The following is a 56,044-nucleotide window of genomic DNA, read 5'->3' as shown; positions in this document are numbered from 1 at the left end:
TGCTCTACACGACGGCGTTCGGCGGCGGCACCCCGCCCACCTGCGCCGGCGGTTCGAACACCGACGACGTGGCGATCCCGGACGCGGGCGCGGCGGTGACGTCGTCGATCGCGGTGTCCAACTGCGACGGCGTGGGCACGGCGTCCACGCAGGTGAAGGTGGACATCAACCACACGTACACGGGTGACCTGGCCATCGACCTGGTGGGTCCGTCGGGTGCGGTGATCGTGTTGCGCAAGGCCGGCGGCGTGGGGTCGTCGGCGGGCGTGCACGAGACCTTCTCGGTGAACACGTCGGCGGAGAACAAGAACGGCACGTGGAAGCTGCGCGTGACCGACGTGTACTCCTACGACACCGGCAACATCGACGGCTGGAGCATCACCTTCTAGACCAACTGTCCGGTGCAGGTGGAGAAAGGGCGGGCGGGGGCTCACAAGGCCACCGCCCGCCTTCCGTTCGGTGGTCAGGTGATGAACTCGTAGACCACCGCTTCCGACCGCAGCCCGCCGGCGTCCACCGACCGCACGAACAGCCGCGCGAACCCGCCCGGCGGGTGCACCCGCACCTCCACCCGGCCGCCCGGGGTGCCGGCGCGGACCGTTCCCGGGTGGTCGAAGGGGTCGGCGCACACCAGGTCGTCCCACGCCTGGACCTCGCACCGCCGGCCCGTCGCCTCCTCCTGGAACCCGTACTCGAAGCCCGCCACGTCCGGGTCGCCGCCGCCGTCGAGGACGAAGGTCCCCGGTTGGTCGGCGGGCGCGGTGCCGCTGGCGGCCGGCGGGTAGTTCGGGGAGGTGACGGTGGGGTGGGGCGGGGCGAGCGTGTCCACGGTGAAGTGGCACTCCGGGGTCCACGGCATTCCGGTCAGGCGTGCCTGCCAGGCGTAGGAACGGCCGTGGCCGAACGTGCCGGGCATCGACGTCCACGCCGTGCCGGCCGGGTTCACGGCCACGCCGGGCCGTTCGACGCGCTCGCCCGGGGCGTCCCGCGGCCACAGCGCGAAGTCGACGGTCTGCCCGGGTTCGGGCTCGACCACGCGGACCGCCAGGCGGCCCAGGTGGGAGTTCAGGGTGGCGGCGCAGGGCAGGCCGCCGTTGCGGGGGTCCACGATGGACGGGCTCGCGGCGGCCGTCGTCGCCAGGACCAGGGCGACGACGGCCGGTGCTGCGATGAGTCTTCGCATTCGAACTTCTCCTGTGCGGCGGCGCCGGGTGCGCACAGGTTCGCACGCTTGATCGTTTCCCCGATCGGGCGATCAGCGCCGGTACTCCTCCCAGGTCTGTTTCGGCGTGACCACCGGACCGTCGTCGGGACCCCGGTCGGCCAGGCCGTTGTAGCCCAGGTAGTAGTCGCCGGCCTGGTGCTGGGCGGCCGGGGACAGGTCCGGGTCGGCCAGCGCGATGGCGTGGATGTGGTAGGCGAAGCCCTGGTCGGGGGTGCGGATCCAGGCCGCGAACCCGACCTGGCGCAGGACGCGGGCCACGGTCGTGCGGGTGGTGGCGGTCATGCCGGACACCGAGATGTCCAGCGCGCCGCCGCCGTCGTGGGTGCCGGCCGAGCCGGGGTTGCTCGTGCTGTACGAGCCCTGGGTGATGCCGAGCGTGCGGCCCAGCAGGCGTTCGGCCTCGACCAGCATGGCCTTGGTGCGGGTGTTCATGGTGGCGCTGTGGTAGGTCGTGCGGCTGCCCGCCGAGACCAGGCGGGTGACGGTGTAGCGGCCCTCGCCGAGCTTCTGGATGGACGTGGGGCCGGGGAAGCCGGACGCGTCGAGGCCCGTGTAGCCCAGTGAGCGCTGGTAGGCGGCGTAGGCGTCGATGGTGCGGGTGCCGAAGTGGCCGTCCACGTAGGTCGAGGGCAGCAGGCCCTTCGCGCTGAGCGCCCGTTCGACCTGGAGCACGCTCTCGCCGCTGCCGGGCGTGATGGCGGAGTCGGCCCGCCGGGGGTCGATCTGCGCCGCCTTGAGCACGGCCTCCATGTCCACCACGGGCAGCGCCGCCCCCGCGGGCGCCGGCGCGCCGAGCACGCCGAGCAGCACACCGACGACCACCGCGATCCGTCCGACCACGTCCGCCTCCACCGGTTGTCAGGGGCAACCACCTGGTGGCCCAGTGAAGCGCGACGCACCGGTTCTTGGCAATGGTTGACTTCAGGTGAACGAAGTTCGTTGAGAATTCACGTGCCCTGCGGGCCTGCCCCGTTCCGGTCACGCGGGCGGCACGGCATTGCTACGGTTGGGCCCGATGGAGCAACACCTGCGGTGACAGGGGGACTACCGGTGCCGGATCGCAGGGCACGCCTGGACGAGACCATCCGCTCGTTCCAGGAGCAGGCGGGCAAGGTCGCCCAGATCAAGGACAAGCTGGCGGAGCTGCGCGGACAGGCGCGCAACGGGGACGGGTCGGTCGTGGTGACCGTCGCGCCGTCGGGCGCGGTGCTCGGGCTCCAGCTCTCGCCGAACGCCATGCGGATGAGCCACACCCAGCTCCAGCAGGAGATCCTGGGCGCCATCCGGCAGGCCACGCAGAACGCCGCGCAGGCGTTGCAGGACACCGTCGGGCCGGTGCTGGGCGACAAGGCCGCCCAGTTCCAGGAGGCGTTCAGCGCCCACTCGCCGATCCAGCCGCTGGGCCCGGAGCCGGTGACCGGCGCGCCGCCGAACGCGCCCCAGCAGACGCCGGCCCAGCACAGGCCGGCCCCGCACATGCCGCCGCCGCAGGTGCCGCCCGGCCGGCCGCCGCAGCCTGCCGGGCCGCCGCAGCCGGGGTGGCAGCAGAACCGGCCGCCGGCACCGCGGAACCGACCGGCCGCCCCGGAAGTCGGAGACGACGACGAGGGCTTCGGATCGATCTTGAGGTAACGGGGGGACAGTGACCGGCTACGACGTCGACAGCGGCGCGCTGCTCGCGCACAGCAGGGGTTCGCAGGAGGCCGCGGGCAACTTCGGCCGGCTGGCCGGCTTGCTGGAGCAGGCGCGGGTGTCCGACGACTGCTTCGGCCCGCTGGGCGAGCTGATGGCGTTCAAGTACTTCGACAGCCTGCAGGAATGCCAGGACATGGCCGACAAGGCCAAGACGTTCATGGAGGGCGTCGCCGAGCGCGCCGAGCAGACCGCGCAGACCTACCTGGAGGTCGAGGACCTCATCCGGTCGGCGTTCAGCGACCTGGACAAGGGCATGAGCGGCCCCGGCGGGCTCGGCGACCTCAACAGCGCGGGCGCGGGCAAGAGCAAGGGCTTCCTGGAGCAGCACGGCGGCTACGGCAGCTCGTGGGTCAGCACCTCCGGCGACATCGCCCGCGCGAGCAGCCCGCCGGACGTCGCGATCGCCGCGGTCAACGCCCGCATGGAACAGCTCCAGCTCGTCATGAGCCCCGGCCAGTCGTTCATCGACAACGGCCTGGGCTTCCTGATCGGCCTGGTGATCAGCCCGATCGTGGAGTTCGTGCTGGAACCGGCGATCGGCGACCCCGAGCAGATGCGCAGCACCGCGCAGGGCTGGGCGAAGGTCGCCGAGTGGCTGGACCAGGCCGGCGAGCACGAGAACAACCGCGCCCAGTCCACCGCCGAGGCGTGGAAGGGCGCGGCCGGCGACAAGTTCCGGCAGCAGATGGGCGAGTTCGCCGAGGGCGCGAAGGCGTTCGCCAACGAGATCCGCAACGTCCAGCAGATCCTGGAGATCGCGGCGGACCTGTTCGACGCGTTCGTGGAGATCTGCATCGACATCCTCCAGGAACTCGTGATGGGCCTCATCATCGAGTGGCTGGCGGCCATCGCGGCGTCCTGGATCACCGCCGGCGGCTCGCTGGGCGCGGCGGGCGCGATGACCACCGCGCAGGTGTCGATCGCGGGCGGCCGGCTGGGCATGAAGGTCAGCCAGTTGCTGAGCAAGCTGATGCCGCTGATCAAGCGCCTGGAGGACATGCTCCAGGCGCTGCGCAAGGGCCCGCTGAAGAAGCTGGTGGAGCAGGCCGAAGGGCTGCGCGACGGCAACATGGCGCAGAAGTGGCTGGCCCGCCAGATCGACGCCAACCCGCTGGCCAAGATCGTCACCAAGGCCGACGCGTCGCCGCGGGTGGTCAACGGGGTCGAGGAGGCCGCGACCATGGCGTCCAAGACCGGCAACCGGTTCGCGGCCCGCTACGGCGTGGACGGCGACGGCGCGAACGCGCTGACCACCAACCTCACCGAGGCCGGTCTGCGCATGGCGGGCATGTCCGGCACCACGCACGTGCCCACCGCGATCACCAACGGCGTCATGGAGAACGCGCCCGGCCTGGCGATGGAGCAGGGCATCAAGTACGGCTACAACAAGGGGCAGGACCCGTCGTCGGATGAGGAGCGGCAGGACGCCATGAACCGCGGGTTCGAGTACGAGTGAGCGGTTTCAGCTCCGCGCCCGGGGCCGGGCTGGTGTCCCGGCTCCGGGTGTGCCGTCCCGGTGAGCAACTGCTGTGGGCGACCGCCCGCAGCGCCTTCTACCTCGACGTGGAGGGCTTGGACGAGGTCGGCAACCCGCGCGGGAGCCTGCTCGGGCGGGGTGCGCGCGCCGTCGGGCGCGGGGTCGGCGAGTTCGCGGTGGAGTTCGTCGGCTCGGTGGTGTTCGGGCCGAGCGAGGGCGACAGCGGGAACAACAACAAGCCGGTCGCGGACCACCTGGTGTTCGGCCCGGGCCCGGGGTGCCTGGCGCACCAGGCGGTGCCCGCCATCGGCACGCCGGGGCAGCGGCACGGGTCGGTGTGGACGCTGACCGCGCAGCGGCTCGTCGTGTCCCGGGTGGTGGCGGCGAAGACCGAGCCCGAACCGGAGAAGTCGTTCCTGGGCAAGACGATGAGCTTCGGCAAGAGCGTGGTGGACTTCGGCGTGGACGTCGCCAAGATCGTCGCGGGCAGCTACCACGACTACGGGCCGAACACCTCCGGCGAGCCCGTGGTGGTGCCCGAGATGGCCGTGGTGCACGAGTTCCCGCGCGGGCAGATCGGCGGTGTGGGGCCGTCCGAGCGCAAGGGCAAGCCGTGCCTGCGGGTGTCGTTCGTGGACGGTTCCGGGGTGGACTTCGTGTTCGCGCAGCCGGAGTTCGTGCAGCGCGCGGTCGAGCTGACGAATGGTGCGCGATGACGACCTTCGACGTGAACGACGAGATCGTGGAGCGCGAGCTGGGCCGGTTCTGGCTCGCCCCCGGCGAGCGGCTGCTGCTGGGCTTGCCGCCGATCGAGGCGCACGTGGCGGCGCGGATCGGCGCGGACGTGGTCGTGCCGTTCCGGGCGGTCGGCGCGGTGCCGTTGCTGGAGCTGGGCAAGGAGCACTGGCCGCTGCCCACCGAGCACGTCACCGCGAACCCCGACGTCGACTGGGTGGACGACCCGAGCGTGGGCTACTTCGTGCTGGCGCGGCAGGTCTCCGACGCGGCCGTGCGGCTCGCCGACCACTTCGCGCACTCGCGCGGGCTGGCGCGGCTGGCGGTCAGCGACCGGCGGGTGGCCGTGGTCTACCCGACGAAGCTGCTGCTGAGGGAACCGCAGACGGTCTTCACGACGCACGCCGAGATCCCCGCGGCGCAGGTCGCCCGCTTGGACTCGGTGTTCGTCGGCAACAGCCTCGGTGTGCCGCCGGTCGTTCGGCTGTCCTTCGTGGACGGTTCCGTGCTGCACCTGCGGGACGCGTTCGCAGGGGGCAAGGTCCGGCGGGCGTTGGAGCGCGCTGTGTCCCATGGCGCGCCTCCGGCGCGCGGCCCGGCCGCCTGGTAGCCGCGCCTCGCGGAGGCCGAGCCCCTACCGGATCCAGCCCAGGCGCAGGAACACCGACTCGCCCGGCGCGTCGTCCAGCCCGTCGTTGTCCACCACGCCGACCAGGCGGCGCAGCGGGCCGAAGCCGACCACGGCCAGGCCCTCCGGCTTGTCGTGGGCGGTGCCGCCGCCGGCGGTCAGGGCGGGCCGCAGGTCACGGGCCAACACCTTGCGCAGCAACGGCTTCGGCTGCCCGAACGGCACCGGCGCGACCGTCGACACGTCCACCCGGTAGACCTTCTTCGTCACCGCCGCGTCGCCGCGCTGGTTGTCCCGCTCCAGCACCAGCAGCGTCCGGTCGTCCAGCGCGGTCAGCTCCGACAGGCCCACCCACCCGGTGGTCGGCGCGTCCAGCGGGTAGGCCACGAACGCCCACTCGCCGGTCGCCGGCGTGAACCGGGCCAGCGTCACCTGGCCGGGCGCGTCGGTCTTCCACTCCCGCTGCACGGCCACCCACACGTGGCCACCGGCGAGCGCCACGCCCTCGAACCCGTTGCTCGACGCGGTCGCCGCGACCTCGGCGGGCAGCGGCACCTCCCGCAGCACGGCGCCCGCCGCGTCCACCTCGACCAGCAGGTTGGGCAGCTTCTTGCCGTTGCCCTCGGCCGCCAGCCAGTACCCGCCGCCCGGCTTGGCCGCGATGCCCTCGCCGTCGTAGGAGACCGGCGCGCCGTCCTTCCGGATGGTCGACTCGGCCTTCACCCGGGCGGGCGCGGCGACGGTGTCGATGGTCAGCACGCGGGTCGGCTGGTACGCCGAGTCGGTCACCGCCACCACGTGCCGGTGGTCGCCCGGCACGCCGGAAAGCCCCGACAGGGCGCCGAAACCGATGCCGTCGGACACGATCGACGGCGAACCCGCGTTGCGCGCCAGCGAGACCGCGAGCGGCTTGCGGGTCAGCCGGTAGGACGTCAGCGACGACCGGATGCCGTCGTCGGCCGCGTCCTCCTCGGCGGACACGACGAGCGTGCCGGTGGCCGGGATCGGCAGCAGGCCCTCCGGGCCCACCCCGGTCGGCAGGGCCTGCACGAACCGGGGCCGGCGCGGGTCGTCCACGTCGTAGACGGCGACCAGGTTGGCCCGCTCCAGGCCGACGAACGCGTACCGGTGCCGCCCGAAGGTCGCGACGGCCAGGCCTTCCGGCTCGACGCCCTTGTTGTCCGACCGCCCGTCCGGGTACTGGCCCTGCTTGATGGCGACCTGCTCCAGCTCGTTGCCCGAGGAGAACACCACCTGCCCGGTCTCGGCGTCGAACACCGTCCACGTCCGCGAGCCGCCCCGGTAGTCGCCCTCGTCGGCGGTGGCCAGGGTGCGGTCGTCCAGCCACGCCACGGCGTCCGGCTCGCGCGCGGCGGTGACGGTGGCGGTGGGGTCGATCCGGCCGTCGTCGGCGACGTCCACGCCGGTCACGGTCGCGGTGCCGGCCGGGAAGTGCCGCACGACGGCGCCGGTCCGCAGGTCCACGACGGCGATGTGGTTGTTCTCCTGCAAGGTGACCGCGGCCTGGCCACGGCCGTTCACGCTGACGTACTCCGGTTCGGGGTCCTCCGGCGCGACCTGCGCCAGGCCGGTCAGCCCGACCCGGCGCACGGTCCACGCGGCGGGCGCGCCGACCAGGTCCACCACGGCCAGGAACCCGGCCGGGGCCTGCGGCAACGCGCCGCCGGCCACGTCCTCGTCCCGCTCGTTCTCGATCGCGACCGCCGCGTACCGGCCGTCCTTCGAGACGTCGATCGAGTCCGGCTGCCCACCCAGGTCGTGCGTGGCCACGACGACCCGCGTGTCCACGTCCACGACGAGCAGCCGCCCGGCCGCCGCCCCGGTCCGCACGGCCACCAGCGCGAGCCGGCCCACGACGTCCACCGAGGTCGGTTCGCCGGGCACGGCGAGCACACCGCGCGGCGTGAGGCCGCCGTCCCGCTCGACCCCGGCGAACCCGATGCGCTCGGCGGGGGAGTCGGTGTAGACGACGGTCCGGCCGTCGGCGGTGGCGGCGGCGATCTCGGCGGCGGTGTGCTGCTCCACCCCGCTGTTGCGGAACACCGGCAACGTCGCCACCCGCTCGAACCGCTCCGGCGTCGTCGCCGCGGCGGGCGACACCGACGACACCAGGCAGGCCACCACCCCTGCCAGCACAACCGCACGACGCGCCACCCGGACCTCCAACCCCTCGACGGTCCGCGCTTTGTAGCCCGCCCGGACGACACGCGGGTGAACGCCCGGTGACCGGCGGCTCAGCGGACGGCGTCCACCAACACCGGGGCGCGCGGGTGCCGCGCCAGGGCCTCGGCGAGCGTGCTCTTGCCGGTGCCCGGCACGCCCGCCACCAGCTCGTCGGTCACCGGCTGTCCGTCACCGGCTCGTCGGTCACCTGGCTGTCCGCCACCGGGTCGTCCGCCACCCGGCGAGGTCATCCGGCGATCCAGCGGTCCACGACGGTGGTCAGGGTGTCGAGCGGGACGGCGCCGTTGGCCAGGACCTGGTGGTGGAAGTCGCGGATGTCGAAGCGGGCGCCCAGGGCCCGTTCGGCGCGGGCGCGCAGCTCCTCGATGCGCAGGCGGCCCACCAGGTACGCGGTCGCCTGGCCGGGCCACGCGATGTACCGGTCGATCTCGTTGCGCACGTTGCGCTCCGACAGCGCGGTCCCGTCCCGCAGGAACGCCACCGCCCGGTCCCGCGACCACCCGAAGTGGTGCATCCCCGTGTCCACGACCAGCCGGCTCGCGCGCCACGCGTCGAACGACAGCATGCCCATGCGCGTGAGGTCGTCGCTGTAGAGGCCCATCTCGTCGGCGAGGCGCTCCGAGTACAGGCCCCAGCCCTCGGCGTGCGCGGTGACGTAGCTGAACCGGCGGAAGCCCGGCAGGTCGCCCGACGACTGCGCCAGGGCGAGCTGGAGGTGGTGGCCGGGCACGCTCTCGTGGAACGCCAGCGCCTCGTACTCGTAGCGCGGCCGGGACCGGGGGTCGTGCGTGTTCACGACGTGCGCGCCGGGCCGGGAGCCGTCGTCGGCGGGCGGCAGGTAGTAGGCGAGCGTGCAGTTCTCCGCCTCGACCTCGTGCATCGGCCGCACCTCGCACGGCGCGATGTCGTAGCGGTGGAACCAGCGCGGCAGCGCGGCCCGCGCCCGGTCGAGCGCGGCGGTGGCCGTGGCCACGATCTGCTCGGCGGTGTCGAAGCGCAGGGAGGTGTCCTCGCGCAGCCGGCGCAGCACCTCCGTGACGTCGCTCGTGCCGAACACGCGCCCGCCCAGCGCGGCGAACTCCTCGTGCGTGCGGGCCAGCTGGTCCAGGCCGAGGCGGTGCAGCTCCTCGGGGCTCAGCGACGTCGAGGTGTGCGACCGGGTGGCCGCCGCGTACGCCTCGTCGCCGCCGGGCACGTGGCAGATGCCCACGCGGTCGTCGTCGCGCCCGGCCAGGGCCGCCAGCGTGCCGGTGAACCGGGCCACCGCGGGCCGCACGCCGCGCGCCACGGCCGCCGCCACCCGGTCCAGCCGGTCCGGGTCGCCGGCCGCGGGCCGCAGGAACGGGTCGCCGGTGAGCGGCGAGGCCAGGTAGGCGCGGAGCTGCTCGACGGCCTGGCGGACGCCCGTGGCCGTGGAGTGCCGGCCCTCGCGGGCGGCTTGCTCGTAGCGGGCGCCCAGGGCGTCGAAGTAGCCGCCGAGGGCGGACAGGCGGCGCAGGTAGGCGGCGAAGGCCTCTTCGCCGGCCGGGCGCACGGTGGGCACGACGGCGAACACGGCGTTCTGGGGACCCGCGATGGTGCCGGTCACCCCCACCTCGAACGCGCCCACGCCCAGACCCGTCGCCAGCTCGGCCCGCTGGTCGGCGTGCAGGCGTTCCAGCATGTCCCGGGTGACCGGGTCCTGCGGCGTGACGGCGTCCTCCGGGGGCGTGAGGGCGTCCAGGCGGGCTTGGAAGGCGGCCAGGCGGTCCGCCTGCGCCCGGTCGGCCGCCCGGCTGGGGTCGGGCACCGCGTCGTCGTGGCCGGGCGCGCCGAACGCCGTGGCGCCGAAGGGGTCGAACGCGAGCAGGTCCGCGAAGTAGTCCGCCGAGAGGGTCGCCAGGTCGGTCACCGTGCTCCTTCCGCCGTCACCCGGTCTAGTGCCTGGCCACCCCGGCGCGCATCCCTCGATGGGGTGGATCCGGGAGCGGGTCCGGTCCGGGCCGGGTAACCCCGCTCCGGGTGTCCACGCCGGACACCCGGCAAGCGTCAGCGTCAGGAAGGTGTTCGACGATGGGCATCGGCGACAAGTTCGACGAGCTGAAGGAAAAGGCCAAGGACGCGCTGGGGCAACACGGCGACAAGGCCGAGCAGGGGATCGACAAGGCCGGCGGGCTCGTGGACGACAAGACCGGCGGGCAGCACTCCGAGCGGATCCAGCAGGGCACCGAGAAGGCCAAGGAGGGCCTGCGCAACTTCGGCGAGCAGCCGTAGCCCGCGCACGACGAACGGGGCCGTCCCGCGCGGGGCGGCCCCGTTCGTCTGCCGTCGCGGAGCTTCAGAGCCGGGCGGCCAGCAGCGCCTTGCCCTGCTCGGCGCCCTTGCGGCTCTCGCCCTGCGCCCGGCGGAAGAACTCCGCCAACTCGCTGTCACCGGCGCGCTCGGCGTCGGCGATGTAGGTCTCCAGCCGCAGGGCGTTGCTCAGGCACGCCTCCACGAACCAGATGATGTTGTAGTCCTTGTCCTTGGTACCGGTCACCTGGCCGGTCTCCTGGGTGGTGGACACCTGTCCTCCTTCCGAACCGACTGCGTCCACCAGGGGAGTACCCGCGAATAAGTGCCGTACCCCTACGGATCACGTCCCTGATTGTTCCCGACCGGGCGTCCCCCGACAGTGGGCGTGCCGCCCCGACCCCTGCTGGGGTGGCTCTTCGCCTGGAAGGGAAGCACAGTGAAACGACCACGTCCCGGGGGCCTCGCGCCCCTCGTCGCGGCGGCCCTCCTGCTACCGCTGCTGCCCCTGGCGGGAGCCTCCGCCGCACCGGGGAACGCGCCCGCCGCCAACTTCGAGGGCGACACGGTTCCCACCCGATCGGACGCAGGCACGTTGTTCTACAACGGCCAGGACGCCACGGTCGACGAGTTCCCCGCGATCATCGCGGGCCTGCGCGAGGGCGGCAGCCGTCCGCAGGGCCAGTCCTGCACCGGCTCGGTCGTCGCGCCCCGCAAGATCCTCACCGCGGCGCACTGCGCCGACGCCGCCGGCGAGAAGAGCTTCCTGTACGGCCTGGACGACCTCAACGCGCCCGGCGGCTTCCGCACGAAGGTCGTGGAGTACAAGAAGCACCCGAAGTACGTGAACTTCGACCAGGGCTACGACGTGGCGGTCGTGACGGTCGCCGACGACATCCCCGTGCGCGGCGGCCAGTACGCGAAGTTCGCCACGTCGGCGGACTCGGGCCTGGCCGTGGCGGGCAAGAGCGGCCAGGGCTTCGGGTACGGCAAGAAGGACTTCGACGACACCTCGCGCGACGTGACGCTGGACAAGGCGACCCTGCCGATCGTCAACGGCGACACGCAGTGCCAGGGCGTGGGCGCGGGCTTCAAGTCGGCGACCATGATCTGCGCGGGGTACTCGGACGGCCGGGTGACCATCCTGCCCGGTGACAGCGGCGGGCCGTTGGTGGTGGACGGCAAGATCGTCGGTGTCGCGTCGTGGAGCCGCAGCGACTTCAAGTGGTACAGCGTGTACGGGCGGCTGACCAACGAGATGGGCGACTGGGTCAAGCAGGAGGTCGGCGCGCCGCAGTCCGACTTCACGCTGGGCGTGACGCCGGCTTCGCTGAAGGTGGCGGCGGGCAAGTACGCCTCCGCGACGGTGACTTCGGTGGCTGGTTCGGGTGGTTCGGAGCAGGTGACGTTGTCGGCGTCGGGTCTGCCGTCGGGTGCGAAGGCGGTGTTCCAGCCGACTTCGCTGGCGACCGGTTCGAACGCGAAGTTGACGGTGGAGGCGGCGTCGACCACTCCGGCCGGGACGTACTCGGTGACCGTGACCGGCACTTCGGCCGGGGGCAAGACGGCTACCGCCACGCTGTCGCTGACGGTCGAGGGCGACCAGGTCCCGGGTGACTTCACGCTGGGCCTGTCCCCGGCGTCGGTGAAGGTGGCGGCGGGCAAGTACGCCTCCACGACGGTGACTTCGGTGGCTGGTTCGGGTGGTTCGGAGCAGGTCACCCTGTCCGCTTCGGGTCTGCCGTCGGGTGCGAAGGCGGTGTTCCAGCCGACTTCGCTGGCGACCGGTTCGAACGCGAAGTTGACCGTTGAGGCGGCGTCGACCACTCCGGCCGGGACGTACTCGGTGACCGTGACCGGCACTTCCGCCGGGGGCAAGACGGCCTCCACCACGCTGTCGCTGACGGTGGAGAGCGGCACGCCGCCGGTGGGTGACGTGAAGGTGACCGCGAACCCGTCGTCGGGCACGGTGCAGCAGGGCTTCTTCGCGCAGTTCTCGGTGACGGCGTCGGGCGGGACGGGCAGCCTCGCGCTGTCGGCGTCGGGCAACCCGGCCGGCACGCAGGTCCAGTTCAACCCGACCACGGTGGCGCAGGGCGGGACGAGCAGCGTGTTGCTGAGCACGAGCTTCCAGACGCCGCCGGGCACCTACCAGGTGACCATCAAGGCGACGTCGTCCGACGGCAAGACCGGCACGACCACCTACACCCTGACCGTCACGCCGTGGGGCGTGCAGGGCATGAAGGTGGCGTGACCCCGACGGTCCCCGGCCACCCCTTCGGCCGGGGACCGTTGCCGTTGAAGTGAGAGATCCGCCACAACGACCGGGCGCCACCGCGCAACGCCTCGCCGGGCCGCACTCCGGAAGCCCGCTTGCTCGCGCTGTTCCCTCCGCGCCCTGCCCGCGCCACCTGTGGCCTGCCCGCGTCACCCGCGGCCTGCCCGCGCCACCTGCGGCCTGCCCGCGCCATCCGCGCCCATTCGTGCCGCTGGGGTTCGTCGTCGGCTCGACCAGCGCTCAGGCCAGTTCCGCCCACACCGTCTTGCCCGTCGCCGTCGGCGTGGTGCCCCACTCGCGGCTCAGGGCGGCGATGATGATCAGGCCTCGGCCGCGGGCCGAGTCGACCTCGATCGGTCTCGGGGTCGGTCGGGTCGGGGACGAGTCGGAGACCTCGATCCGCACTCCCGCCTGGGTCCTGCTGACGCTCAGCTCGACTGGTCCCGCGGCGTGGTCCACCGCGTTCGACACCATCTCCGTGACCACCAGCGCCGCGTCCTCGGCCACGTCGGGCGCCACGCCCCACGCCGCCACCGCCTCGCCGACGATGCGGCGGGCCTGCGCGGACGCGCCGGCGGTCGCGGGCAGCGTCACGGCCACCGGCGTCGCTGGCTCGTTGCGCACAATCCGCTCCCCTTGATCGGCCGTTACCGCATCGTCGCACATTCGCCCCATCGACCACCCAGTGGTCGCGTCGGTGAGCCGCGTGCTGCACGATCTGTAGCGGCACGGCACCCGTCGTGCGGGAAGGCGCGGACGCGATGGACTTGCAGGTGCGCAGTGAGGTGCGCGGCGGCTGGACGGTCGTCGCGGTGACGGGCGAGCTGGACGCGGACACCGTGCCCGTGCTCTCCGACCACCTCGAAGAGACTCCGGGGCAGCGGGTGGTGGTGGACCTGACCGGCGTGCCGTTCATGGACACGACCGGCCTGTCCCTGATGCTCGACTGGCACCGCCGCCTGGACACAGCGGGCGGGCAGTTCCGGATGGCCTCGCTGCAACCGTCGGTGCACAAGCTGTTCCGGCTCACCGAGCTGACCGAGGTCATGCACATCCACGACACGGTCGACGAAGCCACCCACTGATCAGTCCTCCGCCTGCACGACGAGCATGGTCAGGTCGTCGTGCTCGGCGGCGCCCAGCCAGTCGAACACGACCCGCCGCACGTGCTCGGCCACCGCGGGCGCTGGCAGCCCCACGCACTCGGCCAGCGCCGCCTTGAGCCGGACGTCGCCGAACAGGTCCTCCCGGTCGCCGTGGGCCCGCGCCTCGGTCACGCCGTCGCTGTAGATCAACAGCGTCTCGCCCGGCGCCAGCGCCACCGTCGTCTGCTGGAACTTCACCTCGGGCAGCACGCCGACGATCCCGCCGTGCACCGCGACCTCGTCCACGCGCCCGCCGGACCGCAGCACCAGCGGCGCGGGGTGCCCGCCGGCTGCCAGCGTCACCCGCAGGCCACCGGCCTGCACCGGCACCAGGTTGCCGACCACCAGCGTCGTGAACAGCCGGCTGCCCGCCGCCCGCAGCGCCGAGTTGAGCAGGTGCAACAGCTGCGCGGGCCGCTGCTCGACCAGGAGCAGGGTGTGCAGCGACTGCCGCACCCGCCCGGAGTGCACGGCCGCCTCCAGCCCGTTGCCCGCCACGTCGCCCAGCACGAACGCGGCGCTGCCGTCCTCGCGCGGGTGCACGTCGTAGAAGTCGCCGCCGACCAGGTTGCGCCGGTGCGCGGGTTCGTAGACCCGCGCCAGCCGCGCGCCTGCGAGCGTGGGTAGCGGGCGCGGCAGGAGGTCCGCCCGCAGCGCCTCCACGGTCTTCTCCTGCTCGCTGAACCGCGTACTGGCGTCCAGCGCCGCCGACGCGCGCTCGGCGAACCGGGTCAGCAAGTCCAGGTCCCGCGCCGCGCCGAAGCTGACCAGCGCCCCGTGCCCGTGGAACGACACCGCGACCCCGCCGCCGGCCGGCCGGCCCCACGGAGCCGCGCCCGGTTGGGTGATCTCGGCGTGCGCCGCGGACCCGTCGAGCACGTCCACCAGCCCCGGCACCGTGCCCGCGACCTGCCGAGTGGTGCGCGCCACAGCCACGCCGGACCCGTCGCGCCGCCACCACTCCAGCCGACCGCGCGCACCCGGCACCACCACGACCGGGTGGTCCGACGGCGCGAGTTCGACCACGGTCCGCAACGTCTCCTCGCGGTCGGTCAGCACCGCGAGCCGCTGCGACGCGCGTTCCAGGAAGTCCTCGACACCCCGGTACCACGCGGTCCAGCCGCCGCCCAGGTCCTGGGCACGGCCGTGCGGCGTCGCCGGCGCACCGGGCCTGGCCTCGGGGAACAGCACGGCGGCGAGCGGGTTGGCCAGGCGCACGACCCCTTCCGGGTCGCACACCACCACGGCCTCGTGGAAGCCGTCGACGAGCCGGCGCCACGCGACCGGGTCGAGGCCCGAGTCGGCGCCCTGCCGGTAGCCTTGGGCCATCGCGGCTCCTGTGTGTCGGGTCGTGCCCAACCTAGCGGACACGCCGCGTTCAACAGTGGCAGGCTTGGCGCACATCCGCAGACGTTGGAGGCCCACGTGACGACCGCCCAGGACGACACGGACGTGACCCTGGCCCGCCTGCTGTCCGCGATGCGGGAGATGCGGGACGGCAACTTCCGGCGCCGGCTCGTGGTGCCCGACGGCCCGGCGAGCGAGCTGGCCGAGGTGTTCAACGAGATCGCCGAGCGCAACCAGTGGCTGGTCGGCGAGCTGGTGCGGGTGCGCCAGGCGGTGGGCCAGGAGGGGCGGCTGAGCGAGCGCCTCGCGCCCGGGGCCGGCCCGCAGGGGTGGGCGATGGCCTCCGACGCGGTCAACGGCCTGATCGACGACCTGACGCGCCCGACCGCCGAGCTGAGCCGGGTGCTGGCGGCCGTGGCCGAGGGCGACCTGTCCCAGGAGATCACCGTCACCGCGCGCGGCGACGTCGCGACGCTGGTGGAGAGCTTCAACTCGATGACCGCGACGCTGCGGACGTTCGCGGGCGAGGTCACCCGCGTGGCGCGCGAGGTCGGCACCGAGGGCCGGCTGGGCGGCAAGGCGAACGTGCCGGGCGTGGCGGGCACGTGGCGCGACCTGACCGACTCGGTCAACTTCATGTCCGACAACCTCACCGCGCAGGTCCGCGACATCGCCCAGGTGGCGACGGCGGTGGCGCAGGGTGACCTGTCGCAGAAGATCACCGTCACGGTCGCGGGCGAGATGCTGGAGCTGAAGGACACCGTCAACACGATGGTGGACCAGTTGTCGAGCTTCGCCGACGAGGTGACGCGCGTGGCGCGCGAGGTCGGCACGGACGGCCGGCTGGGCGGTCAGGCGCAGGTCCCCGGCGTCGGCGGCACGTGGCGCGACCTCACCGACAACGTCAACTTCATGGCGAACAACCTGACCAGCCAGGTCCGCAACATCGCCCAGGTCGCCACCGCCGTCGCGCAGGGCGACCTGTCGCAGAAGATCACCGTGGACGCGCGCGGCGAGATCCTCGAACTCAAGGACACCATCAACACGATGGTGGACCAGCTGTCGTCGTTCGCCGACGAGGTCACGCGCGTGGCGCGCGAGGTCGGCACGGACGGCCGGCTGGGTGGTCAGGCGCAGGTGCCGGGCGTGGCGGGCACGTGGCGGGACCTGACCGACTCGGTGAACTTCATGGCGGGCAACCTGACCAGCCAGGTCCGCAACATCGCCCAGGTCACCACGGCGGTCGCGCAGGGCGACCTGTCGCAGAAGATCGACGTGGACGCGCGCGGCGAGATCCTCCAGCTCAAGACCACGATCAACACGATGGTGGACCAGCTGTCGTCGTTCGCGGCCGAGGTGACCCGGGTGGCGCGCGAGGTGGGCAGCGACGGCCGGTTGGGTGGTCAGGCGCAGGTGCCCGGGGTCGCCGGTACGTGGCGGGACCTGACCGACTCGGTGAACTTCATGGCCGGCAACCTGACCGCCCAGGTCCGCAACATCGCCCAGGTCGCGACCGCGGTGGCGCGCGGCGACCTGTCCCAGAAGATCACCGTCAACGCGCGCGGCGAGATCCTGGAGCTGAAGGACACCGTCAACACGATGGTGGACCAGTTGTCGTCGTTCGCCGACGAGGTGACGCGTGTGGCGCGCGAGGTCGGCACGGACGGCCGGTTGGGTGGTCAGGCGCAGGTGCCGGGTGTGGCGGGCACGTGGCGGGACCTGACCGACTCGGTGAACTTCATGGCGAACAACCTCACCGCCCAGGTCCGCAACATCGCCCAGGTGACCACGGCCGTCGCGGGCGGCGACCTGTCGCAGAAGATCACCGTCGACGCGCGCGGCGAGATCCTCGAACTCAAGTCGACCATCAACACCATGGTCGACCAGCTCTCCGGCTTCGCCGACGAGGTGACGCGCGTGGCGCGCGAGGTCGGCACCGACGGCCGGCTCGGCGGCCAGGCGCGCGTGCCGGGCGTGGCGGGCACGTGGAAGGACCTGACCGACAACGTCAACGTCATGGCCGACAACCTGACCACCCAGGTGCGCAGCATCGCGGCCGTGGCGGCGGCGGTCGCGGGCGGCGACCTGTCCAAGAAGATCACCGTCGAGGCCAAGGGCGAGATCGCGGCCCTGGCCGACACGATCAACGGCATGGTGGACACGCTGCGCGCGTTCGCCGACGAGGTCACCCGCGTGTCCCGCGAGGTCGGCACCGAGGGCATCCTGGGCGGCCAGGCCCGCGTCCCGAACGTGGCCGGCACCTGGAAGGACCTCACCGACAACGTCAACTTCATGGCGAACAACCTGACCAACCAGGTGCGCAACATCGCCCAGGTGACGACGGCGGTGGCGCGCGGCGACCTGTCCAAGAAGATCGACGTGGACGCCCGCGGCGAGATCCTGGAGCTCAAGACCACGATCAACACGATGGTGGACCAGTTGTCGAGCTTCGCCGACGAGGTCACCCGCGTCGCGCGGGAGGTCGGCACCGAGGGCAAGCTCGGCGGCCAGGCCGAGGTCGAGGGCGTGTCCGGCACGTGGAAGCGGCTGACCGAGAACGTCAACGAGCTGGCCGGGAACCTCACCCGGCAGGTGCGCGCCATCGCGGTCGTGGCCACCGCCGTGACCGCGGGCGACCTGAGCCGCCAGATCACCGTGGACGCCTCCGGCGAGGTCGCCGACCTCAAGGACAACGTCAACCGGATGATCAGCAACCTGCGCGAGACGACCCGCGCCAACCAGGAGCAGGACTGGCTCAAGACCAACCTGGCGCGGCTCTCGGGCATGATGCAGGGCCACCGCGACCTGCACGCCATGGCGTCGCTGGTGATCAGCGAGCTGGCCCCGCTGGTCTCCGCCCAGCACGGCGCGTTCTTCCTGGTGGACGGCGAGTCCGACGCGGTCGAGCTGACCGCCACCTACGCCTACCAGCCGCGCGGCGGCCGACCGACCCGCTTCGCCCGCGGCGAGTCGTTGATCGGCCAGGTCGCGGTGGAGAAGAAGACCGTGCTGGTGCGCGACGTGCCGCCGGGCTACCTGGAGATCGGCTCGGGCCTGGGCTCCGCGCCGCCGTTGAACCTGGTGATCCTGCCGGTGGTGTTCCAGGGCGAGACGCTGGGCGTGATCGAGCTGGGGTCGTTCAGCGAGTTCACCGAGGTCCACCTGGACCTGCTGGACCAGCTGAAGGAGAACATCGGCGTCAACGTCAACACGATGCTGGCCAACGCCCGCACGGACAGCCTGCTGGCCGAGTCGCAGCGCCTGACCGAGGAGCTGCGGGCGGGCTCGGTGGAGCTGGAGGCGCGGGCGCGGCAGCTGTCGTCGGCGTCGAAGTACAAGTCGGAGTTCATGGCGAACATGTCGCACGAGCTGCGCACGCCGTTGAACTCGCTGCTGATCCTGGCGAAGCTGCTGGCCGACAACCTCGACGGCAACCTGAACCCGAAGCAGGTGGAGTTCGCGAAGACGATCCACTCGGCGGGCACGGACCTGTTGCAGCTCATCGACGACATCCTGGACCTGACCAAGGTCGAGTCCGGGCACATGCAGGTGCAGACCGACCCGGTGCGGGTGTCGGACGTGGTGAACTACGTGGAGGCGCTGACCCTGCCGCTGGCGGCGGAGAAGAACCTGGACTTCGAGGTCACCGTGGAGCAGGACGTGCCGTCCACGCTGCACACCGACGAGCACCGGTTGCAGCAGATCCTGCGGAACCTGCTGTCCAACGCGGTGAAGTTCACCCACGACGGGGCGATCCGCCTGCGCATCCGGCTGGCCGAGGGCGCCGTCGCGTTCGACGTGCAGGACACCGGCATCGGCATCCCGGCGGACAAGCTGTCGGTCATCTTCGAGGCGTTCCAACAGGCCGACGGCACGACCTCGCGCAAGTACGGCGGCACGGGCCTGGGCCTGTCGATCAGCCGCGAGCTGGCGGCGTTGCTGGAGGGTCGCCTGGACGTCCGCAGCGAGCCCGGTGTGGGTTCGACGTTCACGCTGTACCTGCCGTTGGGCGACCACAGCCTGGTCCCCGCTCCGGCGGAACCGGAACTGCCCGAACTCCTGTCCCCGATCGAGGAAGCGACCCCGCTCGCCGCCGCCCCCGACGACCTGCCTCCCGCGCCCATGCGGTTCCACGGCGAGAAGGTGCTGATCGTCGACGACGACCTGCGCAACGTCTTCGCGTTGACCAGCGTGCTGGAGCTGCACGGCCTGGAGGTGATCTACGCGGACAACGGAATCACGGGCGTGCGGGCGTTGGAGCAGTACGACGACGTGTCGTTGGTGCTGATGGACATCATGATGCCGGAGTTGGACGGGAACGCGACCATCGCGGCTATTCGCGCGATGTCGAGGTATGCGGACCTGCCGGTGATCGCGGTGACGGCCAAGGCTATGAAGGGGGATCGGGAGAAGTCCCTGGCTTCGGGTGCGACGGACTACGTGACGAAGCCGGTGGACACCGAACACCTGCTTCGCTTGATCGCTTTCTACCTCGGGTTGGAACAGGACTGAGGCGCTCTCAAGATCAAAAAGTCAAAAGCTGAAAGCGAAAAGCTAAAAGCGGCTGGGGAGGCCGCCAGTGGGGGGAACACGAAGGCCCCTTGTGGCTGGTAGCTCAGCCGCCGCTGCGCGGCGGAGCCGCGCGGAGCGTGGCGGGTGTTAGCCGAGTAGCGAGCGCACTGCCAGGCCGGTGCCGACGATGAGCACCAGGCCGGCGGTGAGGGCGGGTAGGGCGGTGAAGCGGTCGCGTAGGCGTTCGACGGTGGACAGGCGGTCGCGCAGTTTGACCAGTAGGAGGCCTACGGTGGTGAGGGTTGCGGCCATGCCCAGGCCGTAGCCCAGGACTAGCACGACACCGAACCAGGTGCGTCCGAGCGCCGCCGCGCCTAGTAGGACTACCAGTGCGGATGGGCTCGGTACCAGGCCGCCGGCCAGCCCCATGCCTACCAGCCCGCCGCGCCCGAGTCGGAATCCGCCGTGCCCGTGCCCATGTCCGTGGGCGTGGCCGTGCCCATGTCCGTGTCCGTGGGCGGTTCCGACCAGTTCTTGGTCTGCGCGTCGGCGGGTCAGGGCCGCGCGGAGCAGGGTTGTGCCTATTCCGGCCACTAGTAGACCGCTCACCACGCCCAGCCACCGCAGCACCGCCTCCCCGGCGAAGGCTCCGGCCACACTCACCACCAACCCCAACACCAGCACCCCGGCGGTGTGGGTCAACGTGACCGTCGCCCCCACCACCACCGCGTCCCGGGGTGTCCCCTCCCTTCCGGCCAGGTAAGCCGCGATCACCGTCTTCCCGTGCCCCGGCAGGGCGGCGTGGGACGCGCCCAGCACCAGGGACAGCAGGACCGCCAGCAGGCCCACCCACGGTGTCAGGTCCCGGGTGCCGACCACCGACGTGAGCGCCGCCGTCGCCCGGCTCAGCAGGGAAGGTCCGCCGTCGGGCAGGGGAGTGCCGGCGGCGGACCCGCCGTCGCCCGGGCGCACGTGCAGCGTGACCGACCGGACGTCCGGCGGATCCGCGAGCAGGTCTTCCGGGTACGTCCTCAGCTCACCGCTCACGCTCACCGCCGGCACCGGCGGGTCCACCAGCGCCACCCCGTCGCCCACGGCGGTCATCTCGCGCCACCCGACGCGGTCCGCCCGGTACCCGTCCCGCACCACCACGGTCTCCCCGGACGCCGCCGCCTCCACCTCGCACGTCAGCCGCGTCGTCGGCAACCCGGCCTCGCCGACCGGGAACTCGACCGCGCTGGACCGCACGACCGTGTCCACGGCCCGCCCGTCGACCTCCACGGCCACCGCCGCCGCCAGCGCGGCGCACTCGCGCGGCGCGTAACCGTCCACTTCGGACGGGCGTTCCTGGAGCGTCGGGATCTCGGCGGTGTCCACCACGGCCCGCAGGACCACTCGATCAGGTGACACCGTGATCCCGTGGTAGTGGTTGACCGTGAAGTTGCCCAGCGGGTGGGCCGACGCGGCGCCGGCCGTTCCGAACAGCCCCAGGAGCACCGCCAGTCCCGCCAACCACTTCACCGCAGCCCCGCCAGGGTCGCCCGCGCCGCGCCGGCGTCGGGGAAGTGCGGGTTGATCCGCAACGCCTCCTCCAGCACGTCCGCCGCCTCGGGACGGCCCAGCGCGGCCAGGATCGTGCCCCGGTGGAAGGCGAACACCGCGTTGCGCCACCCCGAACCCGCCGCCTTCTCGGCGAACCCCAGCGCCTCGGCGTCCCGGCCGTTGAGGTGCAACGCCCACGCCAGCGCGTCGGCGACCAGCACGTGCTGCCGCCGTCCCCACTCCGCCTCGGCCAACCGCAACGCCGTCGCGGCGTCACCCCGGTCCGCCGCGACCACGGACGCCGCGAGGTCGTCCGACCCGCCCGACGCCGCCAGCAACGCGAACTGCCGCGCCACCACGTCGTGCTGCCGCACCGCCTCCTCACCGCGTCCGGCCCGGCGCAACAACACCGCGTACTCGTGCAGCAACTGCGGCAGCGGCGCGCGGGTCACGATGTCTTGGTAGGTGCCGAGGGCTTCGTCCAGCAGGCCGCGGGCGGCGGCGACTTTCGCCTTGCCCTGGGACAACACCACGTCGCGTGGATCGACCAGCAGGCCCTGTTCGTAGTGGGTCTCGGCCTCGTCCAGCCGGCCGTTGTCGAAGGCCAGCTCACCCAGGTGGTACCGGCAGAACGCCACCTCGGCGGGCACGACGGCCGCCTCCAGCGCGCGTTCCAACGCCGCCCGCGCCCCGTCGACGTCACCCCGCTGCTCCAACTCGTACGCGGCGCGGGTGAACGACGGCACGCCGGGTTCCAGGTCCAGCATCCGCTGCACGGTCGCGGTCGCCTCGACGCCGAGCTGGGTCTGGGCGTCGGCCAGCACCCCGTAGACCTCGGCGGTGTCGGGCAGCACGGCCGCCGCGCGCTGGGCGAGGTCGCGGGCGGTGGTGAAGTCGTGGCGGGCGTTGGCCAGCGCGCCGAGACCGAGCAGGGCCCAGCCGTTGTCGGGCTGGTGCTTGAGCGACTCGTCCAGCGCGCCCCGGGCCTTGGCGTAGTAGGCGGGGTCGCCGGTGACGCGGGCCTGTTCGACGTAGGAGGTGCCGAGCGTCGCCCACGTGCGCGCGTCGGACGGGGTGCGGCGCAGCTTGTCGCGGGCGGCGGTGATGGTGCGGTGCAGGGCGGACTCGACGGCGGCCGGCGCGGGCGGCGGGTCGGCGTCCGGGGTGGACAGCGCGGAGACGGCGGTGACCAGGAGCGCGATCCCGCCGACGATGGCCGTGACGGCGACGAGCCGGATCATGGGAAGACCTCCGGGGGGCTTGCGGGGCGCGGCGGGGGAGAGCCCGGCGGGGAGGTGCGTCCCCGCCGGGCGTGCGGGCTACTCGGTCGGGGAGGCGGTCTGCCCGGCGCGGTTGCGGAAGACCCAGAAGCCCGCGCCGATCAGCAGGACCGCGAGCAGCCCGCCCCACAGCGGCGCGGTCGGCATCGACCCGCCCGCCGTCGGCTTGATCGCGACCTCGCCGCCGCCCGCGTTGACGGCGGTGTTGTTCGGCAGCGCCACGTACGGGAACTGCTTGCCGAACGCGTTCTCGTTGGCGTCGACCTTGTCCCCGGCCGCGAGCCCCTCCACGACCCCGTTGACCGCCGCGCCCTCCAGCGCCTGCAACCCGATGTCCACCACGTCGTCGGTCAGCCGCCGGCCGTTGGGGTAGCCCTGGTTGTCCTTGGCCAGCACGCCCAGCCGGTTCTGGTCGCCGGACACCGGCACCGCCATGTTCAGCCGCAGCTGCTCGGACGGCACGAACCGCTTCGGGTTCACGTCGGCGTTGTCCAGCTGGGAGTTCAGGTCGGCCTTGATGGGGCCGCCGAGCTTGGTGGTGATGCCGGTCAGGAAGATCTCGACCAGGTCGTCCCGCTTGCCCTTGGGCGCGGGGATCTTGTAGATCTGCTCGATCAGCTGCGGCACCTCGGGGGCGGTGACCCGGTCCACCAGCTCCTTGACCTTGGCGTCCTGGTCGGGCGTGAGCGAGTTGAACGTGTCCTTCAGCGCCGCCGGGACCACGACCTCGTTGACCAGCGGGTTGCCCAGGCGCGAGACCTGCACCCAGTCGCCGTGCGCCCGCGCGCGGCCGGGGCTGATCTCCATCGACCGGCGCTCGGTGTCGCTCCACACGCCGATCACCGGGTTGCGCTTGGCGTCGCCCTTGAGCGCCAACCAGTTCTTGGGCACCTGCACGGCGATCGTGTTGGCGTTGAACCCGCGCAGCGTGTCCTGGCCGACCTCGGACAGGTCCGCCCCGTAGAGCAGGTCGAACACCCGCAGGTCCAGGAAGAACGGGTCGTCGGCCTGCCCGACGAACGCCCGCGCCCCGCCGGGCACGGCGGTGATCGCCTGGTCGCGCAGCGCCTCGTAGTCCGGCATGGACTTCGGGCCGGTGTTGGACGGCGCGACCTTGCCGCGCTGCACCAGCTTCTTGGCGTTGCCGCGCTGGTCGACCACCTCCAGCGTGTAGAACTGGCGGAACAGCAGGTTCTCGTCGTCCAGCGTGGTGACGACCCCGTTGTTGTAGAGGAACGTGGACTTGCCGCGCTTGTCCTCGGTCTGGAAGGTGAACCGGTAGGTCAGGTCGGCCTTCGCGTCGCCGTCGTTGTCGACGTTGAGGTCGTAACGGGCGTCGGTGGCGAACGGGTAGAAGTTCGGGCCCCCGTTGGGTTCCTGGAACGGCGCGAAGTTCGCGATCAGCGTGACGGTGTCCTGGTGTTCGGGGCTGACGAACGCGTAGACGTCGGTGTTGTCTACCGCCGGGTCGCCGGCGATCAGCGGCGCCTCCCGGTGGCTCGACGCGCCCGCCGGACCCGGCGCGCCGGCCAGGCCGGCCGCGACGCCGACCGCGGCGAGCGCGGCGGTCACGCGCGTGGTTCGGCGCCTGGTGAGCGGTGTGGACATTGCTCGATCCCTTTCCTCGGCGATCGTGCGGACACCTGACTGTTCGGGCACCGGCCGGCTCCGGTTCAGAACGTAGGGGTCGCCCCCGGTTCACCACTGAGGGGTTGGTCTTCCGGTGAGTGGAAGCGTCCGTTGACCGGTGCGGACGGCGAAACCTACGGTCGATCATGGAAACCGGTGGACACGGACAGGAGCACGCGGTGCCGACGCAGACCACGCCGCAGTACCGGAGGGACCCGGCCTCCCAGCCGCCCGTGCGCTGGCCGGACTACCGGTCCAACGCCCTGCGCGCCCCGAACCGCCCGCTGGTGCTCGTCCCGCACCGCCTGGGCGAGATCACCGGCCCGCTGCTGGGCGAGGGCCGCGTCGGCCCGCACGACAACGACCTCACCGCCGGTCACGAGGGCGAGCCGCAGGGCCAGCGGATCATCGTGTCCGGCCGCGTCCTGGACGGCGACGGCCGGCCGATCCCGAACACCCTGCTGGAGGTGTGGCAGGCCAACGCCGCCGGCCGCTACCGCCACGACGGCGACCGCCACCCCGCGCCGCTGGACCCGAACTTCACCGGCGTGGGCCGCACCCTGACCGACGCCGACGGCCGCTACAGCTTCACCACGATCCACCCGGGCGCGTACCCGTGGCGCAACCACGACAACGCCTGGCGGCCGGCGCACATCCACTTCTCGCTGTTCGGCACGGCGTTCACGCAGCGGCTGGTCACGCAGATGTACTTCCCGGGCGACCCGCTGTTCTTCCAGGACCCGATCTACAACTCGGTGCGCGACCCGAAGGCGCGGGCGGCGATGGTGGCCCGGTTCGACCTGGACACGACGGTTCCGGAATGGGCGCTGGGGTACCAGTGGGACATCGTGCTGCGCGGCAAGACCCCCACCCCGCTGGAGGAGGAGGGCGACGATGACTGAGCGGCTGACCACCACGCCCGCGCAGACCGTCGGGCCGTTCTTCGCCATCGGCCTGCCCTGGGAGGACGGCCCGTTCGTCGTCCCCGACGGCACGCCCGGCGCGTTCCGGATCGAGGGCAGCGTCCTGGACGGCCGCGGCGACCCCGTCCCCGACGCCGTGGTGGAGACCTGGCAGGCCGACCCGGACGGGCGCTTCGACCACCCCGACGACCCGCGCGGCGCGGTGCGGTGGAAGGATTTCCGGGGCTTCGGCCGGTGCGCGACCGACGCCGACGGCCGCTACGGTGTCCTCACCGTGAAGCCCGGCCCGCTGCCGACCGGTGACGGGGGATGGGAGGCGCCCCACCTCGACGTGTCGCTGTTCTGCCGGGGCGTGCTGGTGCGGCTGGTCACCCGGATCTACTTCCCGGACGAGGAGGCCAACGCCCACGACCCGGTCCTGACCGCCCTCGACCCGGCCGCGCGGGCGACCCTCGTCGCCGCCGCCACCCCGTTCGGCTACCACTTCGACATCCGGTTGCAAGGGGAGCATGAAACCGTCTTCTTCGACGTCTGACCTGTTCGGCCCGCTGTTCACCGACCCGGCCGTCGAGGCCGAGATCAGCGACGGCGCGTGGCTGCGAGCGATGCTCGACTTCGAGCGCGCGCTGGCGATCGTGCAGGCCCGCGCCGGGCTCGTGTCCGAGGAGGCGGCGCGGATGGTGGTGACGGCGATCGACGTCGGCCACTACGACCCGGTCGAACTCGGCGCGGGCGCGCTGACCTCGGGCACCCCGGTCGTCCCGCTGGTCCGGGCGATCGGCGCGCACGTCACCGCCGAGGGCAGGGCCGCCGTGCACAACGGCGCGACCAGCCAGGACGTCCTGGACACCGCCCTGTCCCTGGTCGCGTTCCGCGCGCTGGGACCGGTCCTGGACGGCCTGCGCGGCGTCGCCAAGGAGTGCGAGCGGCTCGCCCAGCGCCACCGCGACACCCTCATCGCCGGCCGCACGCTCGCCCAGCACGCGCTGCCCACCACGTTCGGCCTCAAGTGCGCGGGCTGGCTGGTGGCCGTGGACGAGGCCGTGGACGACCTCACCCGCGTGCGCGAACAGCGGCTGGCCGTCCAGTTCGGCGGCGCGGCGGGCACCCTGGCCGCGGTCAACGACCCGTCCCTGACCGACCAGCTCGCCGCGCAGCTCGGCCTGGCCGCGCCGCTGATCCCGTGGCACACCAACCGGACCCGGATCGCGGAACTGGCGGGTTCGCTGGGCGTGGCGGCCGGCGTGCTGGCCAAGGTCGCGCAGGACGTCGTGCTGCTCGCCCAGACCGAGGTCGCGGAGGTCGCCGAGGCCGATGGCGGCACGTCGTCGGCCATGCCGCACAAGCACAACCCGGTGCGGGCCGTGCTGGTCAACGCGTGCGCGCGCCGCGTCCCCGCGCTGGTCTCGACCGTGCTGTCCGCGATGGCCCAGGAGCACGAGCGGGCGGTCGGCGCGTGGCACAGCGAGTGGCAGACCGTCACCGAGCTGCTGCGGCTGGTCGGCGGCGCGGTGCGGGGCATGCGGGAGCTGCTGTCCCGGCTGCGCGTGGACCCGGAGCGCATGCGGCGCAACCTGGAGCTGACCGGCGGTCTGCTGATGGCCGAGAACGTGGCGGTCCGCCTGGCCGCCCGCATCGGCCGCGCGGAGGCCCAGGACCTGGTCGCCGAGGTGTGCCGGTCGGCGGTGCTGTCGGGGAAGTCCCTGCGCGCCGCGCTGGAGGCCGACCTGCGCATCGACCTGTCCCCCGAGGAGGTCGCCGAGGCCCTGGACCCGGCGGGCTACATCGGCAGCGCCGGCGAGTTCGTGGACCGCGCGCTCGCCGCCCACCGGGAGAGGGCGGGCCGATGAGGCCGCACCACACCCTGACCGGCCCGCCGGACGCCCCGGTGCTGGTCCTGGGCAACTCCCTGGGCACCACCACCGCCCTGTGGGACGACCAACTCCCCGCTCTGGTCCGGCATTTCCGCGTCCTGCGCTACGACCACCGCGGCCACGGCGGCACCCCGGCCGCGCCCGGCCCGTACCGCCTGGACGACCTGGCCGACGACGTCCTGGAACTGCTGGACACCCTGGGCCTGGCGCGCGTCTCGTACGCCGGCGTGTCGCTGGGCGCGATGGTCGGCATGTGGCTGGCCGGCCACGCCCCGGAACGCATCGACCGCCTGGTCCTGTGCTGCACCACAGCCGCCTTCGCGTCCGCCCGGCCCTGGCAGGACCGCGCGGCGGCGGTGCGCGCCGCCGGCACGGAGTCCATCGCGCGCCAGGCCGTGAGCCGCTGGTTCACACCGGACTTCGTGGCCGCGAACCCCGACGTGGTGGGGAAGTTCGAGACCATGGTGTCCACTGCGGACGACGAGGGATACGCGTCCTGTTGCGACGCCTTGGCCGCGCTGGACCTCCGCTCGGTACTGCCCGCGATCGAAGCCCCGACCGCGGTGGTCGCCGGCAAGCACGACGTCGCGACCCCGCCCGAGCACCAGCGCCTGATCGCCGACGCCGTGCCGGGCGCGGTGCTGCACACCGTCGAGGCCGCGCACCTGGCCAACGTGGAGGCGGCCGACGACGTGACCCGCATCCTCCTGGACCACCTGGCGGCGCGATGACCGACGGCATGCGGGTGCGGCGCGAGGTGCTCGGCGACGAGCACGTGGACCGGGCGATCGCGCGCACCGACGAGTTCACCGCCGACTTCCAGGACTTCATCACCCGCTACGCGTGGGGCGAGGTCTGGACGCGACCCGGCCTCGACCGGCGCACCCGCTCGTGCGTCACCCTGGCCATGCTCGCCACCCTCGGCCACGACGCGGAACTGGCCATGCACGTCCGCGCGGCCCTGCGCAACGGCCTGACTCGCGACGAGATCAAGGAGGTCCTGCTCCAGGTCGCCGTCTACGCGGGCGTCCCGGCGGCCAACCGCGCCTTCGCCATCGCCCAGCCGATCCTGGCGGAGTAGGCGGTCACCAGGTCGGGCGGGCGCTCACGCCGCCGTCCACCACGAGGTCGTGCCCGGTGATCCAGCGGGCGGACCGCGAGGCGAGGAAGACGCACGCGTCGCCGACGTCCTCGGGCGTGCCGAGCCGGCCCAGCGGCGCGGCGGCCCGCCAGCGCTCGACCCCGTCGGGCCAGGCCTCGGCGAGGCCCGGCCGGTCGACCAGCCCCGGCGACACGGTGTTGACCCGGATGCCGAACCGGCCGTACTCCAGCGCGGCGGACCGGGCGTGCATGATCAGCGCGGCTTTCGAGGCGCAGTAGTGCGCGTGGCCCTCGGCGGCCTGGGTGCCCTGGATGGACGCGATGTGCGTGATCGACCCGCCGGTCTCGCGCATGACCCGCGCGGCGGCCTGGGTGACGGCGAAGGCGCTGAGCACGTTGGTGTCCACGACCGCGCGCCAGTCGGCGACCGTCATGCCGTCGAGGTCCTGGTCGGGTTGGACGCCCGCGCAGTTCACCACGGCGTCGAGCCCGCCCACGCGGCGGACGGCCTCGGCGACCAGGTCGTGACAGGCGCTCTCGTCGGTCAGGTCGGCGCGCACGAAGTCCCCGGCCGCGGTGAAGGCGTGCCGGACGACCGCCGCGCCGGCCTCGGCGAACCGCCGCGCGATGCCCGCCCCGATGCCGCCACTGGCGCCGGTGACCAGGACGGAGGTTCCGGTGAGGTCCATCAGACCGGCTGGAGCGGGGTGTGCGGGGCGGCCGGGAGTTCGACGCGGACCGGGTCGCCGGGGCGGACCTCGCCGCCGACCAGGACGACCGACATGATGCCCGCCCTGCGGACGACGCCGCCCTCGGCGTCGCGGCCGACGACGTGCTTGAGCAGCCCGTCGGCGAAGGCGTCGATCTGGGGGCACGGGTTGCGCAGCCCGGTGACCTCCACGACGGCGTCCGCGCCCAGGTGCAGGCGGGTGCCGGTGGGCAGGGCGAGCAGGTCCACGCCGCGGGTGGTGACGTTCTCGCCGAGCGCCCCGGCGCGGACGTCGAAGCCGAGTGCGTTGAGTTCGTCGTGGAGTTCGGCGTGCATGAGGTGGACCTGGCGCAGGTTGGGTCGCGTGGGGTCACGCCGGACGCGCGAGCGGTGCTTGACGGTCACGCCCGCGTGGACGTCGCCGTCGACGCCGAGGCCGGCCACGAGGCGGATGGCGTCCCGGTTCGGTTTGGTGAACGTGTACTCCGCGCTACGACTGACTGCTTCGACTGTCCCCATGATCGATGACCCTAACCGGTAAGACTTCGCGGGGTCGCGGCGATAAAGCCGTTGCAAGCGTTGTGGAACGACGGTGAAAGATCATGGACGACGAACTGACCCACCGAGCCCGAGCGGTCCTGCGGGCCGTCGCGGCGGGCCGCGCCGAAGTGACGCACAGTGTCGAACCCGACCTCCGGGTCGACGGGCTGTGGTGCAGCGACCAGGTGATCGCCTGCCAGTTGGCGCACGCCGGACTGGTCCGCCCGGCCGAGCGGGGCGGTGACGGTCCGTGGGTGCCCGCGGAGATCACCCCGGCCGGCCGGGCCCTGCTGGCATAGCCCGCGGCCGGCCGCGCGCAACCGGCCAGGGCCGTGGTTTGTCGGTGCCGCGTGGGACGATCGATCCGGGGGCCGGAGGCCACGCCCGCCGGCTTCGAAACCCAGCCCGACACCCGCCCTCCCGCCCGCACCCGCCGACCTCGGGCGTTAGCCCGCTCGGCGGTGGGCCGCCGGTGTGAACGCCCCTTGACGCTCCGTGGCACGCGCGGTTGACTGCGTGCTCGTAACCGGTTTCGGTACCGGTTCCACACCGTCGTGGGGAGTGTCCTGTGCGAGTCACGATCGCCGAAGTCGCCCAACGCGCCCAGGTGAGCAAGGCGACCGTGTCCCGCGTGCTCAACGGCAAACCGGACGTCGACGCGGCGACGGCGGCGCGGGTGCGGCAGGTCATCGCCGACGTCGGGTACGTGCCCAGCGCGCGTGCCGTCGGGTTGGCCCGGGGCCGCGCCCGCACCGTCGGCATGCTCGTCCCCTCGCTGACCTGGCCGTGGACCAGCGAAGTCGTCCAGGGCGCGGTGGACGAGGTCGAGGCCGAGGGGTACGGGCTGCTGCTCTACACGGTCAACCGCGGCGCCGAGTCGCTCGCGCAGTTCGCCAGCCACGTCTCGGCCAAGGCGTTCGACGGGCTCCTGGTCATCGAACCGCCGGACACCCTCAGCTACATCGAGACCCTGCACACCCAGGGGCTGCCGGTCGTCATGATCGACGACCGCGGCAGCCGGCCCGGGTTCCCCTCCGTCTCCACCACCAACCGCGAAGGCGCGCGGGACGCCGCGCGGCACCTCGTCGCGGCCGGGCGGCGGCGGTTCGCGGTGGTCACCGGGCCGTTGACCTTCGGGTGCGTCAAGGAACGGCTCGACGGGTTCCTCGACGCGTTGGCCGAGGAGGACCTCCACGTCGACCCCCGCCTGGTGGTCGAGGGCGACTTCAGCACCGACCGGGGCGCGGTGGCGGCGGAGAAGCTGCTCGGCGCGGGACTGCCGTTCGACGCCGTCTTCGCCCACAACGACCTGTCCGCGCTGGGCGTGATCCGGGTGTTGCAGGCGGCCGGGCGGACCGTGCCGGGGGACGTCGCGGTGGTGGGCTTCGACGACATACCGGTCGCCGCGCACACCGAGCTGACGACCGTGCGCCAGCCGATGCGGGAGATGGGCGGCACGGCGGCCCGCCTGCTGCTGTCCCGGCTCGACGGCAACGCCCTGCCCGCCGAACCCGCCGTGCTGCCGACGACCCTGGTGCCCCGCCGCTCGGCGTGACCCGCTACTTCATCGCGGCGATCTGGATCAGGTTGCCGCACGTGTCGTCCAGGACGGCGGTCACGACCGGGCCCAGGTCGGTCGCCTCCTGGGTGAACCGGACGCCCAGCCCCTTGAGCCGCTCGACCTCGGCGTGGACGTCGTCCACCGCGAACGACGTGAACGGGATGCCGTCGGCGACCAGCGCCTTCTTGAACGGGTCCGCCGCCGGGTGGGCGCTGGGCTCCAGGAGCAGTTCGACGCCGTCGGGGTCGGCGGGGGAGACGACGGTGAGCCAGCGGTACTCGCCCGCGGGCACGTCGGTCTTCTTGGTGAAGCCGAGCTTGCCGGTGTAGAAGTCCAGCGCCTTGGCCTGGTCGTCCACGAACACGCTGGTCACGTTGATGCGGATCACGACTTGGGGTCCTCTCGGTCGACGGGCCAGCGCTGGAGGATCGCGCGCAGCGGGCTCGTGTCGATGTGGTGGAACTTGTACCGGCCTTCGCGCCGGGTGTGCACCAGCCCGGCCTGTTCGAGGACCGCGAGGTGCTGCGAGATGGCCTGCCGCGAGGAGGCCAGCCCGTGCCTCATGGTCAACCGACCGCACAGCTCGAACAGCGTCTGGCCGTCGCGTTCGGTCAACTCGTCCAGGATGGTGCGTCGCGTCGCGTCGCCGATGGCCTTGAACAGGTCGGGGTCAGCGTCCACGCGTCCAGTTATAGGCAAGTCGTCACTTGCCTGTCAAGGCGCCCGATGGGCTGACCGGGCGTTCGGGGTGCTCCGAAGTGGCCTTTACCGGCACCAAAAGGTGAGGCTAGCCTAATCTTCGGAGAGGTCCGGATCACTCCCACCGTGCGCGGACTTAGGTTAGGGTAACCAAAGTTCGATCTCCCTGTTGTCGCACCGATGGGACAGAAATGCCACAGCCACCTGTCTTCGACGTCCTCGGCGTCGGCTTCGGGCCCTCGAACCTGGCGCTCGCGATCGCCGTCACCGAGTACAACGCCTCCGCGCGCCCCGAAGACGTGGTGACGGCCCACTTCCTGGAGCGCCAGCCCCGGTTCGGCTGGCACCGCGGGATGCTGCTGGACGACGCGACCATGCAGGTGTCGTTCCTCAAGGACCTGGTGACCCTGCGCAACCCGACCAGCCCGTTCAGCTTCCTGAACTACCTGCACGGCAAGGGCCGGCTGGTCGACTTCGTCAACCACAAGAACCTGTTCCCGCTGCGCGTGGAGTTCCACGACTACTTCGAGTGGGCCGCCGGGCAGGTGGACGACCTGGTGTCCTACGACCACGAGGTCGTGTCGGTGCGCCCGGTCCTGGAGGACGGCGTGGTGACGCACTTCGACGTCGGCTCGCGCACGTCCGCGGGCGAGGTCGAGGTGCGGCGGGCGCGCAACCTCGTGCTGGCGACCGGGTTGCGGGCGAACCTGCCCGACGGGGTCGAGGCGTCCGAGCGGGTGTGGCACAACCGGGACTTCCTGCAGAAGGTCGAGGCGCTGACCGACCCGCGGCGGCTGGTCGTGGTCGGCGCGGGGCAGAGCGGCGCGGAGGTGACGGCGCACCTGCACGAGCGGTTCCGCGGCGCGGAGGTGTGCGCGGTGTTCGCGCGGTACGGCTACAGCCCGGCCGACGACAGCTCGTTCGCCAACCGGATCTTCGACCCGGGCGCGGTGGACGACTTCTACGCCGCGCCCGAGGACGTCAAGCGCAAGCTCGTGGGCTACCACGCCAACACCAACTACGCCGTGGTGGACAACGACCTGATCGCCGAGCTGTACCGCCGGGTGTACCGGGAGAAGGTGCTGGGCGTGCGGCGGCTGCGGGTGCTGAACCTGTCGCGGGTCGTGGAGCTGGTGGAGACCGTCGACGGGGTGCGGGTGACCGTGGAGTCGCTGTCCACCGGCGAGCGGGAGGTGCTGGAGGCGGACGCGATCGTCTACGCCACCGGCTACCGCGAGGCGGACCCGACGGGCCTGCTGGGCGAGCTGGCGGCGCGGTGCCGGCGCGACGCGGACGGCCGGCTGCGGGTGGGCCGGGACTACCGGGTCGGCACGGACGACGGCGTCGAGGGCGGGCTGTACCTGCAGGGCGGGACCGAGCACACGCACGGCATCTCGTCGTCGCTGCTGTCCAACACGTCCGTGCGGGTGGCCGAGATCCTGTCGTCGGTGCTGGAGCGGCGGGAGCCGGTGGTGCCCGAGCAGCCCGCGTACGCGGCGACGAGCAGTTAGGTCCTTTGTGGACTGATGTTTTCCGGTCCGGGGGCCGGTCTCCACAACAGGCCGGTGTTCGGTTAGCCTCGCCTAAACGTTCGATCCAGGGAGCGGGTGGATGACCTCTCGGTTGCGCGGCGAGGGCCTGACGCTGGCCTACGACGAACGGCTCGTGGCCGCCGGCTTGGACGTGGCGATCCCCAACGGGTCGTTCACCGTCATCGTCGGTCCGAACGCGTGCGGCAAGTCCACGCTGCTCAAGGCGTTGGCGCGGATGCTCAAGCCGCGCGCGGGCACCGTCTACCTCGACGGCGCGGCGATCGCCTCCTACCGCTCCAAGGAGGTCGCGCGCCGGCTCGGGCTGCTGCCGCAGTCGTCCATCGCGCCCGGCGGGATCACGGTGGGGGAGCTGGTCGCGCGCGGCCGGTACCCGCACCAGGGGCTGCTGCGGCAGTGGTCGCCGGAGGACGAGGGGATCACCGCCGAGGCGATGCGGCTGACCGGCGTGCACAACCTGGCCGACCGGCAGGTCGACGAGCTGTCCGGCGGGCAGCGGCAGCGGGTGTGGCTCGCGATGGTGCTGGCGCAGCAGACGTCGATCCTGCTGCTGGACGAGCCGACGACGTTCCTGGACATCGCGCACCAGATCGAGGTGCTCGACCTGTGCGCCGACCTGCACGAGGACGGCGGGCACACGCTGGTGGCGGTCCTGCACGACCTTAACCAGGCGTGCCGGTACGCCACGCACCTGATCGCCATGAAGCCGGGCGAGGGCGTGGTGGCGCAGGGCGACCCGGCGACCGTCGTGACGGCCGAACTGGTCGAGGACGTGTTCGGCCTGCCGTGCCGCGTGATCGAGGACCCGGAGACGGGGACGCCGATGGTCGTCCCGCTGCGCCGGCAACGGGTCGCCATCGCGTCCTGAGCGTCGAGTTCCGGCGTTCTCGGGGCTTCGGGGCTTTCGGGGGTCAGAGGGCGACACCGCCGTCCGCGCGGATGTCGGCGACGACGCGCTCGACCCCGGCCAGGTCGTTGACCACGAACGAAACGCCCTCCCGCGCGGCGTGGCGCGCGTAGGCCTCGCCCAGGCCGCTGCCCGCGCCGGTGATCACTCCCGCTTTGCCGTCCAGGAACCCCATGCCCGCAGTGTGCCGCAACGCGCCGCGCGAAATCACCCGAACGGGAACGCCGAGAATGGCGGAAGCCGTGCTAAAAAGGAGGTTCGCCTCAAATACGGGAATGAGGCTGTAATGCGATACAAATCCATTGTATCACAGGGGGCAAGGGTGACGACAGGAGAATTGTCCAGCGAACGGCAGCGGATTTCCTTCCTGTACGAGCGGCTCGACCGGGAGCGGGCCGAGGCCAAGGCGCGGTTGGACGCCGCGCTGCTCGACGCGCACGAGCGGCGGTGGCACCGGGAGGTGGCGGTGCGGACGTTGTCCGAGCAGGTCAGCCGGTTGCGGGTGGCGGATGAGGGGTTGTGCTTCGGGCGCATCGACCGGGTCGACGGCAGCCGCGCCTACATCGGTCGGATCGGGTTGTTCGACCCCGACGACGACTACGCCCCGCTGCTCACCGATTGGCGCGCGCCGGTCGCCCGGCCGTTCTACACGGCCACCGGCGCCAATCCGGAGGGCGTGACCCGGCGGCGGCATTTCCGCACCCGCGGGCGGGCGCTGGAGGGGTTCCACGACGACGAGCTGCAACTCGACGCGACGGCGTTGTTGGACGCCCTGGAAGCGCCGCGCACGGAAACCATGCGGGACATCGTCGCGACCATCCAGGCCGAGCAGGACGAGGTGATCCGGCTCGACCACCGGGGCGTGCTGGTCATCGAGGGCGGTCCGGGGACGGGCAAGACCGCCGTCGCGCTGCACCGCGTCGCCTACCTGCTCTACACGCAGCGGGAACGGCTGTCGCGCCAGGGCGTGCTGGTCGTCGGGCCCAACCCGGGCTTCCTGCGCTACATCGGCGACGTGCTGCCGTCGCTGGGCGAGACCGACGTGGTGTTCGCGACGCCGGGGGAGCTGTTCCCGGGCGTGCGGGCGCGCCGCGAGGACCCGCCCGAGGTGCAGGGGCTCAAGGGCGGGCTGGCCGCGGTGGACCTGGTGCGGGAGGCCGTCGCCGACCGGCAGGAGCTGCCCGTCGAGCCGGTGCCGGTCGAGCTGGAGGACGTGACCGTGCCGGTGGACGCCGGATTGGTGGCGGTCGCGCGGGACCGGGCGCGGGCCAGCGGGTTGCGGCACAACGAGGCGCGGCCGGTGTTCTTCGCGGCGTTGGTCGACGTGCTGGTGGCGCCGGCGCTGGCGCTGATCGGGCACGACTGGCCGGAGCTGGCGGCGGACGTGCGGCGGGAGTTGACGCACAACGCCGACCTGCGGTCCCTGGCGGACGCCCTGTGGCCGGTGCTCACGCCGCAGGCGTTGCTGGGCGACCTGTACGAGGGGCGGTGCCTGGCGCTGGGCTACCCCGAGCTGTACCGGGAGGCCGGGCGGGCGTGGACGGTGGCCGACGTGCCGCTGCTGGACGAGGCCGCGGAGCTGCTCGGGACCACCGACGAGGCCGTGCGGGCGGCCGAGCGCGAGCGGGCGGCGGAGGTCGCGTACGCCCGGGGCGTGCTGGAGGTGCTGGACCTGGAGGGCTTCTACGACACCGACGACGAGCTGCGCGCGACCGACCTGCTGGACTCCGAGTGGCTGGCCGACCGGCACGCCGAACTCGACCACCGGACCGTCGCCGAGCGGGCCTCCGCGGACCGGGAGTGGACGTACGGGCACGTCGTGGTGGACGAGGCGCAGGAACTGTCCGAAATGGACTGGCGGGTGCTGATGCGGCGGTGCCCCAACCGTTCCATGACCATCGTCGGCGACCTCGCGCAGCGGCAGGCGGAGGCCGGGGTGCGGTCGTGGGAGGCGGTGCTGGCGCCGTACGTGCGGGAGCGGTGGGCGTACCGGCGGTTGACCGTGAACTACCGGACGCCCGCGGAGATCATGTCCTACGCGGCGGCGGCGCTGGCGGAGGTGGACGCGTCGGCCGAGCCGCCGCGGTCGGTGCGCCGGGGATCGCCGCCGGTGGAGATGGTGGTGTCGGACCTGTCGGTGGTGTCGCGGCTGCGCGGCGAGTCGGGGACGTTCGCGGTGATCTCACCGGACGGCCCGCTCACGCCGCGCGCGGCCAAGGGGTTGGAGTTCGACGTGGTGGTGGTCGTGGAGCCGGAGCGCATGTCGCCGGCCGAGCGGTACGTGGCCCTGACCCGGGCCACGCGCGAACTGGTGGTGGTGCGGCGCGGCGACCCGGCGGCCACCAGGCTGGCCGCACTGGCCGCCTTCCACTGACGGCCCGGGGGTCGGGTTGGCGCGCCGTCTGGACGGGACGGCGCGCCACCCGTTCGCGCAGGTAGGGAGCGGTTTCGCGGTCTCACCCAATCGTGTGACATGCAGGATCCGCGACCAACCGCCGACTCACGCGTCCCGTAGATGAGGAGGGCGGGCGGGCGGACCGCTGGGTCACCCGGCTTCGGTCACCCGTCTTCGGTCGCTCGGCCCCGGTCGCTCGGCCCCGGTCGCTCGGCCCCGGTCGCTCGGCCCCGGTCGCTCGGCCCCGGTCAGCCGGCCCCGGTCAGCCGGACCTCGCCGCCCGGCCCGGTCACTCGGGCGCGGTGGTCGGGGCTTTCAGGTTGGGCAGGACCTCCGCGCCGAACAGGCGGATCGTGTCCAGGACCGCCCCGTGCGGCAGCCCGCCGATGTCCACCATCACCAGGTGGGCGTCCAGGCCCAGCAGGCGCCCCAGGTCGTTGAGCCGCTCGGTCACCTCGGCCGGGTCCCCACACACCGCCGCGCCGTCCATCAGCACGTCCACGTCCACGTCGCCGTCACCCCGCCACGGATCGGCGAAGTGCGCGTAGGCCGCGAGGTGCGGACGCCACACCTCGCGGGCGCGGGCGGCGGACGGGGCCACGAACACGTGACTGGGCAACGCGACCCGCCCCCCGCCGATCGCCGCTTGGCCGCTGCCGCGCGCGGTTCGGGTGGTCATGGCTGTTCGGTAGCGCTCGACTACGGCGCGGTGGGTGTTGGGGTCGCGCAGGGTGCTGGGCAGCATCAGGGGGAGTTCCAGTTCGACCGCCAGGTCCGCCGACACCGCCGAACCGCTGCCGATCCACACCAGCGGGCGGGGTTGTTGGAGGGGTCGTGGGGTCGTGGTCACGTCCACCAAGGGGCTGCGGAAGCGGCCGTTCCAGGTCACGTGCGGTTCTTCCAGCAGGCGCAGCAGGAGGCGCAGGTTCTCGTCGAAACGGGCGCGCAGGTCGTCTTGCACGCCGAACGCCGCGTCCGTCCGCTGGGACACCCCGCGCGCGACGATCATCTCCGCGCGCCCGCCGGACAGGACGTCCAGGGTCGCCAGCTCCTCGGCCACCCGGACCGGGTCGTGGTGGGCCAGCAGGGTCACGCCGGTGGACAGGCGCAGCCGCGTGGTCCGCTCGGCGATGGTGGCCAGCAGCAGTTCCGGCGCGGAGACGATGTAGCGGGTGAAGTGGTGCTCGCCGATCGCGACGCCGGTGAACCCCGCCTCCTCGGCCACCACGGCCTGCTCGACGATCGTGCGCAGCCGTTGCGCCTCGCTCACCACCCGACCGGTGCTCGGGTCCGGCAGGTGGTCGCCCAGGATCAGCAGGTAGACGTCCATCGCGCAATCTTGCACCGCGCGGTTACGGTGGGCGTCGTGAGCCTCGATCATGATGCCGTCACCGTGTCCGACAACCGCGAGCTGTCCCGGTTCGAAGTGCACCTGGACGGCCGGCTCGGCGGGTTCGCCGAGTACGTCCTGGAGCCCGACCGGATCGTGTTCACCCACACCGAGGTCGCGGTCGAGGGCAAGGGGCTGGCCAGCGCGCTGGTGAAGCAGGCGCTCGCCGACGTGCGCGAGCGCGGGCTCAAGGTCGTGCCCCAGTGCCCGTTCGTGCGCGGCTACCTGGAGAAGCACCCGGAACTCGCGGACGTCGTCACGGGGTAGCACCCGCGTCCGCCGGAGGTTACCGGCAAGTAGTATCCGGGAATGGAGTGGACCGAGCCCGGAGTCTTCGAGGTCGCGCCCGGTGTGCACCGGATCCCGCTGCCGCTGCCCAACGACGGCCTGCACACCGTGAACGTCTACGCGATCGAGGACGGCGACGGGCTCGTGCTCGTCGACGCCGGGTGGGCGCTGGCGGAGGGCGAACGGACGCTGGAGAGCGCGTTGGGCGCGCTCGGGCGGGACTTCGCCGACATCCGGCGGTTCCTGGTCACCCACCTGCACCGCGACCACTACACCCTGGCCGTGGCGCTGCGCCGGCGGTTCGGGACGCGCGTCGCGCTGGGGCTGGGGGAGCAGCCGTCCATGCGGCGGATCATCAGCCGCACCCGCGACGGGCAGCTGGGCAACCTCCTGCGCTGGGGCGGCGGCGAGCTGGCCGACCGGTGGCGCAAGGCGGTCGAGGCGGTCGGCGAGGCCGAGCTGCGCGACTACGAGGAGCCCGACGAGTGGCTCACCGAGACCGACCTCGGGTTGGAGAAGCGGGTCCTGCGCGTGCTGCCGACGCCCGGCCACACGCGCGGGCACGTCGTGTTCGTGGACGTCGAGTCGTCACTGCTGTTCGCCGGCGACCACGTGCTGCCGCACATCACCCCCTCCATCGGGTTCGAACCGGCCCGCCCGGAACTGCCGCTGGGCGACTACCTCGACTCCCTGCGGCTCGTCCGCTCCTACCCCGACCTGCGGCTGCTGCCCGCGCACGGCCCGGTGACCGACTCCAGCCACGCCCGCGTGGACGAACTGCTGGCGCACCACGAGCAGCGCCTGGACGCGACCCTGGCCGCCGTCCGCTCGGGCACCGGGACCGCGTTCGAGACGGCCCGCAAGCTCGGCTGGACCCGGCGCGACCGGCGGTTCGACGAGCTGGACCTGTTCAACCGCGTGCTGGCCACCGGCGAGACCGCCGCCCACCTGGACGTCCTGGTGCGCCGCGGCCTGGTCCGGGTCGAGGCGGTGGACGGGGTGGACGTCTACGCCGCCGCCTGACCGAAGTGGGCCGCGAGGACCGGGGCGAGGACATCCGGGCCCACGCCGTGCCACTCGCCGGGCAGTGTGGCGCGGGTGGCGTCGGGCAGGCGCCGGGCCACGCCGTCGGACCACTCGCGCAGGCGCGGGTCGGACCGCTCGCTGTCCACCACGAGCGCCGGCACCCGCACGGCTGTGAGGTCGGGCGCTGTGCCCGTGATCGCCAGGTCGTAGACCAGCGTGTGCGCGAGCTTCTCCAGCGCGGGCCACGCGGGTGACTGCCGCAGGCCCGCCACGAACTCCTCGGGCACGCCGATGGCCTGGTTGAACCGCAGCACGGCGGCACCCCGGCGGCCCTCCCGCACCAGCTGCTCCAGCTCGGCGACGAGGTCGACCTCCGGCACCGGGTCGTCGGCCAGCGGCGGCTCCAGCAGGCTCAACCGGGTGATCGGCGCGCCCGCCGCGGCGGCGTGCAGCGCCAGGACCGCCCCGGACGAGAACCCGTGGACGCCCGCCGACCCGCCGGCCGCGTCGATGACCGCCCGCAGGTCGTCCACCTCGCGCCCGATCGTGTAAGGCGGTGTGTCGGTGCTCTCGCCGCGTCCCCGCCGGTCGTAGGTGAAGACGGTGAAGTCCTGGGCCAGCGCTTCGGCGAGGGCGTCCATCGGGCCGTTGCCGCGGAAGCAGCTCGCCGCGTCCACCAGCACGACCGGCGGGCCGGAGCCGGTGCGCGTGTAGCCGATGGTCGTGCCATCGGCCGAGGTCACGGTGGACATCTTCGCCTCCTCGAACTGGTTCGGGATCTTCGAGGAGACCGTACGCGGGAGCACCGACAATTCCGGGCGTGCAGCTCCCGAAGGCGCCGGAACCGGTCAGCGGGGCAGCTTCACCACGGTCACGAAGAAGTCGTCGATCTGCCGCACGACCTCGATGAACCGGTCGAAGTCCACCGGCTTGGTCACGTACGCGTTGGCGTGCAGGTTGTAGGAGCGCAGGATGTCCTCCTCCGCCTCCGAGGTCGTCAGCACCACCACCGGGATCGTGCGCAGCGACTCGTCCGCCTTGACCTGCGCCAACACCTCCCGGCCGTCCATCTTCGGCAGGTTCAGGTCCAGCAGGATCAGCCCCGGCCGGGGCGCGTCGGCGTACTGGCCCTCGCGGCGCAGGAACTCCAGGGCCTCCACGCCGTCGCGCACCATGTGCAGCTGGTTGCGGATCTTGTGGTGCTCGAACGCCTCCTGCGTCATCAGGGCGTCGCCGGGGTCGTCCTCCACCAGCAGCACGTCGACCACGTTCAGGGAGTCATTCATCGGATTCCTCGGTGTCCTCTACTGCCGGCAAGGTGAACTTGAACGTCGTGCCGGTGCCGCCACCGGTGTCCAACCAGATGGTGCCGCCGTGGTACTCGATGATCTTCCGGCACATCGCCAGGCCGATGCCGGTGCCCGGGTAGTCGTCCTTGTGGTGCAGGCGCTGGAAGATCACGAAGATCCGTTCAGCGTACTCGGCGTCGATGCCGATGCCGTTGTCGCTCACCGTGAAGGTCCAGTGGTCGTCGGTGCGCTCGACCCCGATGCGCACCACCGGCGGGTCCTCGCCGTGGAACTTCAACGCGTTGCTGACGAGGTTGCCGAACACGCCGCCGAGCAGCGACGCCTCGCCGCGCACGGTCGGCAGCTCCGCGGCCTCGATCGTCGCGCCGGTGCGCTCGATGACCTCGGAGTAGCTGTCGAGGACCTGCGCGAGGGTCTCGTTCAGGTCGACCAGGGTGTGCTCGCGGGTGAGCCGGCCGACCCGGGAGAACGCCAGCAGGTCGTTGATCAGCACCTGCATCCGCTTGGCGCCGTCCACCGCGAACCGCAGGTACTGCTCGCCGCGCTCGTCCAGCTGGCCCGAGTAGCGGCGTTCCAGCAGCTGGCAGAAGCTCGCGACCTTGCGCAGCGGCTCCTGGAGGTCGTGCGAGGCGACGTAGGCGAACTGCTCCAGCTCGGAGTTGGACCGGCGCAGGTCCTCCAGGTCGCGCAGGATGCGGGTGCGCATGGCGTCGACGTCCTCGCCGAGCATCACCGTCTCGCGCGGCCCGCCGGTCTCCACGACGTGCTCGAAGTCGCCGGAGGACACCTCGCGCACCTGGCCCGCCAGCACCGACAGCGGCCGGATCAGGATCCGGTACAGCACCACCGCCACCGCCGTGATGATCACCACCAGCAGCACGCCCAGGCCGATGACCAGGAACAACACCTGGTCGGCGACGGCGTCGAGGTCCGTGCGGGCGCGGGCCGCGTCACCGGCGAGCTCGGCCTCCAGCGTCGAGACCGCGCCGCGCAGGTTGTCGAAGACCTCCTTGCCGCGCTCGGTGCCGGCCACGTCGACCTGCGGGCTGTCGGCGGCGCGGATCTGGGCGACGATCCGCTCGGCGTACTCGGCGCGCCAGTTCGCGGTCAGCCGGGAGATGGCGTCGACCCGCGCGACCAGGTCCGGGCGGACCTCGGTGAGCAGCCGCCGGGCCTCGGCCAGCGCGTCGGCCTCGACCTCCTGCCCGGCGCGGTAGCCGTCGAGGAACTCCTCCTTGGCGGTGAGCGCGAAGCCGCGGACGGAACTCTCCTGGTCGACCAGCGCGCCGTCCACCTCCTGCACCACGCGCCGGGCCGGACCGACCTGGTCCAGCAGGACGGTCCGCGCGTCGGTCAGGCCCATCAGCGCGACGGCCACGCCGCCGATCGCGCTCGCGCAGACGATGATCAGGATGGCCACGGCGGCCACGAGCAGCCGGCTCGCCGGCCAGCGGGTGCGGTAGTCCATCAGCCCTGGTCCGAGATCAGCAGTACGGCCATGTCGTCGTCCAGTTCGCCGCCGTTGAGCTCCTTGACCCGCGAGATCAGCGAGTCCAGCAGCCCGGCGGGGTCGCGCGCCCAGTCCGGCCGGTCGCGGGTGATGTCGTCGATCAGCCCGATCAGGCGCTCCGAACCCAGCCGCTCGGGGTCGCCCTTGACCCGGCCCTCGACCAGGCCGTCGGTGTAGAGCAGCAGCGACCAGCCGGGCGGCAGCGGCACGTCCAGGCCGCTCCACGTGCTGTCCGGCAGCACGCCCAGCGGCAGGCCGGCGCGGTCGCGGGGCAGCTCGGTGACCCGGTCGCCGACCAGCAGCATCGGCTCGGGGTGCCCGGCCAGGTAGATGCGGGCCCACTTGCGGTCCGGGGCGATGGACACCATGCACACGGTGGTGAACAGGCCCGGCTGGTGCCTCTCGTGCTCCAGGATCTCGTGCATCGTGCGCAGCGCCCGCGACGGCTCCTGGTCGGCCAGCACCAGCGCCCGCCACGCGATGCGCAGCAGCACGCCCAGCGCGGCCTCGTCCGGGCCGTGCCCGCAGACGTCGCCGATCAGGACCTGGAGCGTGCCGTCGCGGGTGCGGACGACGTCGAAGAAGTCGCCGCCGAGCAGCATCCGGCTGCCGCCGGGCCGGTAGCGGACCTCCACGCCCAGGTCCGGGCCGTGCAGGATCGGGGTGGGCAGCAGGCCGCGTTCCAGCCGGGTCTTCTCGGCGGCGTGCAGCTGCTCGTCGCGCAACTGCCGCTGGGTCTCCTCGGCGCGCTTGCGGCCGACCGCGTACCGGATGCCGCGCAGCAGCAGCGGGCCGTCCACCTGGCCCTTGACCAAGTAGTCCTCGGCGCCGGCGGCGACCGCGCGTTCGCCCTGGAGTTCGTCGTTGAGTCCGGTGAGGACGATGACGGCGGGTGGGGAGGACACCGAGAGCAGCCGGGTGAGGCCGTCGAGGCCGGTGGTGTCGGGGAGGCCGAGGTCGAGCAGGACGCAGTCCACCTTGGCCAGCAGCCGGGTCGCTTCCCGCAGCGTGCGCACGTGGTGCAGCTCGACGTCCGCGCCGACCTCCTCCAACAGCGCCTCGACCAGCACGGCGTCGCCCTCGTCGTCCTCGACGAGCAGCACCGTGATGCGGTCCGCGCCGCTGAGCCCAGTCACGGCATGGGACCCTAGCCGAACAGCGATCACCCGCGCCCCACGCGGTTCGGCGGGTTGCGTTGGTCCGGTCGGCCGGGTGGCGGTTGGTGGGGTCGGCGGCGGCCTGCCCACGACGGTCGGCACCGGGCCGGCTACGCGTGGACGACTGACGGGCGACCCGCCCCGCACGCCGCCCCACCCACGCGGACCCGACACCCCGCCGCACCTCGACCCGGCACGAGCAGGTGAAGATGGGCGGGTGAGCTTCTCGCAGATGGTGGCGTTGACCCCGCGGTTGCCCCGACGCGGGCGGGGGTTCTGGTACTCGGTGGCCATCGACGTGCTGTGGCCGTTCGTCGTCTTCTTCGTGCGGATGCGGATGGTGGGGCGGCACAACGTGCCCCGGCGCGGGCCGGTGCTGCTCGCGTCCAACCACCTCTCCTTCGCCGACCCCGTCACGCTGACCGCGTTCGCGCTCGCCTCCGGCCGGGTCCCGCGGTACTTCGCCAAGGCCAGCCTGTGGAAGGCCCCCGTCATCGGATGGGTGATGTCCGGCGGCCGGCACATCCCGGTGGACCGCGGCACCGTCCAGGCGAGCCGCGCGCTGGACACCGCCCGCGCCTCCCTCGCCGACGACCAGTGCGTGATCGTCTACCCCGAGGGCACCTTCAGCGACGACCCCGACGGCTGGCCGATGAAGGGCAAGAACGGCGTCGCCCGCCTGGCCCTGCAGACCCGCACCCCCGTCGTCCCGGTGGCGCAGTGGGGCACCCGCCGGCTGCTCGCGCCGGGCCGCTTCCTGCCCCGCCCGTGGACGAAGGTGCACGTCGTGGCGGGCCCGCCGGTCGACCTGTCCGACCTCTACGACCAGCGCCTGGGCAAGACCGTCCTGGACGAGGCCACCACCCGCATCATGGACGCCGTCACCGCCCTCCTCGCCGACGTGCGGCAGCTCCCGCACCCCGGGAGCCGGTGACGCTCGCCCCCACCGGCGTGGACGTGCCGGCGGCGCTAGGGCTCGCGCTGGCGCTGCTTCGAGCGCTCCCAGTTGAGGTACTGGCCGGCGGCGGTGGACAGGCTGGTCAGCAGCCACACCGCCACGCCCGCGTCGTCGGTGATGCCGACCACGGGCAGCAGTTCCGGCAGGATGTCGATGGGGGAGACGAGGTAGACCAGGGCGAAGCCCCACTGGGCCAGGCGGCTGCCGGGCAGGCCGTACTCCTTGCGCCGCTTGAGCAGCCGGGGCAGGGCCTTGGCGCGGTCGACGATCGAGCCGACCGGCGCGGGTTCGCCGCCCACCGTCCACCGGCGCCGGCGGCGCACGACGCCGTAGGCCAGGGACGCGGCGGACAGGACGAGCAGCGCGATGCCGACCGCGGCCGGGGGCAGCCCGAACAGGTCGGCATCGCGCCACACCAGGGTGGACACCCCGATCGCGGCGAGCATGACGCCGAGGAAGATCACACGCCCAGGGTATCCGGAAACGCCGGACTCACACGGTCGTCAGATCCCGCACTGCGAGGCCGACCAGAACCGGCTGGACCGGTGGTCGACGTGGGTGTGGTCGCCGTGACCGGGGTAGCCGGGCCCGAGGATGCCGTTGAACCCGTGGTTGCGGGCCTGCTGGGCCAGGCGGCACAGCGAGTGCGGTCCCGCGCCGAGGTCCACGGCGTCGCCGTAGAGGTGCCGGGAGTCCGACGCCCCGCCGACGGCGTTGTTGCACGCGATGCTGCGGAACCCGCTGGTGACCGTGATCGGTTGGTCGCCCAACGCGTGCCGCATGGCTTGCAGCTTCCACATCGACACCAGGGCGTTGAACTTCGCGGTGGCCGCCGAGACCTTGCCGCCCGACCAGTCGGAGTTGCAGCGGTTCAGCTCGGCGTAGGTGAAGTTGACCGGGGTGCAGTCGTCGTCCTGCAGGGCGTAGAGCTTGTTGTAGGTGGCGCTGCCCGCGACACCGTCGGCGGCCAGCCCGTAGGCCTGCTGGAAGCGGATCAGGGCGGAGCGGGTGGCCGGGCCGAAGGAGCTGTCGAGGGCGAGGACGCCGCCGTAGCCGGGGTAGCCGGACAGGCGGATCTGGAGTTGGCGCACGTCCGCGCCGGTCGCGCCCTGGGAGAGGGTGCGGGTCCAGGTGTAGCAGCCGTCGGCCTGTGCCGGTGCGGAGCCGAACACGAGGCCTACCAGGACGAGTGACAACGCGGTGATGATCGATCCGAAGCGTCGGAGCACAGGGACCTCCAGACTGCGAGGGGACGGACCTCGGAGCCTGGCGGAGGTCGGGATCGGGCGTCAATCTGTCCCGAATGTCTGAAGATTTCACACCTGTTCAACAGTGTGTGAACAACTGTCACCGGCGGTGCTCGGTCAGGGCGACGAACAGGAGCCCGGCGGAGGCGACCGCGCACGCGCCCGCCGTCACGCTGCGCCACGCCACGTTGTCGAACAGGGCGAAGACGGCGTTGAACGCGGCCACCGCGAGGAACACGACGGCCAACGCGACCAGCGACTTCTCCCGCGTCGATCTCATGACCTGAACAGCGCTCACGACCGCCCGGTCGTTACTCACGCCGGCACGGGCGCCTCGTCGTCGAACCCCGCCCAGCGCCGCACGTCGAACTCCCGCGGCCCGGCCGCGCCGCCCAGCTCCACCCGCCTGGCCTGCACCGCGGCGACGGTCCGCGCGGCCTGCCGGTCCAGCAACCGGTCCACCTCCGCGCCCGACAGCCCGTCGATCTCCTCCCAGAAGGTCAGCACCCGGTTGACGTACAGCGCCACCAGGTGGTCGCGCGCCGCCTCGAACCGCCCGCCGGCGACCGCCGCCACCGCGTCGGCCAGCACGTGCGGCCACTCCTCGGCGGTCACCCGCAGGCCCCACGGCGCGGGCCCGACCTCCCCGGCCGCCGGGAACAACGTCCGCACGTCGGCCAGGTGCACGTCCAGGTAGCGGCCCACCGCCGCCGACACCCGCGCCACCACGGCCGGGTCCTGCCGCACCGCCGCGCCGTCCACCGCCGCCCGCGCCCGGGGGACGCCCGCGCCGGGCGGACGCACCCGGTCGGTGGTCAGCACGACGTGGAACAGCGAGTCCAGCACCTGCTGCGGCAGCCGCAGGATCTTCGGGAACGGCGAGTTGTGCAGCTTGCGCCCCAACGGCACCTCCACCACGCGCACGTGCTCCCGCAACGCGTTCGCGGTCAGCCACACGTCGATGCCGTACAGGTAGGCGCTGTCCGGCCGGGACCAGGTCGCGGCCCGCTCCAGGAACGCCCGGTTGAACGCGAACTCGCCGCCGATGGGCTGCTCGACGTGCACCCCGTACACCGCCGCGAGCAGCGGGCTGGCCAGGTGGTTGGTGGTGTTGGCCTCGAACCGGTCGCGCCGGTAGGACGGCACGGCCAGCGCGGGCTCGTCGCCCGCCACCGCGTCCGCCAGCCGCCCGACCCACTCCGGTTCGGTGGACCGGACGTCGGCGTCGAGCAGCAACACCCGGTCGGCGTCCAGCTCCACCGCCCGGTCGATGATCGCGAACACGTTGGTGCCCTTGCCGGTGCCCGCGCCGGGCGAGCTGGCCACGACCTTGCGGGCGCGCAGCGGCGCCTCGGCGAACCGCCGCACCGTGCCGTCGGTGCTGCCGTTCTCGGCGAGCACGACGACGTTGGTCCCGCGGGGGAAGGCGAGGTGCAGGCCGGCGTCGGCGGCCCGGGCCACCGCGCCGACCGTGCGCTCCTCGTCGCGGGCGGGGATGCCGACGACGGTGGTTCGGTTCATGGGTCCGAATGCTTGGTGCCGCGGGTTACGGCAACACGGCGGTGAGGTAACAGCTCACCGGGGTCTTGCCCTCGGTCCGGTGCGGGCGAGGGGCCGGGGGTGCGTCCGGGACCGCACGACGGGGGCGTGCGGCGGGATGGGCAGCGGCTGCGAGTCCTGCTGCTGGCGGGGGAACTCGTAGTCCGGCACCTCGTGCCGGCCGCTCTGCTCGGACCGCGTCGGCCGCCGGGGCTGCTCGACCGGGTGACCGTAGCCGGAGCCGTTCGGACCGGCGAAGCCCGGGTCGGGTGGCACGGGTCGGCCGTAGCCGGAGCCCTGCGTGGCGGCGAAGCCCGGGTCGGCCGCGACCGGCCGCTGCGGGTCGGGGCGTTGGCTGTTGGGGTGCTGTGGGTTGGGGTGTTGCGGGCTGGGGTGTTGCGCGTCGGGGTGCTGCGGGTTGAGGCGTTGGGTGTTGGGGTGCTGCCGGCCGGGGTGTTGCGCGTCGGGGTGTTGCCCGTCGGCCAGGCGTTCCGGGGGTGCGAGGTGCTGCGGGACCCGGCGGGCGCGGTCCGCCTCGGGCACCCGGTTCTGCCGCCACAGCTCCATCGACAGCTTGATCATCGCCGTCGGCGCGTCCAGCCCGACCATGCCGACCAGCCGCCCGCCGTCCACGAACCCGGTGATGGTCCGGTGGTCCTTCTTCGACCCGGCCAGCGTCGTGGTGTCCTTGCCCATCGACGGCAGCCCCGACCCCTGGATGCGCATCCCGTACTGCTCGGTCCAGAACCGGGGAACGGGGGTGAACGGCCGCGATCCCTCCCTGCCCGCCAACAGGTTCTCCGCGGCCGCCCGCCCCATTTCCACCGCGTTGAGCCAGTGCTCGACCCGACGCGGCTGCCCTCCGAACCGGAGGTTGGGCCAGCGCGCGACGTCGCCCGCGGCCACCACGTCGGACGCGCCGACCACGTGGCACGTGGGGTCGCACAGCACCCCGTCCTCCAGCACCAGCCCGGACCCGCGCAGCCAGGCCACCGACGGCGACGCGCCCACGGCGATCACCACGACCGCCGCGACGAACACCTGGCCGTCGGACAGGTGGATCGCCACCCCGCCCGCCTGCGGCATCCAGTGCCGGATCTTCACGCCCATCGCCATCCGCACGCCGCGCGCCCGGTGCGCCTCGGTGACGGTGTCCGCGATGTTCTTGCCGACCGCGCTGCCCAGCAGCGTGCTCGACCGGCTCACGATGGCCACGTCCCGGCCCATCATCTTCACCGAAGCGGTCATCTCGCAGCCGATGAGACCGCCGCCGATCACCACCACCAGCCCCTGCGTGGAGTTGATGGCCTGCTTGATGGCGACCGCGTCGTCCACGGTGCGCAGCACGTGGATGCGCGGGTCCTGGCGCGGCGCGCCCTGCAGGTGCCGGGGCTCGACGCCGGTGGCGATGATCAGGCCGTCGTAGCGCAGCTCCTCGCCGCCGGGCAGGCCGACCACGCGCCGGTCGGTCTCCAGGTGGGTGGCCGCGGTGCCCAGCCGCCAGATCGCGTTGAGCTCGCGGCTGATGGTCAGGCGCAGGTCGGAGGCGTGCAGCTCGCCGTTGATGGCCTCCTTGGACAGCGCCGGCCGGTGGTAGGGCAGGTGGCGCTCCGCGCTGACGATCACGATCTCGCCCTGGAACCCCAGCTCGCGCAACCGTTCCCCGGCCCGCAACCCGGCCAGCCCGCCGCCCGCGATGACGACGCGTTCCTCGTTCTTCACCGGGCACCGCCCCGGACGTGGGTGCTCACCTGACACGCTCCCGCAGTTCGATGGCGCGCATGGGGCACGCTCGCGCGGCGGCCCGCGCCTTCGCGAACAGCTCGGGTGGCGGCCGGCGCTCGTAGCGCAGCCGCTCGTCGTCGACGAGTTGGAACAGGCCCGGCGCCTCGGCCTGGCAGATGCCGTAGCGGTGGCAGCGCTCGTTGTCCACGCTGACGTCCAGCGCGCTGCCGCCCGCGCCGTCCGGCTCGGGCTCGAACCCCGGCTCCGGCTCCAGCATGCCCAGCCGCACCAGCACGTGCGGCGGCAGGAAGCGGGCCAGGGCGATGGTGACCGTGGGGATCAGGATGGTCAGGCCGGCCAGCCACAGCACGGCGAGGTTGCCGTTGGCGATCGCGCCCAACCACGAGTGCACCACGCCCAGGCCGACGGCCGGGTAGGCGAGCTGGTGCAGCCGCAACCACTTGCGGTAGTAGATCTTCTTGCGCAGGCCCGCGGTGAACGCGATGACCAGCATGACCTCCAGCGCGACGATGCCCAGCGCGTGCCGGAACAGCCCGCCGCCGACCAGCGGCACGGCGATCCCGACGAAGCTGAACGGGGCGATCTTGAGCAGGGTGAACGCGAAGGCGTGCAGGCAACCGAAGGACAGGGCCGCGGTGGCGAGCACCATGTGGCTGTTGCGCAGCCCCTGTCTGCCGGTGAGCTTGTTCGCCCAGCCGGTCGCGATCAGGACGCCCCAGCACAGGGTCGCGCACATGAACGCGTAGGCCAGGCGAGCCGAGATCTGCGCGACGTGGCGCACCCCGGCGTCGTGGTCGCCGCCGGCCGCCTGCGCGACCAGCAGCGGGACCTGGGAGAACACTTGTCGACCTCCGGGTTGGCGGGAGGAGGGTTGCGGCGGCCCGCCCGGGAACGGCCGCGCAGGAGTGGTCACGACCGCCCCGGGCGGGGTGAGGGGTGTGTGCTTCTTCCGCGATGGGGAGTGCTCCGGTGTGGACCTCCTTTCACTTCACGTCGGCTTTGGGCCGCAGCAGGCGCAGGATCGCGATGGTCACCACCGCGCCCACCAGGCAGATCAACAGGACGGTCACGGGGTCGGGGCCGGTCGCGCCGACCTGCGCGGCGCGCTGCGGGTCGGCGTTCACCGCCCCCTGCACGGGGGCCGCGCCACCGGCGGGCACCGGTTTGGACAGCCCCATCTCGGTGACCATGTTGGTGCTCTCCAACAGGGTCATGTGCTTGAGGACGACCTGGTTGCAGATCTGGGCGAACTGCCGGATGGCCTCGTTGCGGGTGTTCGCGCGGACCGTGGACACGACCGGGAAGATCGCGCCGTGCGCCGCGCGCAGCCGGTTGGCGAACGACTCGTCGAACGCCGCGCCGGTGCGCGAGCGCATCTCGGCCATCCAGGACTGCTGGTCGGCGTTGGCCTCGTCGGGGATCGGCACGCCCATCTGCCCGGCCAGCCGCACCACGCGCTCGTCGAGGAACGTGTGGTCGCTCATGAGCTGCGCGCCGACTTCCTTGACCCGCTGGCTGCCCGCGCGGGTCTGCGCCTCGTCGCCCATGGGCATCTCCCACAGGCCCGCCAGGCGCACCTTGACCAGCAGTTCCTTGTCCAGCTCGGTGATCGGCCCCAGCGGGGTCTGCGTGATCGCGCCCGGGGCGGCCGGGTCGTCGGCGCTCGCCGTGCCGGTCAGCGCCGGGGCGAGCAGCGCCGGGGCGAGCAGGAGTTGCGCGGCCAGCACGAGCGCCGCGAATCGCTTGCCTGACATGGGTTTCCCTCAGTAGCCGTCGCCCTGCGCGGGCGCGGCCCCGTCGTTGGCCTGCGCCTTCTTGCCCTCGGGGGTGACGGCGAACCACGTGCCGCCCTTGCCCTGCCCGGTGATGTCGCCGGCCTTCTTGTCGCCCATGTACCGGTACAGGGGCCAGCCGGCGAGCGTGACCTGCTTCTTGCCGTCCGCGCGGGTCACCGAGCCGACGGTCGTCGGGTCCACACCGGACGTCATGGTGTGCTCGCCGACCAGCACCGGCGGCCAGGTCTTGGCGCATTCCCCGTCGCAATTGGACTTCGGCGGTTTCGCGGTGTCCTTGTCGTACCGGTACAGGGCGAACCCGCCGGCGTCCGCGACGAACCAGCCCACCTGCTTCGACTCGGTCGCCGACAGCATCTGGTGCGGCTCCTTGCTGAATTCGGGCTGTTGCTGGAGAGTCGTCGTGCCAGAGCCGGCGCCGACCGCGCCGTCCTGGCCGCCCGCGGCACCCGTGCCGGTCGCGCCACAGGCGCTGACCAGCAACAATGCCCCGGCGGCCGGAACGGCGCGCAGTGCCTCCCGGAAACGTCGACCGCGCATCGTTCGTCCTTTCTCCTGCTGGCGGGTTCCGCCGAAGGGAGCAGCGGCGGAGGTGTCCCGGCCGTGCCTTCGAAGCGGATACCGGGGAGTACGGACACGATGCGGTGACGGTTCAAAAACAGATCGGCGACTTTTTCTCACCCGAAACACTCGACGCGGAACCGGTTGGCGCGCTTGGATGCTCGGCGTGGCGCGGCACAGACGCAGCACTCAACCCCCAAGAGAACACGCTTGGCCGGACCTCAGCCTGGAAGACGAGCTGATCCGCAGGCTCTACCAGGAGTTCGGCAGCGCGCTGCTCGGGCATGCCATGCGGTTGACGGGCAATGACCGGCAGTGGGCAGAGGACATCGTGCAGGAGACGCTGGTTCGGGCGTGGCGCAACGCCGAGAAGCTGGAACGGGACCCCGTCCTGCTCCGCTCCTGGCTGTTCACCGTCGCCCGGCGGCTGGTCATCGACGACCGCCGCAAGCGCAGCGTCCGACCGCAGGAGTCGGAGTTGACGCCGTCCGACGAGGCCCCGGTGCGGGACGAAGCGGACCGCACCCTGGCGGCGATAGTGGTGGCAGAGGCGATGAACGGACTGACGGAGGAGCACCGGGAGGCTATTCTCGAAACGTACTTGAGGGATCGGACCGTCGGGGAAGCCGCAGCGGTGCTCGGGGTTCCCCCGGGCACGGTGAAGTCCAGGGTCTACTACGCGCTTCGCGCCCTGCGGCGGGCGTTGCAGGATCGGGGCTGACTTCGGTGACTTCGCGTCCGGACCACGTCGACGTGGCGGCGTACGTCCTCGGCATCCTCGACGAGGACGAGGTAGACGCCTTCGAGAACCACCTCGCCCAGTGCCGCCGTTGCGCGTTGGACCTGCGCGATTTCGCCGTGCTGCCGGACCTGCTGGACGAAGCCGACGCGAACGGCATGCTGCGCGGAGCCGCGGGTGAACGACCGGACGGCCGGTCGGTGCGCGCGATGCTGGACTCCGTGTCCGAGGACCGGGCCCGACGACGACGCAACACGGTGCTCCTGGCCGCCGCCGCGGCCGTGTTGCTGGTCGTGCTGACCGCCGTGGTGACGGTCGGCCTGTCGTCCGGGCCTTCCGGTCCTTCCGGGGATGTCTCCGCACAACAGTCCTCGACGGTGCCGGGGCCCAGCGCGGTCGCGAAGTCCGATGTTTCCGGCACCGTCACCCGGACCGATCCGGCCACCGGGGTGTGGGCGCGGTTGAGCGCCGTGCCCGAGTCGTGGGGCACCTCGGTGGTGCTGGAAGTCAAGGGGGCCAAGGGTCCCACGCGCTGTGAGTTGGTGGCTCGGGGGCGCGGGGGCGAGACCGTGGTGGTCGGGTCGTGGCAGGTCGGGTCCGGTGGTGGGGACAAGGATCCGGTGCGGCTCAACGGGTCTGTCGGGATGAAGTGGCACGAGATCTCGGAGTTCGTGGTGCGCGACGCCAAGGAAGGCTCGACCCTGGTCCGCTTGCCTACCGCTTGAGTGTCCACAAAGGTCTTAGGGTCGAAGCGAAGAGCGAAGAGCGAAGAGCGAAAAGCTGAAAGCTGAAAGCGGCGCTCGCCGCGCGGCAGGCCCCCGGGGGTGGAAGGGCGTCGGTTCGTTCCCCGTACGGCCTGCCGGAGGCAACCGCGCTTCAGCCTCCTTTGCAACCGGTGAAGCGTGGTTGCAAAGGAGGCTGAAGCGCGGTTGGGCTTCGCCCAGGCCGTACGGGGAACGAACCGAGGCCCTTCCTGTGGCTGATAGCCGAAGAGGAGACCGCGCTGCGCGCGGAGTGTGGCGCGGGCGGGGTTAGATGCGGCGGAGGCCCATCAGGACTCGTTCCATCAGTTCCAGGGTGGGGCGGCCGTCTTTTTCGGCGCCTGCTTGTTCGTGCACGTTGATCAGGCTCATCGCGGACATGTCCGCCAGGAGTACCCGCACCACGCCCAGCGGGAGGCGGAGCCTGGCCGCCACTTCCGCCACCGAGTGCGGGTGGCGGCACAGGTCGCTGATCGCGCGGTGTTCCGCTGTGGAGGTCAGGGCGTCGCGGTCCACCCGGTCGTTCGTCGACACGATCGTCTCGATCGCCAGTGTGGTCGTCGAGCGCGTCCGCCCGCCGGTCCTGGTGTAGGGGCGCACCCGGAAGGTTGACACCACCAGCTCCTCAAGCGGTCGGCTAAACGATCTTCGTGCACGGGCGGTCAGGGTGGCTGACGGTGCCAGAACCTAACGCCGACAGTGGCTCCTGTCTCGGTTTTCCCGGCATGTGGGACAGATCGCGTGTCGCCGCCACGCACTGTGTCCTGTTGCCTCCCAAGGGTGTCTGAACCGGCGTGCTAACGGTGGGATGATCGGGTCGTCAGCCGATGGGGGTGGCGTTCTTGGTCACGGCCGGAACGCTAGAAGGGGCTAGAGCGCTCTCACAACACTTGTTGACGAAGGTTTGATGTTGAGCCCGGGGTTCTCCCTGAGAACGGTTCAGGGTTGAGACCGGAGCCGCTCTCAGCCGCGCCCGTGGACGATGGTGCGGGACGGCGCGTGCCGTCATGAGGGGCACTGGAGGATCTGGTGACGGGCAAGACGGAGTCCGCCGCGCGGGCGGTGGACGTGTGGAAGTCCTACGGGACCGGTGAAGCCGCGGTCACCGCGTTGGGCGGGGTCAGCGTGGACTTCGAGCGCGGGCGGTTCACGGCGATCATGGGGCCCTCGGGCTCGGGCAAGTCGACGCTCATGCACTGCCTGGCGGGCCTGGACACCATCGACTCCGGTGACGTGTTCATCGGCGAGACGAAGGTCAACGGCCTGCGCGACAAGGGTCTCACCGACCTGCGGCGCACCAAGGTGGGGTTCATCTTCCAGCAGTTCAACCTGCTGCCCACGCTGACCGCCGAGGAGAACATCACGCTGCCGCTGGCGATCGGGGGCCGCAAGGTCGACCGGGCCTGGTTCGACACGGTGGTGGAGACCGTCGGCCTGCGCGACCGGCTCAGCCACCGGCCCACCCAGCTCTCCGGCGGCCAGCAGCAGCGCGTCGCGTGCGCCCGCGCCCTGGTGTCGCGGCCGGAGGTGGTCTTCGCCGACGAGCCCACCGGCAACCTCGACTCCCGGTCCGGCGCGGAGGTCCTCGCGTTCCTCCAGCGGTCGGCGCGCGAGTTCGGGCAGACGGTCGTGATGGTCACGCACGACCCGAACGCCGCGTCCTACGCCGACCGCGTCATCTTCCTCGCCGACGGCCGCATCGTGCGCGAGCTGCACCAGCCGACCGCGGACGCCGTGCTGGAGACCATGAAGAACCTCGACGGCGACGAACTGGTCGTGGTGTAGCGATGTTGAAGGCGACGCTCAAGAGCGTCCTGTCCAGAAAGCTGCGGCTGGTCCTGTCCGGGCTGGCCGTGGTGCTGGGCGTGATGTTCGTGTCCGGCTCGTTCGTGCTGACCGACACGCTGGACCGCTCGTTCAAGAGCCTGTTCACCACGATCTACTCCGACGTCGACGTGCAGGTCGCCGTCAAGCCCAAGGTCGGCTCCGGCGAGCCGGACCAGGCGCTGGCCGGCACGCTGACCGGCGACGACCTGGCGAAGGTCAAGTCCGTGGCCGGCGTCGGGCGGGTGGTCGGCGACGTCGTCGGGTCGGCTCGGCCCGTCGGCGAGAACGGCAAGGTGATCACCACCTCCGGCGCGCCCCGGCTGGGCACGGCCTGGCGCGACGGCGGCCAGGAGCAGCTCCGCGAGGGCCGCGCGCCGCAGCGCGACGACGAGGTGGCCGTCAGCGCCTACCTCGCCAAGACCGGCGGGTTCTCGGTGGGCGAGCAGATCTCGCTGATCACCCTGGAACCCAAGAAGACCTTCACGGTGTCGGGCGTGTTCGGCTACCCCGGCGGCCGGGACTCGCTGGGCGGCGAGCTGACCACGGCGTTCACCGAGGCCGCGGCGCAGCGGCTGCTGCTGGGCCAGCCCGGCGCGTTCAGCTCGATCACCGCGGCCGCGGCCCCCGGCGTCGCCGAGGACGTGCTGCGCCAGCGCGTGCAGGACAAGCTGGGCGACGCCTACCAGGTCAAGACGGGCGAGCAGCTGAGCAAGGACTCCGCCGACCAGATCGGCGAGGGCCTGTCGTTCTTCAACTACATCCTGCTCGGGTTCGCGGGCATCGCGCTGTTCGTCGGCATCTTCATCATCCTGAACACGTTCTCCATCATCGTCGCCCAGCGGACGCGCGAACTCGCGCTGCTGCGGGCGATGGGCGCGAGCCGGCGGCAGATGGTCGGCACGGTCGTGCTGGAGGCCGTCGTGATCGGGCTGATCGCGTCGGTCGTGGGGTTGGGCGCGGGCATCGGCGTGGGGGCGTTGCTGGCGAACATCTTCAGCACGCTCGGCGGGGGCAGCCTGCGGCTGGAGGGCATCTCGGTGCCGCCCAGCGCGGTGATCTCGGCGTTCGCGGTCGGCATCGTGGTGACCGTGCTCGCGGCGGTGCTGCCGGCGTTGCGCGCGTCCCGCATCCCGCCGGTCGCGGCGATGCGCGAGGCCGCCACCCCCGACCGGCCGCTGACCCGGCCGACCATCGCGGGCGCGGCGCTGACCACCGCCGCCGCCGGCCTGCTGTGGTACGGGTTCGCCGAGGGCGCGCTGTGGTTCATCATGTCCGGCCTGCTGGTGTCCTTCGTCGGGGTCGCGCTGCTGACCCCGCTGATCAGCCGCCCGGTCGTGTCGGTGATCGGCAAGCTGCTGTCGTGGTCGATGCCCGGCACCCTGGGCAGGCGCAACTCCGCCCGCAACCCGCGCCGCACCGCCATCACGGCGGCGGCCCTGATGGTCGGCATCGCGCTGATCACCGGCGTGAGCGTGGTGCTGACGTCGGCGACGACGAGCATCACCAAGGTCGCCGAGGGCCAGGTGAAGTCGGACCTGATCGTGGCCGGTGAGGGCGGTGGCCCGGAAGGCAACGCCACGTTCCAGCCGGCGCGGCTGGAGGAGGTGGCGCGGACGCCGGGGGTGGACACGTCGTTCGGCTGGTACGCGGACCGGATCCTGGTGGACGGCAAGCCGCAGTTCGGCATCGCCGTCACGGACGTGCCGGTCATGCAGAAGCAGTTCGGCCTGTCGGCGAAGGAGGGCGCGTTCACCGCGCTGGCCGAGGGAACGCTGGCACTGGACGAGGAGTCGGCCAAGACGCTGAACCTGAAGCCGGGCAGCACGGTGTCCGTGCAGACGACCAAGGGCGAGGCGCGCAGTTACACGGTCGGGTTCGTGTACGCGAAGAACAACGTGCTGGTGAACGCGATCGTGCTCCCGGTGGGGGCGGCCAAGCAGTTCCGGCTGGAGCAGCTGGAGACG

Annotated in this window: 56 protein-coding genes (2 of these 56 running past the window's edge); 26 read left to right on the top strand and 30 right to left on the bottom strand. The window is 72.3% G+C overall.

Features of this window, described 5'->3' with window-relative positions:
- A protein-coding gene (locus tag ABD126_RS17395) for a S8 family serine peptidase (protein WP_343934896.1) crosses the window boundary here: on the top strand, nt 1-389 show its end. It extends 1,156 nt beyond the left edge of the window; the window shows 389 of its 1,545 coding nt (coding positions 1,157-1,545); the start codon falls outside the window, past its left edge; the stop codon is at nt 387-389.
- Between the two features lie 74 nt (nt 390-463).
- Here ABD126_RS17395 and ABD126_RS17390 read toward each other — a convergent pair whose 3' ends face one another.
- A complete protein-coding gene (locus tag ABD126_RS17390; RefSeq protein ID WP_343934895.1) occupies nt 464-1,183 on the bottom strand; it encodes a hypothetical protein in 720 nt (239 codons plus the stop codon).
- 72 nt (nt 1,184-1,255) lie between these two features.
- Complete coding sequence (locus ABD126_RS17385) at nt 1,256-2,065, bottom strand: peptidoglycan-binding domain-containing protein (RefSeq protein WP_425542838.1); 810 nt, start codon at nt 2,063-2,065, stop codon at nt 1,256-1,258.
- Nucleotides 2,066-2,275: 210 nt separating this feature from the next.
- Here ABD126_RS17385 and ABD126_RS17380 point away from each other — a divergent pair, with 210 nt between their 5' ends.
- Genes ABD126_RS17380 through ABD126_RS17365 form a run of 4 tightly spaced genes read left to right on the top strand, consistent with a single transcriptional unit; the run spans nt 2,276 to nt 5,742 of the window.
- Complete coding sequence (locus ABD126_RS17380; protein ID WP_343934894.1) at nt 2,276-2,857, top strand: YbaB/EbfC family nucleoid-associated protein; 582 nt, start codon at nt 2,276-2,278, stop codon at nt 2,855-2,857.
- 10 nt (nt 2,858-2,867) lie between these two features.
- Entirely contained in the window at nt 2,868-4,376 is a 1,509-nt protein-coding gene (locus ABD126_RS17375; protein ID WP_343934893.1) for a WXG100 family type VII secretion target, read from the top strand.
- A complete protein-coding gene (locus tag ABD126_RS17370) occupies nt 4,373-5,113 on the top strand; it encodes a hypothetical protein (RefSeq protein ID WP_343934892.1) in 741 nt (246 codons plus the stop codon). Before ABD126_RS17375 ends, ABD126_RS17370 begins: the two co-directional genes overlap by 4 nt.
- Complete coding sequence (locus ABD126_RS17365; RefSeq protein WP_343934891.1) at nt 5,110-5,742, top strand: hypothetical protein; 633 nt, start codon at nt 5,110-5,112, stop codon at nt 5,740-5,742. The genes ABD126_RS17370 and ABD126_RS17365 overlap by 4 nt, the downstream gene beginning before the upstream one ends.
- 24 nt (nt 5,743-5,766) lie before the next feature.
- Here the strand turns inward: ABD126_RS17365 and ABD126_RS17360 are convergent, their stop codons facing one another.
- The 3 genes from ABD126_RS17360 to ABD126_RS17350 form a co-directional block, all read right to left on the bottom strand.
- Nucleotides 5,767-7,917 (bottom strand): esterase-like activity of phytase family protein, encoded by a 2,151-nt coding sequence (locus ABD126_RS17360; RefSeq protein WP_343934890.1) that lies wholly within the window; start codon nt 7,915-7,917, stop codon nt 5,767-5,769.
- A gap of 98 nt (nt 7,918-8,015) precedes the next feature.
- On the bottom strand, nt 8,016-8,123 hold the full coding sequence (locus tag ABD126_RS17355; RefSeq protein ID WP_343934889.1) for an AAA family ATPase: 108 nt from the start codon (nt 8,121-8,123) through the stop codon (nt 8,016-8,018).
- A 68-nt stretch (nt 8,124-8,191) separates the two neighbouring features.
- Nucleotides 8,192-9,856 carry a DUF885 domain-containing protein gene (locus ABD126_RS17350; protein WP_343934888.1) on the bottom strand — a complete coding sequence of 555 codons (1,665 nt, stop codon included), beginning with the start codon at nt 9,854-9,856 and terminating at the stop codon, nt 8,192-8,194.
- A gap of 161 nt (nt 9,857-10,017) precedes the next feature.
- Here ABD126_RS17350 and ABD126_RS17345 point away from each other — a divergent pair, with 161 nt between their 5' ends.
- A complete protein-coding gene (locus ABD126_RS17345) occupies nt 10,018-10,218 on the top strand; it encodes an antitoxin (protein ID WP_343934887.1) in 201 nt (66 codons plus the stop codon).
- 64 nt (nt 10,219-10,282) lie between these two features.
- Here ABD126_RS17345 and ABD126_RS17340 read toward each other — a convergent pair whose 3' ends face one another.
- Nucleotides 10,283-10,510, bottom strand: coding sequence for a hypothetical protein (locus ABD126_RS17340; protein ID WP_343934886.1), 228 nt, complete (start codon nt 10,508-10,510; stop codon nt 10,283-10,285).
- A 165-nt stretch (nt 10,511-10,675) separates the two neighbouring features.
- On the opposite strand from ABD126_RS17340, the gene ABD126_RS17335 reads away from it, so the two are divergent.
- A complete protein-coding gene (locus tag ABD126_RS17335; protein ID WP_343934885.1) occupies nt 10,676-12,490 on the top strand; it encodes a trypsin-like serine protease in 1,815 nt (604 codons plus the stop codon).
- 264 nt (nt 12,491-12,754) lie between these two features.
- Here the strand turns inward: ABD126_RS17335 and ABD126_RS17330 are convergent, their stop codons facing one another.
- Nucleotides 12,755-13,138: an ATP-binding protein gene (locus ABD126_RS17330; protein ID WP_343934884.1), complete on the bottom strand. Its 384-nt coding sequence runs from the start codon at nt 13,136-13,138 to the stop codon at nt 12,755-12,757.
- Nucleotides 13,139-13,275: 137 nt separating this feature from the next.
- On the opposite strand from ABD126_RS17330, the gene ABD126_RS17325 reads away from it, so the two are divergent.
- On the top strand, nt 13,276-13,599 hold the full coding sequence (locus tag ABD126_RS17325; protein WP_309112302.1) for an STAS domain-containing protein: 324 nt from the start codon (nt 13,276-13,278) through the stop codon (nt 13,597-13,599).
- Here ABD126_RS17325 and ABD126_RS17320 read toward each other — a convergent pair whose 3' ends face one another.
- A complete protein-coding gene (locus tag ABD126_RS17320) occupies nt 13,600-14,988 on the bottom strand; it encodes a PP2C family protein-serine/threonine phosphatase (RefSeq protein WP_343934883.1) in 1,389 nt (462 codons plus the stop codon).
- Nucleotides 14,989-15,084: 96 nt separating this feature from the next.
- Here ABD126_RS17320 and ABD126_RS17315 point away from each other — a divergent pair, with 96 nt between their 5' ends.
- Nucleotides 15,085-19,518: a hybrid sensor histidine kinase/response regulator gene (locus tag ABD126_RS17315; RefSeq protein ID WP_425542837.1), complete on the top strand. Its 4,434-nt coding sequence runs from the start codon at nt 15,085-15,087 to the stop codon at nt 19,516-19,518.
- A 147-nt stretch (nt 19,519-19,665) separates the two neighbouring features.
- Here ABD126_RS17315 and ABD126_RS17310 read toward each other — a convergent pair whose 3' ends face one another.
- From ABD126_RS17310 to ABD126_RS17300, 3 genes are all read right to left on the bottom strand, one after another.
- Nucleotides 19,666-21,039, bottom strand: a complete 1,374-nt coding sequence (locus ABD126_RS17310) for a nickel/cobalt transporter (RefSeq protein WP_343934882.1) — start codon at nt 21,037-21,039, stop codon at nt 19,666-19,668.
- Nucleotides 21,036-22,301 carry a tetratricopeptide repeat protein gene (locus tag ABD126_RS17305; protein ID WP_343934881.1) on the bottom strand — a complete coding sequence of 422 codons (1,266 nt, stop codon included), beginning with the start codon at nt 22,299-22,301 and terminating at the stop codon, nt 21,036-21,038. The genes ABD126_RS17310 and ABD126_RS17305 overlap by 4 nt, the downstream gene beginning before the upstream one ends.
- A 78-nt stretch (nt 22,302-22,379) precedes the next feature.
- Nucleotides 22,380-23,948, bottom strand: coding sequence for a DUF4331 domain-containing protein (locus tag ABD126_RS17300; protein ID WP_343934880.1), 1,569 nt, complete (start codon nt 23,946-23,948; stop codon nt 22,380-22,382).
- Between the two features lie 167 nt (nt 23,949-24,115).
- On the opposite strand from ABD126_RS17300, the gene pcaH reads away from it, so the two are divergent.
- The 5 genes from pcaH to pcaC are packed head-to-tail and all read left to right on the top strand — an operon-like array spanning nt 24,116 to nt 27,847.
- Nucleotides 24,116-24,871 carry a protocatechuate 3,4-dioxygenase subunit beta gene (gene pcaH, locus ABD126_RS17295; protein ID WP_343934879.1) on the top strand — a complete coding sequence of 252 codons (756 nt, stop codon included), beginning with the start codon at nt 24,116-24,118 and terminating at the stop codon, nt 24,869-24,871.
- A complete protein-coding gene (pcaG, locus tag ABD126_RS17290) occupies nt 24,864-25,427 on the top strand; it encodes a protocatechuate 3,4-dioxygenase subunit alpha (protein WP_343934878.1) in 564 nt (187 codons plus the stop codon). The genes pcaH and pcaG overlap by 8 nt, the downstream gene beginning before the upstream one ends.
- Nucleotides 25,402-26,742 carry a 3-carboxy-cis,cis-muconate cycloisomerase gene (gene pcaB / locus ABD126_RS17285; protein WP_343934877.1) on the top strand — a complete coding sequence of 447 codons (1,341 nt, stop codon included), beginning with the start codon at nt 25,402-25,404 and terminating at the stop codon, nt 26,740-26,742. Before pcaG ends, pcaB begins: the two co-directional genes overlap by 26 nt.
- Entirely contained in the window at nt 26,739-27,497 is a 759-nt protein-coding gene (gene pcaD, locus ABD126_RS17280) for a 3-oxoadipate enol-lactonase (RefSeq protein ID WP_343934876.1), read from the top strand. The genes pcaB and pcaD overlap by 4 nt, the downstream gene beginning before the upstream one ends.
- Entirely contained in the window at nt 27,494-27,847 is a 354-nt protein-coding gene (gene pcaC / locus ABD126_RS17275; protein ID WP_343934875.1) for a 4-carboxymuconolactone decarboxylase, read from the top strand. Before pcaD ends, pcaC begins: the two co-directional genes overlap by 4 nt.
- A gap of 4 nt (nt 27,848-27,851) precedes the next feature.
- Here the strand turns inward: pcaC and ABD126_RS17270 are convergent, their stop codons facing one another.
- Nucleotides 27,852-28,556: an SDR family NAD(P)-dependent oxidoreductase gene (locus tag ABD126_RS17270; protein WP_343934874.1), complete on the bottom strand. Its 705-nt coding sequence runs from the start codon at nt 28,554-28,556 to the stop codon at nt 27,852-27,854.
- On the bottom strand, nt 28,556-29,095 hold the full coding sequence (locus ABD126_RS17265) for an MOSC domain-containing protein (protein WP_343934873.1): 540 nt from the start codon (nt 29,093-29,095) through the stop codon (nt 28,556-28,558). The genes ABD126_RS17270 and ABD126_RS17265 overlap by 1 nt, the downstream gene beginning before the upstream one ends.
- Nucleotides 29,096-29,178: 83 nt before the next feature.
- Between ABD126_RS17265 and ABD126_RS17260 the strand changes: the two genes are divergently transcribed.
- Together ABD126_RS17260 and ABD126_RS17255 are read left to right on the top strand one after the other, a co-directional pair.
- Nucleotides 29,179-29,415, top strand: coding sequence for a hypothetical protein (locus ABD126_RS17260; RefSeq protein WP_343934872.1), 237 nt, complete (start codon nt 29,179-29,181; stop codon nt 29,413-29,415).
- A gap of 269 nt (nt 29,416-29,684) precedes the next feature.
- On the top strand, nt 29,685-30,671 hold the full coding sequence (locus tag ABD126_RS17255) for a LacI family DNA-binding transcriptional regulator (protein WP_343934871.1): 987 nt from the start codon (nt 29,685-29,687) through the stop codon (nt 30,669-30,671).
- Between the two features lie 4 nt (nt 30,672-30,675).
- Here ABD126_RS17255 and ABD126_RS17250 read toward each other — a convergent pair whose 3' ends face one another.
- Together ABD126_RS17250 and ABD126_RS17245 are read right to left on the bottom strand one after the other, a co-directional pair.
- Complete coding sequence (locus ABD126_RS17250; RefSeq protein ID WP_343934870.1) at nt 30,676-31,065, bottom strand: VOC family protein; 390 nt, start codon at nt 31,063-31,065, stop codon at nt 30,676-30,678.
- On the bottom strand, nt 31,062-31,358 hold the full coding sequence (locus ABD126_RS17245; protein WP_343934869.1) for an ArsR/SmtB family transcription factor: 297 nt from the start codon (nt 31,356-31,358) through the stop codon (nt 31,062-31,064). The genes ABD126_RS17250 and ABD126_RS17245 overlap by 4 nt, the downstream gene beginning before the upstream one ends.
- A 209-nt stretch (nt 31,359-31,567) precedes the next feature.
- Between ABD126_RS17245 and ABD126_RS17240 the strand changes: the two genes are divergently transcribed.
- Nucleotides 31,568-32,887, top strand: a complete 1,320-nt coding sequence (locus ABD126_RS17240) for a lysine N(6)-hydroxylase/L-ornithine N(5)-oxygenase family protein (protein WP_343934868.1) — start codon at nt 31,568-31,570, stop codon at nt 32,885-32,887.
- Nucleotides 32,888-32,987: 100 nt separating this feature from the next.
- On the top strand, nt 32,988-33,794 hold the full coding sequence (locus tag ABD126_RS17235) for an ABC transporter ATP-binding protein (protein WP_343934867.1): 807 nt from the start codon (nt 32,988-32,990) through the stop codon (nt 33,792-33,794).
- Nucleotides 33,795-33,837: 43 nt separating this feature from the next.
- On the opposite strand, the gene ABD126_RS17230 is transcribed toward ABD126_RS17235, so the two are convergent.
- On the bottom strand, nt 33,838-34,008 hold the full coding sequence (locus ABD126_RS17230; protein ID WP_343934866.1) for a Rossmann-fold NAD(P)-binding domain-containing protein: 171 nt from the start codon (nt 34,006-34,008) through the stop codon (nt 33,838-33,840).
- A 147-nt stretch (nt 34,009-34,155) separates the two neighbouring features.
- Between ABD126_RS17230 and ABD126_RS17225 the strand changes: the two genes are divergently transcribed.
- Complete coding sequence (locus ABD126_RS17225; protein ID WP_343934865.1) at nt 34,156-36,207, top strand: UvrD-helicase domain-containing protein; 2,052 nt, start codon at nt 34,156-34,158, stop codon at nt 36,205-36,207.
- 310 nt (nt 36,208-36,517) lie between these two features.
- Here ABD126_RS17225 and ABD126_RS17220 read toward each other — a convergent pair whose 3' ends face one another.
- Nucleotides 36,518-37,558: an LLM class flavin-dependent oxidoreductase gene (locus tag ABD126_RS17220; protein WP_343934864.1), complete on the bottom strand. Its 1,041-nt coding sequence runs from the start codon at nt 37,556-37,558 to the stop codon at nt 36,518-36,520.
- A gap of 36 nt (nt 37,559-37,594) precedes the next feature.
- On the opposite strand from ABD126_RS17220, the gene ABD126_RS17215 reads away from it, so the two are divergent.
- Nucleotides 37,595-37,885 carry a GNAT family N-acetyltransferase gene (locus tag ABD126_RS17215; protein WP_343934863.1) on the top strand — a complete coding sequence of 97 codons (291 nt, stop codon included), beginning with the start codon at nt 37,595-37,597 and terminating at the stop codon, nt 37,883-37,885.
- 42 nt (nt 37,886-37,927) lie between these two features.
- Nucleotides 37,928-38,929 carry an MBL fold metallo-hydrolase gene (locus ABD126_RS17210; RefSeq protein WP_343934862.1) on the top strand — a complete coding sequence of 334 codons (1,002 nt, stop codon included), beginning with the start codon at nt 37,928-37,930 and terminating at the stop codon, nt 38,927-38,929.
- On the opposite strand, the gene ABD126_RS17205 is transcribed toward ABD126_RS17210, so the two are convergent.
- From ABD126_RS17205 to ABD126_RS17190, 4 genes are all read right to left on the bottom strand, one after another.
- Nucleotides 38,914-39,684 (bottom strand): alpha/beta fold hydrolase, encoded by a 771-nt coding sequence (locus ABD126_RS17205; RefSeq protein WP_343934861.1) that lies wholly within the window; start codon nt 39,682-39,684, stop codon nt 38,914-38,916. The two genes, ABD126_RS17210 and ABD126_RS17205, sit on opposite strands and share 16 nt — an antisense overlap.
- A 96-nt stretch (nt 39,685-39,780) precedes the next feature.
- The gene (locus ABD126_RS17200) at nt 39,781-40,218 is read right to left on the bottom strand and encodes a response regulator (protein WP_343934860.1); all 438 of its coding nucleotides are present in this window, start codon (nt 40,216-40,218) and stop codon (nt 39,781-39,783) included.
- Nucleotides 40,211-41,710 carry a sensor histidine kinase gene (locus tag ABD126_RS17195; protein WP_343934859.1) on the bottom strand — a complete coding sequence of 500 codons (1,500 nt, stop codon included), beginning with the start codon at nt 41,708-41,710 and terminating at the stop codon, nt 40,211-40,213. Before ABD126_RS17195 ends, ABD126_RS17200 begins: the two co-directional genes overlap by 8 nt.
- The gene (locus ABD126_RS17190; protein WP_343934858.1) at nt 41,710-42,888 is read right to left on the bottom strand and encodes a PP2C family protein-serine/threonine phosphatase; all 1,179 of its coding nucleotides are present in this window, start codon (nt 42,886-42,888) and stop codon (nt 41,710-41,712) included. Before ABD126_RS17190 ends, ABD126_RS17195 begins: the two co-directional genes overlap by 1 nt.
- A gap of 253 nt (nt 42,889-43,141) precedes the next feature.
- Between ABD126_RS17190 and ABD126_RS17185 the strand changes: the two genes are divergently transcribed.
- The gene (locus ABD126_RS17185) at nt 43,142-43,843 is read left to right on the top strand and encodes a lysophospholipid acyltransferase family protein (RefSeq protein WP_343934965.1); all 702 of its coding nucleotides are present in this window, start codon (nt 43,142-43,144) and stop codon (nt 43,841-43,843) included.
- A 35-nt stretch (nt 43,844-43,878) separates the two neighbouring features.
- Here ABD126_RS17185 and ABD126_RS17180 read toward each other — a convergent pair whose 3' ends face one another.
- The 8 genes from ABD126_RS17180 to ABD126_RS17145 form a co-directional block, all read right to left on the bottom strand.
- Complete coding sequence (locus ABD126_RS17180; protein WP_343934857.1) at nt 43,879-44,331, bottom strand: YkvA family protein; 453 nt, start codon at nt 44,329-44,331, stop codon at nt 43,879-43,881.
- 39 nt (nt 44,332-44,370) lie between these two features.
- Nucleotides 44,371-45,096: a D-Ala-D-Ala carboxypeptidase family metallohydrolase gene (locus tag ABD126_RS17175; protein WP_343934856.1), complete on the bottom strand. Its 726-nt coding sequence runs from the start codon at nt 45,094-45,096 to the stop codon at nt 44,371-44,373.
- A gap of 118 nt (nt 45,097-45,214) precedes the next feature.
- Nucleotides 45,215-45,394, bottom strand: a complete 180-nt coding sequence (locus tag ABD126_RS17170; RefSeq protein WP_343934855.1) for a hypothetical protein — start codon at nt 45,392-45,394, stop codon at nt 45,215-45,217.
- Nucleotides 45,395-45,429: 35 nt separating this feature from the next.
- Nucleotides 45,430-46,635, bottom strand: a complete 1,206-nt coding sequence (locus ABD126_RS17165; RefSeq protein WP_343934854.1) for a glycosyltransferase family 2 protein — start codon at nt 46,633-46,635, stop codon at nt 45,430-45,432.
- A 54-nt stretch (nt 46,636-46,689) separates the two neighbouring features.
- Nucleotides 46,690-48,375 (bottom strand): NAD(P)/FAD-dependent oxidoreductase, encoded by a 1,686-nt coding sequence (locus ABD126_RS17160; RefSeq protein ID WP_343934853.1) that lies wholly within the window; start codon nt 48,373-48,375, stop codon nt 46,690-46,692.
- Nucleotides 48,376-48,400: 25 nt separating this feature from the next.
- Nucleotides 48,401-49,240: a ferredoxin gene (locus ABD126_RS17155; RefSeq protein ID WP_343934852.1), complete on the bottom strand. Its 840-nt coding sequence runs from the start codon at nt 49,238-49,240 to the stop codon at nt 48,401-48,403.
- A 142-nt stretch (nt 49,241-49,382) separates the two neighbouring features.
- The gene (locus ABD126_RS17150) at nt 49,383-50,153 is read right to left on the bottom strand and encodes a DUF4142 domain-containing protein (RefSeq protein WP_343934851.1); all 771 of its coding nucleotides are present in this window, start codon (nt 50,151-50,153) and stop codon (nt 49,383-49,385) included.
- 9 nt (nt 50,154-50,162) lie between these two features.
- On the bottom strand, nt 50,163-50,732 hold the full coding sequence (locus tag ABD126_RS17145) for a hypothetical protein (protein ID WP_343934850.1): 570 nt from the start codon (nt 50,730-50,732) through the stop codon (nt 50,163-50,165).
- A 178-nt stretch (nt 50,733-50,910) separates the two neighbouring features.
- Between ABD126_RS17145 and ABD126_RS17140 the strand changes: the two genes are divergently transcribed.
- Both ABD126_RS17140 and ABD126_RS17135 read left to right on the top strand, forming a co-directional pair.
- Nucleotides 50,911-51,474, top strand: coding sequence for a sigma-70 family RNA polymerase sigma factor (locus tag ABD126_RS17140; protein ID WP_343934849.1), 564 nt, complete (start codon nt 50,911-50,913; stop codon nt 51,472-51,474).
- A gap of 5 nt (nt 51,475-51,479) precedes the next feature.
- On the top strand, nt 51,480-52,217 hold the full coding sequence (locus tag ABD126_RS17135) for an anti-sigma factor family protein (protein ID WP_343934848.1): 738 nt from the start codon (nt 51,480-51,482) through the stop codon (nt 52,215-52,217).
- 306 nt (nt 52,218-52,523) lie between these two features.
- On the opposite strand, the gene ABD126_RS17130 is transcribed toward ABD126_RS17135, so the two are convergent.
- Entirely contained in the window at nt 52,524-52,868 is a 345-nt protein-coding gene (locus ABD126_RS17130) for a DUF742 domain-containing protein (RefSeq protein ID WP_343934847.1), read from the bottom strand.
- 414 nt (nt 52,869-53,282) lie between these two features.
- Here ABD126_RS17130 and ABD126_RS17125 point away from each other — a divergent pair, with 414 nt between their 5' ends.
- Nucleotides 53,283-54,038, top strand: a complete 756-nt coding sequence (locus ABD126_RS17125) for an ABC transporter ATP-binding protein (protein WP_343934846.1) — start codon at nt 53,283-53,285, stop codon at nt 54,036-54,038.
- 2 nt (nt 54,039-54,040) lie between these two features.
- On the top strand, nt 54,041-56,044 hold the 5' portion of the coding sequence (locus ABD126_RS17120; protein ID WP_343934845.1) for an ABC transporter permease. The gene runs 534 nt beyond the window's last position; only the first 2,004 of its 2,538 coding nucleotides appear in the window; the start codon lies at nt 54,041-54,043; its stop codon lies off the right edge, out of view.

This window comes from Saccharothrix mutabilis subsp. mutabilis (assembly GCF_039521145.1).
Lineage (GTDB): Bacteria > Actinomycetota > Actinomycetes > Mycobacteriales > Pseudonocardiaceae > Actinosynnema > Actinosynnema mutabilis.
The sequence above is the reverse complement of the archived record's forward strand: the minus strand, read 5'-3'. Positions and strand labels throughout refer to the sequence as shown.

Excerpts from the sequence above, each read along its gene's own strand:
- ABD126_RS17390 (WP_343934895.1), bottom strand. The coding sequence starts at position 1,183 with ATGCGAAGACTCATCGCAGCACCGGCCGTCGTCGCCCTGGTCCTGGCG.
- ABD126_RS17365 (WP_343934891.1), top strand. The coding sequence starts at position 5,110 with ATGACGACCTTCGACGTGAACGACGAGATCGTGGAGCGCGAGCTGGGC.
- ABD126_RS17345 (WP_343934887.1), top strand. The coding sequence starts at position 10,018 with ATGGGCATCGGCGACAAGTTCGACGAGCTGAAGGAAAAGGCCAAGGAC.
- ABD126_RS17325 (WP_309112302.1), top strand. The coding sequence starts at position 13,276 with ATGGACTTGCAGGTGCGCAGTGAGGTGCGCGGCGGCTGGACGGTCGTC.
- ABD126_RS17320 (WP_343934883.1), bottom strand. The coding sequence starts at position 14,988 with ATGGCCCAAGGCTACCGGCAGGGCGCCGACTCGGGCCTCGACCCGGTC.
- ABD126_RS17305 (WP_343934881.1), bottom strand. The coding sequence starts at position 22,301 with ATGATCCGGCTCGTCGCCGTCACGGCCATCGTCGGCGGGATCGCGCTC.
- ABD126_RS17300 (WP_343934880.1), bottom strand. The coding sequence starts at position 23,948 with ATGTCCACACCGCTCACCAGGCGCCGAACCACGCGCGTGACCGCCGCG.
- pcaH (WP_343934879.1), top strand. The coding sequence starts at position 24,116 with ATGGAAACCGGTGGACACGGACAGGAGCACGCGGTGCCGACGCAGACC.
- pcaG (WP_343934878.1), top strand. The coding sequence starts at position 24,864 with ATGACTGAGCGGCTGACCACCACGCCCGCGCAGACCGTCGGGCCGTTC.
- pcaB (WP_343934877.1), top strand. The coding sequence starts at position 25,402 with ATGAAACCGTCTTCTTCGACGTCTGACCTGTTCGGCCCGCTGTTCACC.
- pcaD (WP_343934876.1), top strand. The coding sequence starts at position 26,739 with ATGAGGCCGCACCACACCCTGACCGGCCCGCCGGACGCCCCGGTGCTG.
- pcaC (WP_343934875.1), top strand. The coding sequence starts at position 27,494 with ATGACCGACGGCATGCGGGTGCGGCGCGAGGTGCTCGGCGACGAGCAC.
- ABD126_RS17270 (WP_343934874.1), bottom strand. The coding sequence starts at position 28,556 with ATGGACCTCACCGGAACCTCCGTCCTGGTCACCGGCGCCAGTGGCGGC.
- ABD126_RS17265 (WP_343934873.1), bottom strand. The coding sequence starts at position 29,095 with ATGGGGACAGTCGAAGCAGTCAGTCGTAGCGCGGAGTACACGTTCACC.
- ABD126_RS17260 (WP_343934872.1), top strand. The coding sequence starts at position 29,179 with ATGGACGACGAACTGACCCACCGAGCCCGAGCGGTCCTGCGGGCCGTC.
- ABD126_RS17240 (WP_343934868.1), top strand. The coding sequence starts at position 31,568 with ATGCCACAGCCACCTGTCTTCGACGTCCTCGGCGTCGGCTTCGGGCCC.
- ABD126_RS17235 (WP_343934867.1), top strand. The coding sequence starts at position 32,988 with ATGACCTCTCGGTTGCGCGGCGAGGGCCTGACGCTGGCCTACGACGAA.
- ABD126_RS17230 (WP_343934866.1), bottom strand. The coding sequence starts at position 34,008 with ATGGGGTTCCTGGACGGCAAAGCGGGAGTGATCACCGGCGCGGGCAGC.
- ABD126_RS17220 (WP_343934864.1), bottom strand. The coding sequence starts at position 37,558 with ATGGACGTCTACCTGCTGATCCTGGGCGACCACCTGCCGGACCCGAGC.
- ABD126_RS17210 (WP_343934862.1), top strand. The coding sequence starts at position 37,928 with ATGGAGTGGACCGAGCCCGGAGTCTTCGAGGTCGCGCCCGGTGTGCAC.
- ABD126_RS17205 (WP_343934861.1), bottom strand. The coding sequence starts at position 39,684 with ATGTCCACCGTGACCTCGGCCGATGGCACGACCATCGGCTACACGCGC.
- ABD126_RS17200 (WP_343934860.1), bottom strand. The coding sequence starts at position 40,218 with ATGAATGACTCCCTGAACGTGGTCGACGTGCTGCTGGTGGAGGACGAC.
- ABD126_RS17195 (WP_343934859.1), bottom strand. The coding sequence starts at position 41,710 with ATGGACTACCGCACCCGCTGGCCGGCGAGCCGGCTGCTCGTGGCCGCC.
- ABD126_RS17185 (WP_343934965.1), top strand. The coding sequence starts at position 43,142 with ATGGTGGCGTTGACCCCGCGGTTGCCCCGACGCGGGCGGGGGTTCTGG.
- ABD126_RS17170 (WP_343934855.1), bottom strand. The coding sequence starts at position 45,394 with ATGAGATCGACGCGGGAGAAGTCGCTGGTCGCGTTGGCCGTCGTGTTC.
- ABD126_RS17165 (WP_343934854.1), bottom strand. The coding sequence starts at position 46,635 with ATGAACCGAACCACCGTCGTCGGCATCCCCGCCCGCGACGAGGAGCGC.
- ABD126_RS17150 (WP_343934851.1), bottom strand. The coding sequence starts at position 50,153 with ATGTCAGGCAAGCGATTCGCGGCGCTCGTGCTGGCCGCGCAACTCCTG.
- ABD126_RS17145 (WP_343934850.1), bottom strand. The coding sequence starts at position 50,732 with ATGCGCGGTCGACGTTTCCGGGAGGCACTGCGCGCCGTTCCGGCCGCC.
- ABD126_RS17140 (WP_343934849.1), top strand. The coding sequence starts at position 50,911 with ATGCTCGGCGTGGCGCGGCACAGACGCAGCACTCAACCCCCAAGAGAA.